Source organism: Bordetella hinzii LMG 13501 (assembly GCF_001548475.1).
Lineage (GTDB): Bacteria > Pseudomonadota > Gammaproteobacteria > Burkholderiales > Burkholderiaceae_B > Bordetella > Bordetella hinzii.
Genome location: NZ_LRUJ01000037.1, coordinates 1 through 51,048, shown reverse-complemented (window position 1 = coordinate 51,048; position 51,048 = coordinate 1). Strand labels below are relative to the sequence as shown.

Sequence of the window (51,048 nt, the reverse complement as noted above, 5' to 3'; positions counted from 1 at the left end):
GGCGGGGCGCCCGCCATGGGCGAATGTTTCGAGGATGGGCTGGGCCTGGAGCCTCAGTGGCTTTCGGCCGTGCTGGCGGCTTGAGGGCGGCCGCCGAAGCGGTTCAGGACATCCGCCGCCAGGGGGCGATAGCGGTCGTTCTCACGGCCGGCGACGGCGTCCAGGTGCTGCTCCGAGGCGTCGAAGAGGCGCCAATACAGTCGGCCGCAGAGCTCGCGGGCCGGGCCGCCGGGCCAGTCGGCCGGCAGCATGGGCACCGGCAGTTGGGGGTCGTGCAGCACGATGCGGCGCCAGTGATGCAAGAGCAGCACACGCAGCGCGAAAGCCTGCTGCGGTGACGGCGGCGCATCGGCCACCAGCGGCGCCAGGGGCGCGAAACTGCGGGTGAAGAGCCGGTATTGCTCGGCCACGGCATCCAGGTTCCAGCATTGCGGCACCAGGCTGGCGATGGGCAGGCCGCCGGCCCCGGCCAGGTCGCGCGCGGCCAACACCAGCGCCTTGTCGGGGATGCCCAGCTGTTCGAGGATGTCGTGGGCGGCGCGAGCCTCGGTGGCGGGGTGGGCGAACAGGCCCGGGGCCACCAGGGCGAAGCCTTCCCATTCGAGCGCGCGGCGCAGCTCGGCGCGCTCGGCCAGGCCGTTGCCGCCGGTGCGCGGCAGCGCCACCAGCGTCCATTCGCCGTGCCACTGGCGCGGCGGGCCTTCATAGATGCGTTGCGAGGCCAGCGCCGTCAGACGCCGCCCGGTGTCGGACATCAGATAGAGGCTGCGGCGGCCATGGCGTTCGGACCGCAGCCAATCCTGGGCGACCAGGCGGAAGACGCTGGTGCGCAGCAGGCGCTCGTTGATGCCCACCGGTGCCAGCAACTCGATCAGGTCGCCCAGCCAGATGGCGCCGCCATGCGGTCCCAAGGCATCGCCCAACAGGCTGACGCACAGGGATTTGGCGCGCGGCGGATCCTGTTCTAGCAGGCGGGCCAGAAAGCGGTCCAGGGACGGCGTTGCGGAACTAGCCATAAAAGGGACGGTTGTCAGCCGCGATGTTATCGGTCTGCCCGACATGATACATAAACCCAATGTGATACAGAAATAAGTTTGACAATGGAATTTTTGTATTAAATAATCAGATTATCAAGAAACAGATCAGGCGGGGCCTGGCGCCCGCTTTTCGCCGAAGGAGACAAACATGTACGCGCAACTGGTCGAGACCGGGGTCAAGCAGCTGCGCCGGGCGGACGAACTGTCCGGCCCCGAGCGTGAGTTCCAGCGCCGCGTGGACGAGGGGGTGCGCATCGAGGCCAAGGATTGGATGCCCGATGCCTACCGCAAGACGCTGATACGCCAGATTTCCCAGCATGCGCATTCCGAGATCGTCGGCATGCTTCCGGAGGGCAATTGGATCAGTCGCGCGCCCACGCTCAAGCGCAAGGCCATCCTGCTGGCCAAGGTGCAGGACGAGGCCGGCCACGGCCTCTATCTCTACAGCGCGGCCGAGACCCTGGGCGTCTCGCGCGATGAGCTCATCGAGGACCTGCATTCGGGCAAGGCCAAGTACTCCAGCATCTTCAACTACCCCACGCTGAGCTGGGCCGACATCGGCATGATCGGCTGGCTGGTCGATGGTTCGGCCATCATCAACCAGATCCCGCTTTGCCGCTGTTCCTACGGTCCCTATGCGCGCGCCATGGTGCGCGTCTGCAAGGAAGAATCCTTCCATCAGCGCCAGGGCTACGACCTGCTCATCCAGATGTGCCTGCACGGCACGCCCGAGCAGAAAGCCATGTGCCAGGATGCCTTGAACCGCTGGTGGTGGCCCGCCCTGATGATGTTCGGCCCCTCGGATGCCGACTCCCCCAACAGCGCGCAGTCCATGCAATGGAAGATCAAGCTCTTCTCCAACGATGAGCTGCGCCAGAAGATGGTCGACCAGACCGTGCCCCAGGCCGAATACCTGGGCCTGACCGTTCCCGATCCCGATCTCAAATGGAACGCCGAGCGCGGCCACTACGATTTCGGCAAGATCGACTGGGATGAGTTCTATGCCGTCATCAAGGGCAATGGCCCCTGCAACCGCGAACGGCTGGCGGCCCGCGTCAAGGCGCACGAGGACGGCGCCTGGGTGCGCGATGGCCTGGCGGCCTACGCCGAAAAACAGGCCCGCCGCAAGGCCGCCTGAGCGCGCCGGACCGACCTTTTCCACTCCTGCACGAACAAGGCGCGCCCGCGCGCGCCGGGGATACGCATCATGAGCAAAGAATGGCCCCTCTGGGAAGTCTTCATCCGCAGCCAGCACGGGCTGGCGCATAAGCATGTGGGCAGCCTGCACGCGCCCGACGCCGAAATGGCCATCAACCATGCGCGCGACGTCTACACGCGCCGCAACGAGGGCCTGAGCATCTGGGTGGTGCGCGCCAGCGATATCACGGCCAGCAGCCCTGGCGACAAGGAGCCGCTGTTCGAGCCGGCCAACAACAAGGTCTATCGCCATCCGACCTTCTTCCCCATGCCCGAAGAAATCAAGCACATGTAAGGCGGCGGCATGGACAAGCAACTGTTTGAATACCTGCTGCGCCTGGGCGACACCACCCTTATCCTGTCGCAGCGCCTGGGGCAGTGGTGCGGCCACGGGCCCGTGCTCGAAGAGGATCTCGCGCTGACCAATACCGCGCTCGACCTGCTGGGCCAGGCCCGCATGTGGCTGACCCTGGCCGGCGAGGTCGAGGGCGGCGGCCGCGACGAGGATCAGCTCGCCTATCTGCGCGATGCGCACCAGTTCCGCAACTGCCTGCTGGTCGAGCAGCCCAATGGCGATTACGGCGACACCATGGCGCGGCAGTTCCTGTTCGACGTCTGGCACTATTTCCTGCTGCAGCAGCTGACGCAGTCCAAGGACGAGCGGGTGGCGGCCATCGCCGCCAAGGCCATCAAGGAAGTCACCTACCACGTGCGCCGCTCCTCCGACCTGGTCGTGCGCCTGGGCGATGGCACCGAAGAGAGCCATCGCCGCATGCAGGCCGCCATCGACGCGGCCTGGACCTTCGCCGGCGAACTCTTCGCCGACGACGAGGTCGACCATGATCTGGCCGCGCGCGGCATCGCCGTCGAGCGCGCGACGCTGCGCGAGCCCTGGCTGGCCCATGTGCGCGAGGTGCTCGAAGAAGCCACGCTCACCGCGCCCGACGAGCGCGAGGCTTTCCACCTCCTGCGCCAGGGCGGCTGGCAGGGCCGCCACACCGAGGCCCTGGGCTATGTGCTGGCCGAGATGCAATATCTGCAGCGCGCCTATCCCGGAGCCCGCTGGTGAGCGGCAGCGTCGGCCCTGAGCAGGTGATGGACTGGCTCGGGGGCGTCCCCGACCCCGAGATCCCGGTCCTGTCCGTGGTCGACCTGGGCGTGGTGCGCGCCGTGGACTGGGAGGGCGAGACCTGCGTGGTCACCATCACGCCCACGTATTCGGGCTGCCCGGCCATGCGCGAGATCACCGAGGACATCGTCCGCGTGCTCGCCAGCCATGGCCTGCCGCGGGTCCGCGTACAGACCCGTCTGTCGCCCGCCTGGACGACGGACTGGATGACGGCGCGCGGGCGCGCCGCGCTCAAGGGCTACGGCATTGCCGCGCCCGCCGAGCGCGCCGTGGATATCTCCGGCATCAGCCGCCGGCAGGCCATGCCGGCCATTCCCTGTCCGCGTTGCGGCTCGGCCAACACGCGCCTGGTCAGCCATTTCGGCTCCACGTCCTGCAAGGCCCTGTATCGCTGCGCGGACTGCCGCGAGCCTTTCGACTATTTCAAGACGCATTGAGCGCTTATCCCATGAGCCAGCCCCAATTCCATACGCTCAAGGTGGCCTCGGTGGCGCGCAACACGCGCGATGCCGTGGTGGTCACCTTCGAGCTGCCCGAAGCCCTGCGCGAGGCCTTTGCTTTCCGCCCCGGCCAATACCTCACCCTGCGCACCGAACTCAATGGCGAAGAAGTGCGGCGCTCTTATTCGATTTGCTCCGCGCCCCAGGACGGCATCCTGCGGGTGGCCATCAAGCAGGTCGACGAGGGCGTGTTCTCGAGCTGGGCCAACCGCCAGCTGCAGCCCGGACAGGATCTCGAGGTGATGGCGCCGGCCGGCAATTTCACGATCGATTTCTCGCCCGAGCAGCAGCGCCACTATGTCGCCTTCGCGGTGGGCAGCGGCATCACCCCGGTGTTCTCCCTGGTCAAGACGGCGCTGTCGACCGAGCCCGCCAGCCGCTTCACGCTGTTCTTCGGCAACCGCGCCTCTTCGTCGGTGCTGTTTCGCGAAGAGATCGAGGACCTGAAAAACCGCTATATGGAGCGCTTCTCGCTGGTCTACATCATGAGCCGCGAATCGCAGGATATCGAGCTGTTCAACGGCCGCCTCGATGGCGACAAGGTCGAGCAGCTCATGAATACCTGGATGGCCGGCGATGATGTGGATTACGCTTTTGTCTGCGGCCCGCAGACCATGATCGAAAGCGTGGTGCAGCGCCTGGGTGAACGCGGCATGGACAAGTCGCGCATCAAGTTCGAGCTGTTCGGCGCGCCCAAGGGCCCGCGCAGCCTGCGCACCGGCCGCGAGGCGGCGGTGGCGCCGGGCAAGGGCCAGTGCGAAGTGACCGTCATCCAGGACGGCCACAGCCGCAGCTTTACCATCGCCAAGAACCAGGACAACGTACTGGACGCGGCCCTGGCCCAGGGTGTTGAATTGCCATATTCCTGCAAGGGCGGCGTCTGTTCGACCTGCCGTTGCAAGGTTGTCGAGGGCGAGGTGGACATGGATGCCAACTTCGCCCTGGAAGATTACGAAGTGGCGCGCGGTTTTGTCCTGAGCTGCCAGAGCTACCCGGTCAGCGACCGGCTGGTGCTGGATTTCGACCAGGAAACCTGAGCGCCACCTGGCCCTGATTGCGGATTCACAAAAATATTCGGAGAGTAGGCAGTGTCCCAAGATTTCTTTGAACGTCACCAGCCCGTGCTGGAAAAGGCCCTGGCGGCCGCCCGCGAACGCGGCTACTGGAGCCCGTTTGCCGAGTCGCCCAGCCCGCGCAACTATGGCGAGACGGCGGCCCAGGACGGCCAGGCCGCCTTCGATGCCCTGCTGGGCAAGGATTTCCCGCTGGCCGCGACCGGCGCCGAAGGCAAGGCCGGCGGCGAGGTCTCGCCCTTTGGCTTTGCCCTGGACATCTCCTACCCGCGCATCGCGCCGGCCACGCTGCTGGCCAATGCCGGGCAGGCCGGCCTGACCTGGCGCCGCGGCGGCCCCCGCGCCTGGGTGGGCGTGTCGCTGGAGATCCTGGCGCGCCTGAACCGGCGCAGCTTCGAGATGGCGCATGCCGTGCAGCACACGACCGGCCAGGGCTTCATGATGGCCTTCCAGGCCGGCGGCCCCCACGCCCAGGACCGCGGCCTGGAAGCCGTGGCCTACGCCTGGCAGGAGATGTCGCGCATCCCCGAGGTCGCGCTCTGGGAGAAGCCCCAGGGCAAGAACGACCCCATCAAGATGGAAAAGCGCTTTACCGTGGTGCCGCGCGGCGTGGCCCTGGTGATCGGCTGCTCGACCTTCCCCACCTGGAACGGCTATCCGGGCCTGTTCGCCAGCCTGGCGACCGGCAATACCGTCATCGTCAAGCCGCATCCGGCGGCCATCCTGCCCCTGGCCTTGACCGTGCAGGTGGCGCGCGAGGTGCTGGCCGAAGCCGGCTTCGACCCCGACGTGGTGCAATTGGCCGCGCATCAAGCGGGCGATGACACCGCGCAGCAATTGGCGCTGTCGCCCGCCGTGAAGATCATCGACTTCACCGGCAGCACGGCCAATGGCGACTGGCTGGAGCAGAACGCCCGCCAGGCCCTGGTCTACACCGAGAAGGCCGGCGTCAACCAGGTCATCATCGATTCGGCCGAGGACATCAAGGGCGTGGCGCGCAACCTGGCGTTTTCGCTGGCGCTGTATTCCGGCCAGATGTGCACGGCGCCCCAGAACATCTACGTGCCGCGCGGCGGCATCCAGACGGCCGAGGGCCGCTTGAGTTTCGACGAGGTGGCCCAGGCCATCGCTTCGGCGGTCGAAAAGCTGGCCGGCGACGCGGCCCGCGCGGTCGAACTGACCGGCGCCATCCAGAGCGAGGCGACGGCCGAACGCATCGAGCGCGCCCGTGCCCTGGGCCTGCCGGTGCTGGCCGATTCGCGCAGCCTGCAGCATCCGCAATTCGAGCAGGCGCGCGTGCGCACTCCCCTGGTCTTGCAGGCCGAGGCCGGCGACAGCCGCATCTTCCAGGAATGGTTCGGCCCCATCGCCTTCGTGGTGGCGACCGATTCGACCGAGCACAGCGTGGCGCTGGCGCGCGACACCGTGCGCCAGCATGGCGCGCTCAGCCTGTCGGCCTACACCACGGACGAAGGCGTGGCCGCCCGCATCCAGGAGGCGGCCGAGGTCGCCGGCGTGGCGCTGTCGCTCAACCTGACCGGCGCGGTCTTCGTCAACCAGACCGCCGCTTTCAGCGATTTCCATGGCACCGGCGCCAATCCGGCCGCCAATGCGGCCTTGTCGGACAGCGCCTTCGTGGCCAACCGCTTCCGCGTGGTGCAAACCCGCCGTCACGTTTGAGGAGCCGGCCATGAGCTATCAAGACATCCAGTTTTCGCTGGCCGACGGCATTGCCCGCCTGACCTTGAACCGCCCCGACAAACTCAACAGCTTCACCGCCCGCATGCATGGCGAGGTGGCCGACGCGCTGACTCAGGTCGAGACCCAGGGCGCCCGCGTGCTGGTGTTGACCGGCGCAGGCCGCGGTTTCTGCGCCGGCCAGGATCTCTCCGAGCGCCGTCCGGGCCCCGACGGCGCGCCGCCCGATCTGGGCGAGACCGTCGAGAAGTATTACGCGCCGCTGGTGCGCCGCCTGGCGGCCCTGCCCATGCCGGTGCTGGTGGGCGTCAACGGCGTGGCCGCCGGCGCCGGCGCCAACCTGGCGCTGGCCGGCGACATCGTCATCGCCAAGGAATCGGCCAGTTTCATCCAGTCTTTCTGCCGCCTCGGGCTGATTCCGGACACCGGCGGCACCTTCGTGCTGCCGCGCCTGGTCGGCCGCGCCCGCGCGTTCGGTCTGGCCATGCTGGGCGACAAGATCCCGGCGCGCCAGGCCCAGGAATGGGGCCTGATCTGGCAATGCGTGGCCGACGAGGCCTTCGACGAGACCCTGGACAGCATGGCGCGCCACTTCGCCCGCGCGCCCACCAAGGGATTGGCCTTCACCAAGCGCGCCTTGCAGGCCAGCCTGTCCAATGACCTGGCTACCCAGCTCGACCTGGAGCGCGACATGATGCGCGAACTGGGCCGCAGCGCCGACTATGCCGAGGGGGTCGCCGCCTTTCTCGACAAGCGCGAACCGCAATTCAAGGGGCAATGATGAGCGCGCTCCAGACAGCGGTGCCGACCGACCCCCAGGCGCTGGCCGAGGCGGTCGGCGCGGCCATGTATGCCGGCGATGCCGCCTCTCAGGCCCTGGGCATGAAGGTGGTGGAGATCGCCCCGGGCTATGCGCGCCTGACCATGACGGTGCGCGGCGACATGCTCAACGGCCACAAGACCTGCCATGGCGGCTTCATCTTCGCCCTGGCCGACAGCACCTTTGCCTTTGCCTGCAACTCGCGCAACGTCAGCACCGTGGCCTCGGGCTGCGTCATCGACTATCTCGCGCCGGGCTACGAGGGCGATGTGCTCACCGCCGTGGCGCAGGAGCGTTCGCTGGCCGGGCGCACCGGCGTCTATGACATCACCGTGACCAACCAGGAAGGACGCAATGTGGCCGTTTTCCGCGGCCGTTCCTATCGAATAAAAGGGCAGATCGTCGGCGACGCCGAGGCTTGAGCCCGAGGTTTTCTTATTGCGCAAGCGGCCCCACAGGGGCCGCGCAGAATATTCAGGAGAGAGACACCATGCCCACTACCCTCAGCAAGCCGGGGCTGGATCCGATCGAACACGCCAGCCGGGACGAATTGCAGGCCCTGCAGCTCGAAAGGCTGAAGTGGACCGTCAGCCATGCCTACCAGAATGTGCCGCACTACAAAAAGGCCTTCGACGAGGCGGGCGTGCATCCGGATGATCTCAAGCAGCTCTCCGACATCGCCAAGTTTCCGTTCACGACCAAGAAAGACCTGCGCGACAACTATCCCTTCGGCATGTTCGCCGTCCCGCGCGAGCGCATATCGCGCATCCACGCCTCCAGCGGCACGACCGGCAAGCCCACCGTGGTGGGCTATACCGCGCGCGACCTGGACAACTGGGCCGGCCTGGTGGCGCGCTCGATCCGCGCCGCGGGCGGCAAGCCGGGCGACATCATCCACGTGGCCTATGGCTATGGCCTCTTCACGGGCGGCCTGGGCGCGCACTACGGCGCCGAGCGCCTGGGCTGCACCGTCATTCCGATGTCGGGCGGCCAGACCGAAAAGCAGGTGCAGCTGATCAATGATTTCCGCCCGGACATCATCATGGTCACGCCCTCCTATTTCTGCAACATCCTCGAGGAGCAGCGCCGCCAGGGCCTGGATCCGCGCCAGAGCTCGCTGCGCATCGGCATCTTCGGCGCCGAGCCCTGGACCGGCCAGATGCGCCAGGACATCGAGGCCGAAGCCGGCATCGATGCCGTGGACATCTATGGCCTGTCGGAAGTGATGGGGCCGGGCGTGGCCAGCGAATGCGTCGAGACCAAGGATGGCCCGGTGGTATGGGAAGACCACTTCTACGCCGAGATCGTCAACCCTGACACGGGCGAACCCGTGGCCGATGGCGAGCCGGGCGAACTGGTGTTCACCTCGCTCACCAAGGAAGCCATGCCCATCATCCGCTACCGCACGCGCGACCTGACGCGGCTGTTGCCGCCGACCTCGCGCAGCATGCGCCGCATCGGCAAGATCACCGGCCGCAGCGACGACATGCTCATCGTGCGCGGGGTCAACCTTTTCCCGACCCAGGTCGAGGAACTGGTGCTCAAGATCGCGCAGCTGGCGCCGCACTACCAGCTGGTGTTGACGCGCAGCGGCAACCTGGACGAGCTGGAGATCCTCACCGAACTGCGCCCCGAATTCGGCAACCTGTCGGAAGCCGACCGTGCCGCCGTGGGCAAACAGCTGCAGCATGCCGTGAAGTCCTATATCGGCGTGAGCGCCCGCATCCAGGTGGCTGATGCCGGTTTCGTCGAACGCACCCTGACCGGCAAGGCGCGCCGCGTCATCGACAAACGCCCCAAAGGCTGAGCCGATCCCGGATCCACGCGGCGGCGGGGCCTGCCCTGCGCTGCCCCCGCTTGGCGAGCGGGCGCAGCGCACTGATCAATGACTGATCATCCAGGGCCGTGTGCCGGCGAAGGTCTTGCCGCCGTCGGCGGTCTGGCGGGTGCGTCCCCGGGTCTTGGCGCCGCCGCAGCAGCCGCAGTCCATGCCGTGGCCCGCGCGGCTGCTGCGTGGTTCGTGGGCGGCGCGCTCGTTGGCGGCCCGGGCGCGGTGGATGGCCGAGGACAGGGCCGAGAGGGCCGGCGCGCCGCTGACAAAGCGTTCGCAATGCCGGCCGCACTCGGGGCAGGGCGCGGGATCGCGCCACTGCGCCAGCGGCCGCAGCACCGAGAAGTCGCCGCAGCTGGCGCAGCGATAGTCGTACAGGGGCATGGCGCGCTCCTCAGCGGTCCGGGGCGATGGGCATGTCGATGTCGCCCTTGAGGTGTTTGACCGGCCCGCTGGCGCTGGGCTGGATGTCGAACTCGAAGATCTCGGTCGGCAGCCATAGCGTGGCGCAGGCGTTGGGGATGTCCACCACGCCGCTGATGTGGCCCTGCACCGGCGCGGTGCCCAGGATGGAGTAGGCCTGGGCGCCGGAATAGCCGAATTTCTTCAGGTACTCGATGGCGTTCAGGCAGGCCTGGCGGTAGGCGATGTGCACGTCCAGGTAGTGCTGCTTGCCGCCTTCGTCGACCGAGATACCCTCGAAGATCAGGTAGTCCTTGTAGTTGGGGGTGATGGGGCTGGGCTTGAAGATGGGGTTGCGGATGCCGTATTTGTCCATGCCGCCCTTGATGAGAGAGACGCGCATATGCACCCAGCCGGCCATTTCGATGGCGCCGCAGAAGGTGATTTCACCGTCGCCCTGCGAGAAATGCAGATCGCCGACGGACAGTCCGCCGCCTTGCACATAGACCGGGAAGAACACGCGCGAGCCGCGAGAAAGATCCTTGATGTCGCAGTTGCCGCCGTGTTCGCGCGGCGGCACGGTGCGCGCCCCGCTGGCCGCGGCGCGCTCGCGCTCGGCGCCCTTGAGCTTGCCCATGTGGGCCGTCTTGGCCGCGGGTGGATTGGCCAGCGGCGGCACACGGCCGGGATCGCTGTCGATCAGGGCCTGTTCACGCTGGTTCCATGTGTCCAGCAGCGCCTGGTCCGGCAGGCAGCCGATCAGGCCGGGGTGGATGAGCCCGGCAAAGCGCACGCCGGGGATGTGGCGCGAGGTGGTGAACATGCCCTCGAAGTCCCAGATGGATTTCTGGGCCAGCGGGAAGTGTTCGGTCAGGAAGCCGCCGCCGTTCTTCTTGCTGAAAAAGCCGTTGAACCCCCACAGGCTGTCGTCCTTGGCGCCGATGTCCAGCAGGTCGACCACCAGCAGATCGCCCGGCTCGGCACCCTCGACGCCCACCGGACCGGACAGGAAGTGCACCGTGGAGAGGTCGACGTCGCGGACATCGGAGGCGTCATCGTCGTTCTTGATCGCGCCGCCGGTCCAATCGTAGGTCTCCAGCACGAAGTCGTCGCCGGGCTTGACCCAGACGGCCATGGGGATGTCGGGGTGCCAGCGATTGTGGATGCCGTCGTTCTCGTAGGGCGATTGCGCCAGATCGACTTTGATCAGGGTTTCAGGCATGGCTTGCTCCTTCGGAGGGAAGTTCAGACAGACAGGTATTTGCTGATCGTCTGTTCGTCGACGTGTTCGCGCAGGTCTTCGTGGACGAAGCGGCCTTTGTCGATCACGATCAGCCGGTCGGCGATCTGCAGGGTGAAACTCAAGACTTGCTCGGAGACGATGATGGCCAGATCGCGCAGCTGGCGGATTTCGAGCAGGCTGCGCGCGATGTCCTTGATGACCGAAGGCTGGATGCCCTCGGTCGGTTCGTCCAGCAGCAGCACGCGCGGATGGGTGGCCAGGGCCCGGGCGATGGCCAGCTGCTGCTGCTGGCCGCCGGAGAGGTCGCCGCCTCGCCGCCGGCGCATGTCGTGCAGCACCGGGAAGAGGGCGTAGATTTCGTCGGGCACCGGGTCGCGCAGCGCCCGGCCGCGCAGTCCGGTGCGGATGTTCTCTTCGACCGTCAGCGTGGGGAAGATCATGCGCCCCTGCGGCACATAGGCCACGCCGCTGCGCACGCGCTGGTGGCTTTCCAGGCGTGCCAGGGGCTTGCCGTCCAGCGTGATGGCGCCCTGCATGGCGGGCAACAGGCCCATCAGGGTCTTGAACAGCGTCGTCTTGCCCATGCCATTGCGGCCCATCACGGCGACGATCTCGCCCTGCGCCACCGTCAGGTCCACGCCATGGATGACGCGGCTTTGGCCATAGCCCGATACCAGGCCAGCGATGTTGAACATATTGCCTCCCGGCCTCAGTGGCCCAGATAGACTTCGACCACGCGCGGATCGGACTGCACTTTGTCCATGCTGCCCTCGGCCAGCACCTTGCCCTGGTGCAGCACCGTGACTTTGTGCGCGATGTTCTTGACGAACTCCATGTCGTGCTCGATGACGATCATCGAGCGGCCGCGGCTGATGCGGCTGAGCAGCTCGGCCGTGCGCTCGCGCTCCGAGACGCTCATGCCGGCGACCGGCTCATCCAGCATCATGAGTTCGGGTTCTTGCATGAGCAGCATGCCGATCTCCAGCCATTGCTTCTGGCCATGCGACAGCAGTTCGGCCGGGCGGTCCAGCAGCGGGGCGAGGAAGATCTCCTCGGCCACCTGTTCGACGCGCGCGATCACGTCGCCGGTGCGCTTGAAGGTCAGCGCGCCCAGCACGTCGCGGCCGCGCGGATAGGAAACCTCGAGGTTCTCGCGCACCGACAGGGTTTCGTAAATGGACGGCGTCTGGAATTTGCGGCCGACGCCGGCGCGCACGATCTCGTACTCGGCCAGCCGGGTGAGCTCGGTGTCCTTGAAGCGGATCGAGCCGGCCGTGGCGCGGGTGCGCCCGCAGATCAGGTCCAGCAGCGTGGTCTTGCCCGCCCCATTGGGGCCGATGACCACGCGCAGCTCGCCCTGGTCCACATACAGGTTGAGATCGTTGACGGCGACAAAGCCATTGAACGAGACGGTCAGGCCTTCGATATAGAGAGCGAATTCCGAGGTGCTCATGCGGCCTCCGTGGCGCCGTCGGCCGGGTCGCGCGAGACCTTGCGCTTGAGCCGGGGCTTGATGTACTGGTTGTAGAGGCCGGCCAGGCCATTCGGGAAGGCCATGACCACCGCGATGAAGAGTCCGCCCATGAGAAACAGCCAGAGCTGCGGGAAACTCTCGGAGAAATAGCTCTTGCCGAAATTGACCAGCAGCGTGCCGTAGACGGCGCCCAGCAACGAGAGCCGCCCGCCGACCGCCGCGAAGATCACCATCTCAATGGAGGGCACGATGCCGACGAAAGAGGGCGACATGAACCCGACCTGCAGGGTGAACATCGCCCCGCCTATGGCCGAGAACACCGCCGCCACGCAGAAGACGAATACCTTGAAGCTGGCGACGTCATAGCCCGAGAAGCGCACGCGCTCCTCCTTGTCCCGCATGGCCACCAGCAGTTTGCCCAGCTTGGAAGAGAGCAGGAAGCGCCCGAACAGGATGCAGCCGAACAGCAGGACCGCATTGATGAAGTACAGCGTCAGCTTCGCGCCGTCGCCGCGGATGTCCCAGCCCAGCAGGGTCTTGAGGTCGGTGATGCCGTTGACGCCGCCGGTCCAGCCCTGCTGGCCGATGATGAGCACCGACAGGATGAGCGCGACGGCCTGGGTGACAATGGCGAAATAGGTGTCGCCCACGCGGCGCTTGAACATCGCCATGCCCAGGACCAGGGCGAGCAGGCAAGGCACCACGGGGATGGCCAGGAGGGTGAACCAGAAGCTCTTGAAGGGCACCCAGAACCAGGGCAGGGCGGTGAGCTGGTTCCAGTCCATGAAATCCGGGATGCCGGGCGTGGACTGGATCTTGGTGGCCTCGACGGTCGAGGCTTCCAGTTTCAGGAACATGGCCATGCAATAGCCGCCCAGGCCGAAGAAGACGCCCTGGCCCAGGCTCAGGATGCCGCCATAGCCCCAGCACAGCACCAGGCCGAGCGCGACGAAGGCGTAAGTCAGGTATTTGCCGATGAGATTCAGGCGAAATACGTCCAGGGCCAGGGGGAAGACCACGAAGATCACGGCCGCCAGGATCAGCAGCCCGGCCAGGCCGCCGCCGCCGCCCAGCACATTGCGATAGAACTTCTGCATGATGGCGGCTCCTATTTGCGCACGCGGATGCTGAACAGTCCTTGCGGACGCAGCATCAGGATGATGACGACGACCGACAGGGTGAGGACCTTGGCCATGGAGCCGGTCATGAAGAACTCCGAGATGGACTGGGTCTGGGCGATGACAAAGGCCGAGGCGATGGTGCCGAACAGGCTGGCTGCGCCGCCGAAGACCACGGTCAGGAAGGTATCGACGATGTAGAGCGAGCCGCTGGTCGGCCCGGTCGAGCCTATGGTGGTGAAGGCCGCGCCGGCGATGCCGGCGATGCCGCAGCCCAGCGCGAAGGTCACGCGGTCCACCCGCCGGGTGTCGATGCCGGCCGCCGCGCTCATGGGGCGGTTCTGCACGGTGGCGCGCACATGCAGGCCCCAGGTCGAGCGGAACAGTCCCAGCAGCAGGGCGCCGGTGAGCACGATGCTGATCGACATGACGAACAGGCCGTTGATCGGGATGTCCACCCCGTCCAGCGGCTGCCAGGATCCCATCAGCCAATCGGGCAGCGTGGGGCTGACCTCGCGCGGCCCGAAGATGGAGCGCAGCGACTGCTGCAACACCAGGGACAGGCCCCAGGTCGCCAGCAGCGTGTCCAGCGGACGGCGATAGAGATGGCGGATCATCAGCCACTCTGCCAGCCAGCCCAGCGCGAAGGTCACGGCGAAGGCCAGCACGATGGCAAAGAAGAAGTAGGCCGGCATCATGCCCGGCGCGTACTGCTGCACCAGTTCTGAGCATAGATAGGTGCAGTAGGCGCCCACCGCCAGGAACTCGCCGTGGGCCATATTGATGACGCCCATCTGGCCGAAGATGATGGCCAGCCCGAGCGCCATCAGCAGCAGCACGCTGAACACCGACAGGCCATTGAAGCCCTGCATCAGCAGAATGGCTCCCAGGTCCGAAAAGGATTCCATGGATTGCTCCCGGCAGAGGGCGGCGCCCCGGCGCCGCGTGTCGCGATGGCTTATTGGTAACCCTTGGGGAAGGGATCGGGCTTGATGAGCTCCGGCGTCTCGAAGATGACGTCGAACTGGCCGTCCTTGCGGATCTGGCCGATGCGGGTCCGGCTCCACAAATGGTGGTTGGGATCCACCTTGACGTAGCCCTCGGGGGCTTCCTTGAACTCCAGGTCCGCCGAGGCGGCCACCACCTTGTCCACGTCGAAGCTGCCGGCCTTCTCGACGGCCATCTTCCATAGCCAGGGGCCAAGGTAGGCGGCCTGCGTTACATCGCCGATGACGGCGTTGGCGCCATACTTGGCCTTGAAGGCCTCGACGAATTTCTTGTTGTTGGGGTTGTCCAGGCTCTGGAAGTACTTCATGCAGGACCAGAAGCCCTCGGCGTTCTCGCCGCCTATGCCCAGCAGTTCATCCTCGGTGACCGAGATCGTCAACAGCTTCTGCTTGTCGGCGGTGACGCCGGCCGCCTTGAGCTGTTTGTAGAAGGACACGTTGCTGCCGCCCACGACAACGGCGAACACCACGTCGGGTTTTTTCAGCTTGATCTTGTTGATCAGCGAGCCGAATTGGGTATGGCCCAGCGGGTAGTACTCCTCGCCGACGACTTCGCCCTTGAGCACGTTCTCGATGTGCTTGCGGGCGATCTTGTTGGAGGTGCGCGGCCAGATATAGTCGGAGCCGATCAGGTAGAAGGTCTTGGCTTTCTTCTCGCGCGCCAGCCAGTCGATGCTGGACAGGATCTGCTGCGTGGCCTCCTGGCCGGTATAGAACACGTTCTTGGACTGCTCCAGGCCCTCATAGAAGGTCGGGTAATAGAGCAGGCCGTTTTCTTTCTCGAATACCGGCAGCACGGCCTTGCGCGAGGCCGAGGTCCAGCAGCCGAAGACGGTGGCCACTTTGTCGCTGACCAGCAGCTTGCGCGCCTTTTCGGCGAAGGTGGGCCAATCCGAGGCGCCATCCTCCTGGATGACCTTGATCTTGCGGCCCAGGATGCCGCCCATGGCGTTGATCTGCTCGATGGCCAGGCGTTCGGACTGGATCGAGCCGGTTTCGCTGATGGCCATGGTGCCCGTGGCCGAGTGCAGCTGGCCGACCGTGACTTCGGTGTCGGTGACGGCCAGGCCGGTCGTGTTGGCGGCGGCCGCGCGCCCGAGCATGGGCATGCCCAGCAGGGGAAGGGAGGCCAGGGCCAGGGTGGCGCGGCGCCGGGACGGCGAGGCCGGCGCGTTGTCGATCGGGGGTTTGCCAGACATCGGTGACTCCTAATAATGGATCACGACCAGGGAAACCGAGCATGCGGGACAGCTGCCGCAGCACGGGGGGTGAAGGCATACTAGGAGGGCATGCTGCGTTGCAACATACGTTGATTGACGTAGAGGCAGGCCGGTCCCGGGGCGCTACAACGGCAACTACGTCAAACAACGCACGCCGGGACCGCGAAATCGCCAACCCGCATCGACGGAGCCTGATTTGTCCGCCCCGCAACGAATCGTCAAGATCCGCCGCGACTACAACACCTGGGTCGCCAACGAGACGCTGGAGGATTACGCCCTGCGCTTCACGCCGGTGTCGTTTCGCAAATGGAGCGAGTTCCGGGTGGCCAATACCGCGCTGGGCGCGGTGTCCTTCCTGGCGCTGGAGGCCATAGGCGGCGCGCTGGCCCTGAACTATGGCTTCGTCAATGCCTTCTGGGCCATCATCGCGGTGGCCCTGGTGACCTTCCTGACCGGCCTGCCCATCGCCTACTACGCGGCGCGCCACGGGCTGGACATGGACCTGCTCACGCGCGGAGCGGGCTTTGGCTACATCGGCTCGACCATCACCTCGCTGATCTACGCATCCTTCACCTTCATCTTCTTCGCGCTGGAGGCGGCCATCATGGCCCTGGCCATCGAGCTGGCCACCGGCTTGCCGCTGTCCATCGGCTATCTGCTGTGCGCCGTGGTCATCCTGCCGATGGTGGCCTATGGCATCACCTTCATCAACCGGCTGCAATCCTGGACCCAGCCGGCCTGGCTGCTGCTGCTTTTGTTGCCCTACGGTTTCATCCTGGCCAAGGATCCGGGAGCGCTGGCCGGCTTTCTGCAGTTCGCCGGGTTCGACGGGCGCGGCGGCTCGTTCAGCCTGCTGATGTTCGGCGCGGCCGTGGCGGTGGCCGCCTCGCTGGTGACACAGATCGGCGAACAGGTCGATTTCCTGCGCTTCCTGCCCGAACCAACGCGGGCCAACCGGCTGCGCTGGTGGGCGGCGCTGCTGTGCGCGGGGCCGGGCTGGATCCTGCCCGGCGCGGCCAAGATCCTCGGCGGGGCCTTTCTCGCCTACCTGGCGCTGGGGCGGGGCGTACCGGTGGACAAGGCCGCCGATCCCACCCATATGTATCTGGTGGCCTATGGCTATGTGGTCCAGCATCCCGGGCTGGCGCTGTCCCTGGCCACGGCCTTCGTGGTGGTGTCGCAGGTCAAGATCAATGTCACCAACGCCTATGCGGGCTCGCTGGCCTGGTCGAATTTCTTCGCCCGGGTCACGCACAGCCACCCCGGCCGCGTGGTGTGGCTGGTGTTCAACGTGCTGATCGCCATCGTGCTGATGGAAATGGGCGTCTTCGGCGCGCTCGAGCATGTGCTGGCGGTCTTCTCGCACGTGGCGCTGGCCTGGATAGGCGCGCTGGTGGGCGACCTCGTGATCAACAAGCCCTTGGGCCTGTCGCCGGCGCGCATCGAGTTCCGGCGCGCCTACCTGTATGACATCAATCCGGTGGGGGTGGGCAGCATGCTGATCGCCATGACGCTGGGCCTGCTGGCCTTCGCCGGGGTGTTTCCCGGCCAGGCCGGGGCGCTGGCGCAGGCGCTCTCGCCCTTCGTGGCGCTGGTGGCGGCCTTTGCCTGCGCGCCCCTGATCGCCTGGGCCACGCGCGGGCGCTACAACCTGGCGCGCCAGCCCGAACCGCCGGCGCCGGGCGCGGCCGAGCAGGTCTGCGTCATCTGCGCCAATGCCTTCGAGTCGCCCGACATGGCGCATTGCCCGGCCTACAACGGCGCGATCTGTTCGCTGTGCTGCACGCTGGATGCGCGTTGCCAGGACCGCTGCAAGCCCCACGCCCGGCTGCGCGACCAGGTCTTGGCCGCGCTCACGCGCCTGCTGCCCAAGCCGCTGGCGCCCATGGTCCACACGCGGCTGGTGCACTATCTGGTCATTCTCGCCGCCATCGGGCTGTTGCTGGCCATCATCCTCGGCCTCATCTACTACCAGGAAGCCGTGGGCTATGAACGCGCCGGGATGGCGCTGGCCGGGCTGCGCGCGACTTTCTTCAAGCTCTACGCGGCGCTGCTGCTGATCGCGGGCGTGGCCGCCTGGTGGCTGGTGCTGACCCATGAGAGCCGGCGTGTGGCCCAGGAAGAGTCGGACCGCCAGACGCACCTGCTGCTGCGCGAAATCGCCGCCCACCAGCAAACCGATGCCGAGCTGCAAAGGGCCAAGGAAGCCGCCGAGAGCGCCAACCTGGCCAAGAGCCGTTTCATGAGCGGCATGAGCCACGAACTGCGCGCGCCCTTGAACAGCATCCTGGGTTATGCCCAGATCCTGCAGCGCGATCCGGCGTTGCCGCCGGCTCGCCGCGAGGCCATCGACGTCATCCACCGCAGCGGCAAGCACCTGATCGGCCTGATCGACGGCCTGTTGGATATCGCCCGCATCGAGGCCGGCAAGCTGCGGCTGGAGAACAGCGAACTGCGCCTGCCGGAGTTCCTGGAGCAGATCGTGCAGATGTTCCGTCCGCAGACCGCGCTCAAGGGGCTGGCCTTCAGCTATCAGCCCTCGCCGGAGCTGCCCAGCATCGTGCATATTGATGAAAAACGCCTGCGGCAGATCCTCATCAACCTGATGAGCAACGCGGTCAAGTTCACGCAGCGCGGCCACGTGACGCTGCGCGTGAAGGCGGCCGCCGACATGGTGCTGTTCGAGGCCGAGGACAGCGGCATGGGGATTCCGGCCGACGACCTGGAGCGGATTTTCCTGCCCTTCGAGCGCAGCTGGGCGGCCGCCGAGCAGGCGGATACGGGGACCGGCCTGGGGCTGACCATTTGCCGCATGCTCACCGGCATCATGGGCGGCGAGCTGACCGTGCGCAGCACGGTCGGGCAGGGCAGCGTGTTCACGCTCAAGCTCTTCCTGCCCGAGGTTCGCTCACCGCGCGGCGACGCGCGGGCGGCCGGGCCGGCCGTGGGCTATGTGGGCGAGCGCCTGCGCATCCTGACGGTGGACGACCAGGCCTCGCAGCGGCGGCTGGTGCGCGACATGCTCGAGCCGCTGGGCTTCGAGGTGCACGAGGCCAATAGCGGCGCGGCCTGCCTGGCCTGTATCCACACCTTGCGGCCGGCCCTGGTGCTGATGGATGTGTCCATGCCGGGCATGGCGGGGTGGGAGGTGTGCCGCTTGTTGCGCGAGCAGGGCGTGGCGGTTCCCATCCTCATGTTGTCGGCCAATGTGCTGGGCCTGGACCAGAAAGAACCCCAGCAAAGCGGCTATACCGATTTCATCGCCAAGCCGGTCATCATGGACGATCTGCTGGGCCGCATCGGCGCCCATCTGAAACTGCAGTGGGTCGTGCCGCCGCCGGCGCCTCCCACCGCCTTGCCCGACCTGCATGGCATTGCATTGGACCGCGAGGACGCCGAGGCGCTGCTCGAGCTGGGCGCCATGGGCTATATCAAGGGAATACTCGCCAAACTGGACGAAATCCAGTCACGCCAGCCGCATACCCGCCCGTTCACGGGCCATTTGCGCGGCCTGGCGAGCGAGTTCCAGCTGGCCGAATTCAAGCAACTGCTCAAACATCATGTACAGCGCCACCATGCCCTCTGCCGATAAGAACCTCGTCATGCTGGTCGATGACGCCCCGGACAACCTGAAGATGCTGTCCACGGCGCTGGACGAGGCCGGCTATCGCGTGCTGATCGCCACCGACGGCGCATCGGCCATCGAACGGGTCGACTACATCGTGCCCGATATCGTGTTGCTGGATGCCGTCATGCCCGGCCTGGATGGCTTCGAGACCTGCGCCCGGCTCAAGGCGCATCCGGCCGCCAGCCAGGTGCCGGTGGTCTTCATGACGGGCCTGACCGAGCCCGAGCATGTGGTGCGCGGCTTCCGGGCCGGGGGCGTGGATTATGTCACCAAGCCCCTGGATACCGAGGTGGTGGTCGCGCGCCTGCAGACGCATCTGCGCAACGCGCGCAAGCTGTCGACGGCCTTCGATCTCATCGACGCGGCCGCGCGCGCCGTGGTCGCCCTCGACGCCCGCGGCGCTCCGGTGTGGCGCACCGGCAAGGCGCGGCTGTGGCTGGCCGCCTATTTCGGCTGTGCCGAGGATGCATTGGATCTGCCCGCGCCGCTGGCCGAATGGATCGGCCGCCATATCGCCTCGGGTGCGGCGGCCGCGCCCCTGGTCATCGACAAGGACCGGGGCCGCCTGACGCTGAGCCTGTCGGCCGCGCGCGGCGAGACCCTGCTGTTGTTGGAGGAGTCGCCGCGTGCCGAAGCTGGCGGCCTGGCCGGCGCCTATGGCTTGACGCCGCGCGAAGGCGATGTCTTGCAATGGCTGGCCAAGGGCAAGACCAATCGCGATATTGCCGAGATCCTGGGCATGTCGCCGCGCACGGTGAACAAACATCTGGAGCACATCTTCGTCAAGCTCGGCGTCGAGACACGGACGGCGGCCGCGGCCCTGGCGGTGCGGCATCTGCATGCCTGAGTCGCGCGCCGGCGCATAAAAAAAGGCCGCGCCAAGCGCGGCCTCCAAACCAAGAACCCGGCGAGGTTCTCGTGCTGCGACGCTAGAAGCCGACGGCCTGCCCGTCGCGGCGGGAGTCGGAAGCGGCGACATAGCCGCCGCCGGGCAGGCGGTGAATCAACTGGGCCGAACCGAACTCCAGGCTGTCGGCCGGCGCCACGGCGACGTTGTGGCCGCGCGCGCGCAGGGCCTGCACCACGTCGGCGGGCAGGTGCGACTCCACGTTGACGACCGGGCCGTTCTCGACGCGGAAACGCGGCGCATCGCTCATGGCCTGCGGATTCTGGCCGAAGGCCGCCAGGCGGGTCATCATCTGCAAATGCCCTTGGGCCTGCATCGAACCGCCCATGACGCCGAAAGACATCACCGGCTGGCCGTCCTTGGTGACGAAGGCCGGGATGATGGTGTGCATGGGCTGTTTGCGCGGGCCGACCTGGTTGGCATGGCCCGGCGTCAGGACAAAGTTCAGGCCGCGGTTGTGCAGGCTGATGCCGGTGCCGGGCACGACCACGCCCGAGCCGAAACCGTGGTAGTTGGACTGGATGAAAGACACCATGGTGCCGCCGGCATCGGCCGCGGTCAGGTAGACGGTGCCGCCGGTCTTGGGGGCGCCGGCCATGGGGGCGGCGGCCTGGTCCATGCGGATGAGGCGTGCGCGCTCGGCCAGATAGGCCGGGTCGAGCAGGGCGGCGGCATCGACGCGCATGTGGGCGGGGTCGGCCACATGGTGGTGCAGGTCGGCGAAGGCCAGCTTCATGGCCTCGATGCTGACGTGATAGTAGTCGGCGCTGTCGCGGCCCATCGCTTCCAGGTCGAACTGCTCCAGCAGTCCCAGGGCGATCAGGGCCGAGATGCCTTGGCCGTTGGGCGGGATTTCGTGCAGGCGATAGCCGCGGAATCCCTGGGAAATCGGCTCGACCCACTCCGGCCGGTGCGCGGCCAGGTCCTCGGCGGTCAGCGCGCCGCCCGTCTGGCGCGCGAAGGCGGCGATTTTCTCGGCCAGCGCGCCACGGTAAAAGCTCTCGCCACCGGTCTCGGCGATCTCGCGCAGGGTCCTGGCCTGCTCGGGGAAGCGCCACCATTGGCCGGCCTCGGGCGCGCGGCCCGCGGGCAGGAAGGCCTCGGCGAACCCCGGCTCATGGGCCAGCTTAGGGGCCTGGGTGGCCCATTGGCGCGCGATCGTGGGCGAGACGGCGAAGCCGCGCTCGGCATATTCGATGGCGGGTTCGAACAGCTGCGCGAAAGGCAGTTTGCCGAAGCGCTCGTGCAGGGCCTTCCAGCCGGCCACCTGGCCGGGCACGGTGACCGTGCCCCAGCCGGTGGGCGGCATGGCGTCGCGGCCGGCGAAATACTCCGGCGTCCAGGCCGCGGGCGAGCGGCCGCTGGAGTTCAGGCCATACAGGCGGCCTTCGTGCCAGACCAGGGTGAACATATCGCCGCCGATGCCGTTCATCACGGGTTCGACGACGGTCAGCGCAATGGCCGTGGCGATCGCGCTATCCACGGCATTGCCGCCCGCCAGCATCATGCGCAGCCCCGCCTGCGCGGCCAGCGGCTGGCTGGTCGCGACCGTATTGGCCGCCAGTACCGGCATTTTTCGGGAGGCGTAGGGGAAGGTCCAATCAAAAGGCATAGACATGATGCGGGGGATGAAAAGTTATTGGGCGGTGACGCCGGCTTGTTCGATGAGTTTTTGCGTGCGCGGAATCTCGGACTTTACAAAAGCGGCGAAGGATTCGCGCGTGCCGCCCTGGGGCTCGGCGCCGGCCTCGGCCAGCTTGTCGCGCAGCCCCGGGTCGGCCAGGACTTTGTTGACGGCGCGGTTGAGCTTGTCCAGCACGGCGGGCGGCGTGCCTTCGGGCGCGACCAGACCGTACCACGGCGCGATGTCGTAGCCGGCGAAACCCTGTTCGGCAATGGTGGGGATCTCGGGCGCCAGCGCCGAGCGCCGCGCGTTGGACAGGCCCAGCGCGATCAGGTTGCCGCTCTTGACCTGGGGCAGGCCGGTCATGATGGTGTCGAAGTACATCGACACCTGGCCGCTCAACAGCGCTGGAATGGCTTCGCCCGCGCCCTTGTAGGGGATGTGCAGGATGTCGATGCCCGCCACCGACTTGAGCATTTCGCCGGCCATGTGCGAGGTCGTACCCGTGCCGAAGGAGGCATAGGTCAGCTTGCCGGGATTGGCGCGCGCGTAGGCCACCATTTCAGGCAGGGTCTTGAAGGGTTGCGAGGGGTTGGTCAGCAGGATATTGGGGGTGACGGCGACCATGGACACCAGGGCGAACTTGTCGGGGTCGTAGGCCAGGCGCTTTTGCAGGAAGCGGTTGGTCACCAGGGCCGCCGGACCACCCATCAACAGGGTATAGCCGTCCGGCTCGGCCCGCGCCACCGCGGCGCTGCCGATGGCCGCCGCCGCGCCCGGGCGCGCTTCGACCACGAAGGGCTGGCCCAGTTCGACAGCCAGCGCCGCGCCCAGTTGGCGCGAGATCAGATCGGTGGCCGAACCCGCCTGGAAGGGCACGACGATCTTGACCGGGTGTTGCGGCCAATCCTTGTCTTGCGCGGACGCCTGGCCGGCGAAGGCCAGGGCGCAGGCGGCCAGCATGGCGCTCAGGAAACGCGGTTTCATGGGGATCCCCTTGTATTCGATACGTGTGATGCGGACAACGGCTGCCCGTTTGGCGGCCGGGATGCATTAGACCGGGCCGGCGCCGCCCGGAATACTAGGTATTGTATCTATGGATCATTGGATCCAATTTATGTTAATCTTTGCCTCGGATGCATCCTGGCGCGCCCGCTATATCATTGCGCCTTTCCTCTCACGCACACGACGCCTTGCACAAGACCGCCTTGACGGCCGAAGAAGAGGCCTATCAGTTCATCCAGCAGCAGATCCGGCTGGGCCGGTTCGCGCCCGGCTCGCGGCTGGTGCCCGAGACCATCGCCGGCCAGATCGGCACCAGCCGCATGCCGGTGCGCGGCGCGCTGCGCCGCCTGGCCTCCGAGGGGCTGGTCGAGATCCGCGCCAATCGCGGCGCGGTCGTGCGCGGCCTGAACCGCCAGGAAATGCAGGAAGTCTTCGAGATGAGGTCGGTCCTGGAGGGCCTGGCCATGCGCAACGCGGTGTCCCACATGGCGCCCGAGCATATCCGCCGCCTGGCGGGCATGCTGGACCTGATGGAGCAGGACTACCTCGACTGGACCACGACCCACCGCGAATTCCACGAATACCTCTGCGGTTTCTGCGATCAGCCCCGCCTGCTGGGCCAGATCGCCGAACTGCATTCGGTGGTGGAGCCCTATATGCGCTTGTGGTCGGCCCAGCCCGGCCGCGGCCTGCGCGCCCGCGCCTCCCACCAGGAACTGATCGACGCGCTCAAGACCGGCGACCCGGCGCAATGCGAGGCCGCCATGCGCCAGCATGTGCTCAACACCGTGCCGGTGTTGTTGGATTCGCTGACGTAGCTTGCTTTTATCGGCCTTGCCGGAGCCGCGTTCGGGCGGACGGATTTGCCGCTGTCAGGCACCCTGGGCGGTGTTGGCTTGCCTTGGCTGGCGCCCGGGGTGTCTGACACGCGGGAGGGTCACTTGGCGTACACGAGATCCCTCAGCCCCAGCGACAGGCCCGGCCAGTAGGTGATGATCATCAGGCAGACCAGCACCACGACGACAAAGGGCACCAGCGGCTTGATCAGTTGTTCGACGGACAGCTTGGCCACGGCGCAGGCGGCGAAGAGATTGACACCGAAGGGCGGCGTCACCATGCCCAGGGCCAGGTTGACGACCATGATGACGCCGAAGTGCACCGGCTCCACGCCGAACTTCACCGCCACCGGCAGCAGCAGCGGGGCCAGCACGACGATGGAGGCCGAGGTCTCGACGAACATGCCGATGACGAACAGCGCCGCATTCACGCCCATCAGGAAGCCGAACTTGCTGTCAAAGAGCTGCGACAGCCATCCGCCCAGGATATCGGGAATGCCTGCGCGGTTGAGCAGGAAGCTGAAGACGCCGGCGTTGGCGATCAGGAACATGATCACCGCCGTCGATATCACCGATTTGTGCAAGGTGAGGGAGATGTCGGCGATCTGCAGGCGGCGATAGACGAATTTGCCCACCACGATGGCATAGAAGACGGCGACCACCGAGGCTTCGGTGGGAGTGAAGACGCCGCCATAGATGCCGCCCAGGATGATGACCGGCATCAGCAGGGCCAGCCAGGCGCGCTTGAAGGCCGGCCACAGCGGCAGGCGGCCTTCGCCGTCGCGCGTGCCCAGGCCGTTGCGCTTGGCGTAAAGCCAGACATAGAACATCAGGGCCAGGCCGATGAGGATACCGGGCATCACGCCCGCGATGAACAGCTCGCCGGTCGAGGTGTCGGTCGAGACGGCGAACAGGATCATCGGGATGGACGGCGGGATGATCACCCCCAGTTCGGCGGCGCTGGCCTGCAGCGAAGCCGCGAAAGGCTTGGGGTAGCCGTGGCGGACCATGGCGGGGATCAGGATGGCGCCGACCGCGAAGGTCGTGGCCACGCTGGAGCCGGCCACCGCGGCAAAAATCATGCAGGTCAGCACGCAGGTGCAGGCCAGGCCGCCCTGGATGCCGCCGACGATGCTCTTGGCGAACTCGACCATCCGCTCGGAGATACCGCCGGCTTCCATCAGGTTGCCGGCCAGGATGAAGAAGGGGATGGCGACCAAGGGGTATTTATCGAGGGCCGCGAAAATCTGCTGGGCAAAGGCCAGCCAGGGCAGGCCGCCCACGGAGATGCCGGTCAGCGCCGCCAGCCCGATGGCCACCGCCACCGGGATAGACAGGCCGAAGAAAATCAGCATCGAAACTATCATCAACTGCGACATGGTGTACCGCCTGAACGATGCAATGAAATAGGGAACGATCAGCCCTGCGCGTCATTGCGCACGGGCACGTCGTCTTCCTCGTTGCGCGCCCAGCGCGCGATGATGGCCAAGGCCGCCAGCGTGGCGCCCACTGGTATGGCGAGATAGATCCAGGAAATCGACATGTCCAGGCTGGGCACCGTCTGGAAACGCACGCGCCAGGTCATCTGGCCGCCTATCCAGGCCAGCGCGACCATGAAGGCCGTGCAGATCAGGGCGATCAGGTGCTCCAGCAGGCGCCGCCCGCGGCCCTTGAGGGTATTGCGCAGCAGCTCGACGCTGATCATGGCGCCGTGGCGGAAAGCCAGGGCCACGCCCAGCAGCACCGTCCAGATGAGCAGGGCGCGCGTGGCGACCTCGCTCCAGTCGGCAGGCGAGTGCAGGATGAAACGGGCAATCACTTGATAGAAAGCGCAGATCGCCGAAGCCACCAGCAGCAGCTGGGCCACGACAGAAACCAGTTTGAACAGGCCGCGCTCGACAGCGCAAAGCATAGGCATGATGGAGTTCCAGGCAAAAGCAGACCAGCCGCCTGGAAGGGCGGCTGGTGGGGAGGCTGGCTTACTTGGTGTCGCGGATCGCTTCGATCAGCTTCTTGTCGAATTTCTTGTAGTACTCGGGATAGGCCGGCTCGACGGCGGCGGCAAAGGCGGCGCGGTCGACTTCGTTGACCTGCATGCCTTCCTTCTTGAGCTGCTCGACGCCGGTTTTCTCGATGTTGTCCACGTAGGCGCGCATGGCCACGGCGGCCTCCTTGCCGGCCTTGTCGAAATTGGCCTTGTCGGCGGCCGACAGGCCGTTATAGACATTGGCCGACATCAGCACCAGGGCGGGCCCGTAGACATGGCCGGTCAGGGACAGGTATTTCTGCATCTGCGACAGCTTGGCCGAGGTGATCACCGACAGCGGGTTCTCTTGTCCGTCGATGGTGCCTTGCTGCAAGGCGGTGGCCACTTCCGGCCAGGCCATGGGCGTGGGCAGGATGCCGATCTGGCGGAAAGCCGTGATGTGGATGGGGTTTTCCGTGGTGCGGATCTTCAGGCCCTTGGCATCGGCCGGGGTCTTGACCGGGCGGATATTATTGGTCAGGTGGCGAAAGCCCTGTTCGCCCCAGGCCAGCGCGATGATGCCGCGGCTGGGGAACTTAGCCAGCATATCCTGGCCTATCTTGCTGTCGAGCACCGCGCGGGCATGCGGCAGGTCGCGCAACAGGAAGGGGATGTCGAAGACGCCGGTTTCGGGGACGAAATTCAGGGTGGCGCCGGTCGAGACGATGGCCAGGTCGACGGTGCCGATCTGCAGGCCCTCGATGACTTCGCGCTCGCCGCCCAGCGCGCTGTTGGCGAACTGCTGGACCTTGTACTTGCCCTGCGAGGAGGCTTCGATGGACTTGGCCAGGGCGTCGGCGCCCGCGCCGTAGTGCGAACTGGTCGACAGGGCGTAGGCCATCTTGAGGGTGTTTTGGGCTGTGGCGGGCAGGGCGACAGCAAAGGCGCAGGCGGAAAACAGGCCAGCGGCTAGCCAGGACTTACGCATGGGGTCTTCTCCGAATATGGTTTTTTGTTCTTTCCGTGAACGGCCTTTTGGGCCATCCCCCGCGCATGATAGCGGGATTCTTTGGGCAAACAGGCGCTTGGCCACCTTGGACTCATGATGGATTTCCCTGATAAAAAACCGGCGCCGGGCGCCTGGCGGGCCGCCTTCAAACTCGGGCTGGCGATGTTGCGGCGTGACGGGCGCGCGGGCGAGTTGCGTCTGCTGGCCCTGGCCCTGGTGGTGGCCGTGGCCGCCGTCACCAGCGTGGGCTTCCTGGCCGACCGGGTTTCGCGCGCGCTGGAGCGCGATGCCGCCCAGATGCTGGGCGCCGACCTGGTGCTGGAGGCCGATGAGCCCATCCCGCCCGAGGTGGACCGCGAGGCCGCCCAGCGCGGGCTGACCGTGGCGCACACCCTGCAGTTTCCGTCCATGGCGATGGCCGGGGACAGCGCCCAGCTGGTGTCGGTCAAGGCGGTGGATCCGGGATACCCTTTGCGCGGGGCCCTGCGCGTGGCGCCCGCGCCCTTTGAACCGGATGCGCCGGCGCGCGGTATCCCGGCGCCGGGCACGGTCTGGGCCGACCCGCAGTTGCTGGCTTTGCTAGGCCTGAAGGTGGGCGATGCGCTGAAACTGGGCGACGCCCGCTTCACCGTGGCGCGCGTGCTCACCTACGAGCCTGATCGCGGCATGCAGTTCGTCAACGTCGCGCCGCGCGTCATGCTGGGCCGCGCTGACTTGGCCGCCACCGGCCTGGTCACCACGGGCAGCCGTATCGGCTATGCCTTGCTGGCGGCCGGCGACGCCCAGGCCGTGGCGCAGTTCCAGGCCTGGCTGGGCCAGCACCTGCAGCGCGGCCAGCGCATCGCCACGCTGGAGTCGGGCCGGCCCGAAATGCGCCGCACACTGGACCGCGCGCAGCGCTTTCTTTCGCTGGTCGCCCTGCTGGCCGTATTGATCTCGGCGGTGGCGGTGGCGCTGGCCGCCGGTCGCTTCATGACGCGGCATCGCGACGGCGTGGCCGTCATGCGCTGCCTGGGCGCCAGCCAGGCCCTGGTGGCGCGCACGCTGTGGGTCGAGTTCGCCGCCCTGGGGCTGCTGGCTTGCGGGGCGGGTGGCGCGGTGGGCTATGGCGTGCACCAGCTGCTGGTCAGTGCCCTGGCCGGCCTCATCGACACGCAGTTGCCGGCGGCGACCCTGCTGCCGGCCCTGCAGGGCCTGCTGACCGGGCTGTTGATGCTGCTGGGCTTTGCCCTGCCCACGCTGGCGCGCTTGCGCCATGTGCCGCCGGCCCGCGTGCTGCGGCGCGAAGACGGGCGCCTGCCGGCGCGCAGCGCCCTGGGCTATGCCGTGGGCGCGGGCGGGCTGGCCCTGCTCATCTGGTGGTTCGCCGGCGACCTGCGCCTGGGCGCGGTGGTGGCGGGAGGCTTTTTGGCCGCCTTCGCCGTCTTTGGCGCCGTGGCGGCCCTGTGTGTGCAGGGGCTGGCGCGCCTGCGGCCGCGCCTGGCCGGGCTGCCCACCTTGCGTTTCGCGCTGGCCGGCGTGGTCCGCCGGCGCATGGCGACCATCACCCAGGTCTGCGCCCTGGCCATGGGGCTGATGGCCTTGCTGCTCCTGGCGATGACGCGCGCCGACCTGGTCGATGGCTGGCGCCGCACGGTGCCGGCCGATGCGCCGAACCGCTTCCTGATCAATATCCAGCCCGACCAGCGCGAGGCCGTGCTCGCGCGGCTGCAGGCCGAGGGACTGGCCCAGATCCGCCTCTGGCCCATGGTCCGGGGCCGTTTGATCGCCGTCAATGACAAGGCGGTCGGGCCGGACGATTATGACGAGCCGCGCGCCAAGCGCCTGGTCGACCGCGAGTTCAACCTCTCTTATGCCGAGACGGCGCCCGAGGGCAACCGCATGGAGAGCGGACGCTGGCTCGACCCGGCCGGCCAGGAGGTCTCGCTGGAGTCGGGCCTGGCGAAATCGCTGGGGCTGTCGGCTGGCGACAAGCTGGATTTCGATATCGCCGGGCAGACCGTGCGCGTGACGGTCGCCGGCACGCGCCGCGTCGATTGGGATACGATGCGCGTGAATTTCTTTGCCATTCTTTCCCCGCCGGCGCTGGCGGACATGCCGCAAAGCTGGATCACGTCTTTCTACCTGCCGCCGGAAAAAGCCGTCTTGCTGCGCGACCTCGTGCGCGACTATCCCAATCTGACGGTGTTCGATGTGGGCGCCATCCTCGGCCAGCTGCAATCAGTGCTGACCGAGGTGGTCAAGGCGGTGCAATTGCTCTTTATGTTTACGCTGGGCGCGGGCGTGCTGGTGCTGGCGACCGCGCTGTCGGCCACGCGCGACGAACGCATCCGCGAAGCCGCGGTGCTGCGCGCGCTGGGCGCGACCCGGGCGCAGCTGGCGCGCGCCCAGCGCCTGGAACTGTTGGCCGTGGGCGCGCTGGCGGGCTTGTTGGCCGCCGCGGGCGCCACGGCGGTGGCCTGGGTGCTGTCCACCCAGGTATTTGATTTCGCCATATCCTTGAGCCTCTGGCCCTGGGCGGCGGGGGCGGCAGCCGGCATGGCCGGCGCCTGGGCGGGCGGCGCGCTGGCTTTGCGCGGCGTCCTGCGCACGCCGCCCTTGGTGACTTTGCGAGACGCATGATGACGACCACACGTGTGGAGGCGGTGTTCGAGCCGCTCGATACGAGCAAGACCATTTTCGAATTGCTGGGCGGAGAGCCCGGTGTGCGCGGACTGGTCGACCGCTTTTATGACCTGATGGACCTGGAGCCGGATTTCAAGGCCTTGCGCGATGCGCACGGCCCCAGCCTGCAAGAGGCCCGCGACAAGCTGTTCTGGTTTCTGTGCGGCTATTTCGGCGGTCCCGATCATTACATCCAGCGCTTCGGCCATCCGCGGCTGCGCGCCCGCCACCTGCCGTTTTCCATCGGCCAGATCGAACGCGACCAGTGGGTGGCCTGCATGGGGCGGGCCATGCAGGACCAGGGCATAGAAGCGGCCCTGGTCGAGCGCCTGCTGCATTCTTTTTTCGGCGTGGCCGACTGGATGCGCAACCGTGCCGATTGATCCGCACGCCTATCCCAGGCTGGCTTTCCGGGGCGGCGCGATGCTGTTCGAGGCGCGGCGGCTCTCGCCGCCGGATCCGGCCGTGCTCGACCCGGCCAGCTATGGCGCCGGCGCCCGGCCTGTGCAGGCCGGCGGCCGCCAGGCGGCTTGGTTCGTCCAGGGGCCGGGCTGGGAAGGGGTGTTGCGCGGCTATCGGCGCGGCGGGCTGATCGCCCGCATCGCGCGCCAGGCCTATATCTGGACCGGCGAGGCGCGCACTCGCTGTTTCCGCGAGTTCCGGCTGCTGGCGCGCATGAAGGCCGCCGGCCTGCCCGTGCCGGCGCCGCTGGCCGCGGCCTATTGGCGCGAAGGGCTGGCCTATCGGGCCGCCATCCTGGTCGAGCGCCTGCCCGGCGTGCGGCCCCTGGCCGCCGACCTCGCGCCGGCGGCCTGCCGGGCGGCGGGCCGGGCGATTGCCGCCATGCATGCCGCAGGTGTCTGGCATGCCGACCTCAATGCCTACAATATCCTGCTCGATCCCGAAGGCCGCGCCTGGCTGATCGACTTCGACCGGGGCCGCGATGGCGGTGTGTCGGCCGGCCAGCGGCAGGCCAACCTGCGGCGTCTGCAGCGTTCGCTCGTCAAGGTCGCCGGCGCCCGCGGACAACAGGCCTGGCAGGCGATTGCCGAGGCCTATCGGGCGACCGGCGGCTGATGCGGACGGCCCAAGGTGTGGCGCTGCGCCAACTTCGGGCAAATTCGTCGATCTGATCGCCAGCCGCTTACCAACCCCCCCTTAAAAGGCTTTATTATTTTGCCTTTTGGCAATTCTCGAAATCGGCAAGGGGCTCGCGATGAAAACCTCGGCGGGGATGCGTGTGGCGGTGGGTCTGGCGCTGGTGGCAGCGGCAGCGGCGCCCGCGCTGGCGCAGAACAAGGTCGTCAATGTCTACAACTGGGCGGAATACACGGCGCCCGATACGATTCCGGGTTTCGAACGCGAAACCGGCATCAAGGTGCGCTATGACGTCTACGACAACAACGACACCTTGCAGGCCAAGCTGCTGACCGGCAAGTCCGGCTACGACATCGTCGTGCCGTCGACGCACTATGCGTCGCGCCAGATCGAGGGCGGCCTGTTCCAGAAGCTGGACAAATCCAAGATCCCCAACCTGAAGCATCTCGACCCCGACATCATGGCCCTGGTGGCACAGGTGGATCCGGGCAACCAGTACGCCGTGCCCTGGGGTTATGGCACCAACGGCCTGGGCTACAACGTCACCAAGGTCAAGCAGATCATGGGCGACGACGTGGACCTCGCCAACTGGGACATGCTGTTCAAGCCCGAGAACGCCGCCAAGCTGAAAGAGTGCGGCATCTCCATGCTGGACGAGGCCGCCCAGGTCTTTCCGGCCGTGCTGAAGTACCTGGGCAAGGACCCCAACAGCGACAAGGCCGATGACTACAAGGCCGCGCTCGAGGTCCTCAAGAAAATCCGCCCCTATATCCGGCAGTTCAGCTCCTCGGGCTATATCGATGAGCTGGCCGTGGGCGACCTGTGCATGGTCTACGGCTTCTCGGGCGACGTCATGATCGCGCGCCACCGTGCCCAGGAAGCCAAGAAGCCTTATGAAATCAATTACTTCATTCCGAAGGGCGGGGCGCCGGCCTGGTTCGACCTGATGGTCATTCCCAAGGACGCGCCGCATCCCGATGAGGCGCACGCCTTCATCAACTACATCGAGACGCCGCAGGTGCATGCGGCCATCACCAACACCATGTTCTATCCGAACGCCAACAAGGAGGCGCGCAAATACGTGGTCAAGGAAGTGGCCGACAATCCCATGATCTATCCCTCGGCCGAGGTGTCCAAGTCGCTCTACGTGATCAAGGCCCAGCCCCTGCCCATCCAGCGCCTGCAGACGCGCATGTGGGCCGAACTGAAGTCGGGACGATAAGCCATCATGAGTGAAAGCCGTTACACGGCGCAGCATTCCGGCGATCCGGACGAGTTCGTCAAGATCGTCGATGTGGTCAAGATCTTCGGCGACACCGTCGCGGTGCGCTCGGTCAATCTGGCCGTGCGCCGCAACGAGATCTTCGCGCTTCTGGGCAGTTCGGGCAGCGGCAAATCCACGCTGCTGCGCATGCTGGCCGGCTTCGAGGATGCGACCTCGGGACAGATCCTGCTCGACGGCGAGGACATCACCGGCGTGCCGCCTTACCGGCGGCCCGTGAACATGATGTTCCAGTCGTATGCGCTCTTTCCGCACATGACGGTCGAGGCCAATGTGGCCTTCGGCCTCAAACAGGAAGGCGTGGACCGCGCCGAGATCCACGACCGCGTCTTCGAGGCCCTGGACCTGGTCCAGATGGCGGGCTATGCGCGCCGCAAGCCGCACCAGCTCTCGGGCGGCCAGCAGCAGCGCGTCGCCCTGGCGCGCAGCCTGGTCAAGCGGCCCAAGCTGCTTTTGCTCGACGAGCCCATGTCGGCGCTGGACAAGCAGATCCGCCAGAAGACCCAGATCGAACTGGTCAAGATTCTCGAGCAGGTCGGCGTGACCTGCATCATGGTCACCCACGACCAGGAGGAGGCCATGACCATGGCGCACCGCCTGGCCGTCATGACCGACGGGCAGATTGTCCAATGCGGCACGCCCCAGGAGGTCTACAGCTTCCCGAACTCGCAGTTCGTGGCGGGCTTCATCGGGTCGACCAACCTCTTTACCGGCACCATCGTGGTCGACGAGCCGGACCACGTGGCCATCGAAAGCGAGGAGCTCACGCGGCCGCTGTTCGTCAACCACGGCGTGAGCGAGCCCCTGGGCATGCAGGTGCATGTTTCCATCCGCCCCGAACGCCTGGTGGTCTCGCGCGAGCAGCCCGACGGCGAATACAACTGGGCCCATGGCATGGTGAGCCACATGGCCTGGATGGGCAGCTACGGCCTCTACCAGATCCGCCTGGACTCGGGCAAGATCGTCGAGGCCAGCGTGCCCAGCCTGCAGCTGTCCAACATGGACGCGCCGGGCATAGACGAAGAGATCTTCGTCAGCTGGGACGCCGACAGCGCCACGGTGCTGGCATCATGATCCGGCTGCGTCTGCCTTCGGGACGCAGCCTGGCCATCGTGCCGCCCTTTGTCTGGCTGGTGGTCTTCCTGCTCATTCCCTTCCTGCTGGTCCTGAAGATCAGTTTCGCCGAGTTGCAGTTCGGCATCCCGCCCTACACGCCCTTTGCCGAGTTCAAGGACGAGGCGGTGCAGTTCAGCCTGCACCTGCGCGGCTACATCCTGCTCTTTACCGACAGCCTGTATTTCGCCACCTACCTGAACTCGGTCAAGATGGCGGCCGTCACGACGCTGTGCTGCGTCCTGATCGGCTATCCCATGGCCTATTACATCGCGCGCAGTTCGCCGCGCTACCGCAACCTGCTGCTGCTGGGCGTCATTCTGCCGTTCTGGACCTCGCTGCTGCTGCGCGTCTATGCCTGGGTGGGCATCCTGCGCAACGACGGCCTGCTCAACAAGGTCCTGATGGGCCTGGGCCTGACCGCCGCGCCGCTGGAAATCTACCGCACCGACCTGGCGGTCTATATCGGCATGGTCTATGCCTATCTGCCTTTCTTCATCCTGCCGCTCTACGCCAATCTGGTCAAAATGGACCTGCGCCTGCTTGAGGCGGCCTACGATCTGGGCGCGCGGCCCTGGCAGGCCTTCTGGCGCATCACCGTGCCGCTGTCGCGGCCCGGCGTGATCGCCGGGGCCATGCTGGTCTTCATCCCGGCGGTGGGCGAGTACGTCATTCCGGAGATGCTGGGCGGCGCCGACACGCTCATGATGGGCCGCGTCATGTGGAACGAGTTCTTCAACAACACTGACTGGCCCATGGCCTCGGCCGTGACCTGCGTGATGGTGCTGCTGCTGCTCGTGCCGCTGGCGGTCTTCCAATACAACCAGGTCAAGCAGCAGGAAGCCGCCAACGGAGGCCGCGCATGAAGGGGCCGAACAAGACCTTGCGCAACGCGGCGCTGGGCCTGGGGTATTTCTTCCTCTACGTGCCCATCCTGAGCCTGATGGTGTTCTCGTTCAACGACTCGCCCGTCGTGACCTCCTGGACCGGTTTTTCCTTCCGGTGGTATGGCTCGCTCTTTAACGACGACGCGCTGCTGCGCGCGGCCTGGCTGTCCTTCAAGATCGCCGCGCTCACGGCCACGGCGGCCACCATCATCGGCACCTGGGCCGGCTACGTGCTGGCGCGCATGGGGCGTTTCCGGGGTTTCGGGCTGTACGTGGGCATGCTCAGCGCCCCGCTTGTCATTCCCGAGGTGGTGCTGGGGATTTCGCTGCTGCTGATGTTCGTCGAAATGCGCGGCCACCTGGGCTGGCCGGCGCAGAATGGCATCTTCACCATATGGGTGGGGCATGTGACGCTTTGCATGGCCTTCGTCGCCGTGGTCATCCAGTCGCGCATCCGCGACATGGACCGCTCGCTCGAAGAGGCCGCGCTCGATCTCGGCGCCACCCCCATCAAGGTATTCTTCGCGATCACGCTGCCGCTCATCGCGCCCGCGCTGGCCTCGGCATGGCTGCTGTCCTTCACCCTGTCGCTGGACGACGTGGTGCTGGCGTCCTTCCTGTCCGGCCCGGGGTATTCCACGCTGCCGATGGAAGTGTTCTCGCGCGTGCGCCTGGGTCTCAAGCCCGAGGTCAACGCGCTGGCCACCCTATTCATCCTGGCCGTGGGCACCTGCGTGATCATCGCCAACCGCATGCAAGCCCGCCGGGAGATCCAGACATGACCACGCTTTATGGCCTGAACAAATGCAGCACCTGCGTCAAGGCGCGCGAGTGGCTCAACGACCATGGCGTCAAGCATGCGTTCATCGACTACCGGGACCATCCCGTGCCGGCCGCCACGCTCAAGACCTGGGCCGAGAAGGTCGGCGGCTGGGAAAAACTCGTCAACCGTACCTCGATGACCTGGCGGGCGCTGTCCGACGAGCAGAAGGCGGCCGCCACGCCGGCCCAGTGGACGCGCCTGATCGCCGAGTATCCGGCGCTGGTGCGCCGCCCGGTGACGGTGACCGACGACGGCGAGGTCACCGTGGGCTTTTCCGAAAAGCGCTATACCGAGCGCTTTGCCTGATATGGCGGGCGGCGCTGGCGCCATGGCGCCCCTGCCCGACAGCTTTTTCGACCGCGACGCGGCGACCCTGGCGCGAGATCTGCTGGGCAAGGTCATACGCCGGCGCCTGGGGCCGCTCTGGCTGTCGGCCCGCATCATCGAGACCGAAGCCTATTACCGCGTCGAGAAAGGCAGCCACGCCTCGCTGGGCTATACGCATAAGCGGCGCGCGCTCTTCATGGACGGCGGCACCATCTATATGTATTACGCGCGCGGGGGCGACTCGCTGAACTTCAGCGCCCGCGGCCCCGGCAACGCCGTGCTCATCAAATCGGCCTATCCCTGGCTGGATGCGGTCTCCGGCGAGGCGTCGCTGGCCGCGATGCAGGCCCTCAATCCCGATGCCCGCGGCCAGGCGCGCCCGCGCGAAAAACTCTGCGCCGGCCAGACACTCTTGTGCAGGGCGCTGGACCTGAAGGTGCCGCAATGGGATGCGCGCGGCTTTGATCCGGAGCTGTTCTTCGTGCAGGACGCGGGCCAGCCCGTGCCGAAAATGCTGCGCACGACCCGCCTGGGCATCCCTGCCGGGCGCGATGAGCACCTGCCTTATCGCTTTGTGGACCCGGCCTATGCGGCCTTCTGCACCCGCAATCCCCTGCGCCGCGGCCAGCAGGCCGGACGGGACTATGACTGGATAGACCGCCAGGGCAGGGTGGTGCCGGCCTGATCAGCCGGCTTGCGGGACGGGCAGCTTGGCCCGCATTTCGGCGTATTTCTTCAGGATGCGCCGGCGGTTCAGGCGCCGGCTCCAGGCCTGGAAGGGGATGAGCGGCATGACGCCGAATCCATCCACCAGATACAGCCCATGCTTGCCGTCGGCGTTGTAGCCCACGGCGATATTGCCCGGCGACAGGTCGTGCAGCACGACGTGCGCATCGGCCAGATCCTCGATCAGCCGGTCCAGCTGGCTGGCCAGTTCGCCGGTGTAGCGCCCCTGGCCGGCCAAATCCCGCAACGAGGGCGCCATGCCGCCCTGGGCATCGCGTATCTTCTCGACCAGCAGGCCCAGGCCCAGATTGGTCTGCGCCACGCCCAGCACGCGGGCCAGGGGCAGGCGCCAGACGCCCGAAGGCCGGGTCGCGCTGCTGACATACTCATTGAATTCGTTCAGGTAGACCCGGTAGGCGCCTTCGCGCTGGAATTGCTTGTACCAGCGCTTGAAAGGCCGCTTGGCCAGGTAGATGCCGCGCGCCTGCATATCCATGATCTTGATGAGCAAACAGGAATCATGGGGATGTTCGAAGACGTAACGGTCTCCGCCCTGGGCCAGGACAGCGGCGTGGCTCAGGTCGATGGGACCGAAAACATCATGGAAGTGAGACTCCTCTACCGGAAGGGGAGGGAGGCTTTGCGGTGTTTGAAGCATGCAGCCCGGTTGCCGGCTAATTAGGGACATTTCTTTCCAATCTTATCCTTATGCACCTGAAAGCAAGCTGACGGATTGCTGAAAGATTTTCAACCCGTTGCAAATTCGCCGAAAAACGCTGGGGGATGTGGAGAAATTGCCACGCTGAAGTCCGGCCCCGGTTTTCTATAATCGCTTTTTCGGGAGAGAGGTTCGTGGCGCTACAGGAAATACTGCTTTGGATGGCGGCCGGCGCCGCGGTCGTGGCGGCGCTGCTGGGCCTGTGGGCCGGCCTGCGTCCGTCGGCCAGCCGCGCGCAATTGCAGGGCCTGCACGAGGCGCTGGAAAGAGTCGAGCGCGGCCTGCGCGCCGACCTGGCCGACAGCCAGCGCGAAGGCCGGCGCGAGTCGGCCGAGTCGCTGGCGCGTTTCGGCAGCCAGTTCGGCGAACGCCTGCAAGGCCTGGTGGAAATCAACGACCGCCGCATGCAGGAGATCCGCCAGACCGTCGACCAGCGCCTGCAGACACTGCAGGCCGACAACGGCGCGCGCCTGGAAGAGATGCGGCGCACCGTGGACGAAAAATTGCACGCCACACTGGAGCAGCGCCTGGGCGAATCCTTCCGCCTGGTGTCCGAGCGCCTGGAGGCCGTGCACAAAGGCCTGGGAGAAATGCAGACGCTGGCCGCCGGGGTGGGCGACCTCAAGCGCGTGCTGACCAACGTCAAGTCGCGCGGCACCTGGGGCGAGGTGCAACTGGCGCGCCTGATCGAAGACAGCATGACGGCCGAGCAGTACGCGCGCAACGTCAAGCCAGTGCCTGGCAGCGACGAGATCGTCGAATTCGCCATCCGCCTGCCGGGACGCGGCGCCGATCCGGTGTGGCTGCCCATCGACGCCAAATTCCCCAAGGAGGAGTACGAGCGGCTGCAGGCGGCGCAGGATGCGGCGGACCACGAAGCCGCCCGCGTCGCCGGCGCGGCCCTGGCCCGTGCCGTCGAGGCGCAGGGCCGGTTGATCGCCGGCAAGTATGTCGCCCCGCCGCACACGACGGACTTCGCCATCATGTTCCTGCCCACCGAGGGCCTGTATGCCGAGGTGCTGCGCCAGCCGGGTCTCGTGGACAAGCTGCAGGCCATGCGCGTGAACGTGGCCGGCCCGACCAACCTGGCCGCCCTGCTGAACAGCCTGCAGATGGGATTCCGTACGCTGGCCATCGAGCGGCGTTCCTCCGAGGTCTGGCAGGTGCTGCGCGCCGTCAAGACCGAGTTCGGCAAGTTCGGCGAGTCGCTGGCCAGCGTCAAGAAATCGCTCGAAACGGCCAGCAACAAGATCGGCCATACCGAGACCCGCACGCGGGTCATGCTGCGCAATCTCACCGCCGTCGAGGCGCTGCCCGGCGAGCAGGCCGATCGTCTGCTGGGCGATGAAGCCGATACACTAGGGCCAGCCGCGGAGCGCTAGGTCCAGGCCCGTGGCGGTTCCGGGAGACACCATGCAGCCCTTCGCCACGCATCAAGTCACCAACCAGGTCGGCCCGCTCGAAGACTACTCGCTATTCGACACCGACCCGGCCCTCAAGCAAGCCGTCGCGCGCGCCGGCGTCCCGGCGACGGAACTGGCCGAGCACGGCGCCTGGCTGGGCCGCGCCCAGACGCTGGCCGCGGCGGCCGACGCCAACCGCAACGCCCCCGTGCTGCAGGCCTACGACCCTGGCGGCCACCGCATCGATCATGTCGCCTTCCACCCTGCCTGGGGCCTGCTGATGAGCGGGGCCATGAAGCGCGGCCTGCATTGCCGGCCCTGGGCCCAGCCCGGGCCCGCCGCCCATGTGGCGCGCGCCGCGGGGTTTTTCCTGCAGGGCCAGGTCGAGGCCGGTACGCTTTGTCCCATCACCATGACCCACGCCGCCATCCCCTTGCTCATGCGCGAGCCGGCCGGGGTGGTCGATTACACACGCGACTGGCTGCCCCGGCTGATGGCCCGCGGCTTCGATGGGGCCGATGCGCCCTTGGGCGCCAAGCAGGGCGCCCTGCTTGGCATGGGCCTGACGGAAAAGCAGGGCGGCTCGGATCTTCGGGCCATCACCACCCATGCGCGGCCCCGGGGCTCGCCCGGGCGCGGACAGCCCTATTGGCTGGTCGGTCATAAATGGTTCTTCTCGGTGCCGCAGGCCGATGCGCATCTGGTGCTGGCCCGCACGGACGAAGGTATCAGTTGCTTTTTCACGCCGCGCTGGATCCCCGGTGGGCCGCGCAATGCCATCCGCCTGCGCCGGCTGAAAGACAAGCTGGGCAATCGCAGCAACGCCAGCGCCGAGGTCGAGTTCGAGGACGCCTGGGCGGTGCTGCTGGGCGAGCCGGGAAAGGGGCTGGCCGTGCTGCTGGAGATGGCCGCCACCACGCGGCTGGATTGCGTCCTGGGCAGCGCCGCCCTGCTGCGGCAAGGGCTGGTGCAGGCCATGCACCACGCCCAGCACCGCCAGGCCTTCGGCCAGCGCCTGGCGGCCCAACCCATCATGCGGGCGGTGCTGGCGGACCTGGCCCTGGAGAGCGAGGCCGCCATGCTGCTGGGGCTGCGCCTGGCGCAGGCCATGGACGGCGGCGAGCGCCTCCTGCTGCGGGCGGCGACCCCGGCGGCCAAGTTCTGGGTGTGCAAGCGGGCTATCGCCGCCCTGGGCGAAGCCATGGAGGTGCTGGGCGGCAACGGTTATGTGGAAGAAGGACCCTTGGCGCGGCTCTATCGCGAAGCGCCCGTCAATTCCATCTGGGAGGGGTCGGGCAATGTCATGGCCCTCGATGTGCTGCGCGCGCTGGCCCGCGAGCCGGACGCGCTGGAGGCTTTGCGCCAGGAGCTGACGCTGGCGGGCGGCATGGACGCGCGCTACGACCGGGCCCTGGCGGATTGGCTGGCGCTGGCCCGGCGGCCCGAGGAGGGGCAGGGGCGCGAACTGGCCGGCGGCCTGGCGCGGCTCATGCAGGCCGCGCTCATGCTGCGCCATGCGCCGCAGCCGCTGGGCCAGGCCTTCGCGGCCACCCGCCTGGCCGCAGCGGGCCTGTACGGCGAAAACCTGCCGGCGCCGGCCATCGCGGCCATCCTGGCGCGGGCTTGGCCGGCGATCTGCTAAATTCCCGTCTGCATCTTCCATCCGGCGCATCGCGCCCGCCTTCATCATGCTTACTCAGCAACAGCTCAAACAACAGGCCGCCGACGCGGCCCTCGAATTCGTCGCGCAGGTCGCCGGCCCCGATGTCGTCATCGGCGTGGGCACCGGCTCGACCGCCGACCTCTTCATCGACGGGCTGGCCCGGTTCGCCGGCCGTCTGCGCGGCACGGTCGCCAGTTCCGAGCGCAGCGCCCAGCGCCTGGCCGGTCATGGCCTGCCGGTGTTGGACCTCAACGACGTGCCGTTCATGCCCATCTATGTCGACGGCGCCGACGAAATCGATGCCAACCTGCACATGATCAAGGGCGGCGGCGGCGCGCTGACCCGCGAGAAGATCGTCGCCTCGGTCGCCGAGCGTTTCATCTGCATCGCCGATGAGTCCAAGCTGGTCCAGCGCCTGGGCGTCTTTCCCTTGCCGGTCGAAGTCATTCCCATGGCCCGCGAAGCCGTGGCGCGCAGCCTGGCCGCGCTGGGCGGGCGGCCCAGCCTGCGCGAGGGATTCGTCACGGACAACGGCAATATCATCCTGGACGTGCACGGCCTGGCCATCACGGACGCCCCGGGCCTGGAAGCCCGCGTGAACGATATTCCCGGCGTGGTGACCTGCGGCCTGTTCGCGCTGCACGGCGCCGATGTGGCCCTGCTGGCCACGCAGAACGGCATCCGCCGCCTGGCGCGCTGATTCCGGTTGCCGCCGCCTTGCCCTGGCGGGGGGCGGCATTCATAATCCTGTCACACTCGGGTCATAACCTTGCGGGTCGGCAGGTCCCCCGCGTCATTCGAGCGCCAAAAAGGGGGGCGTAGCCATGAGACCACAATCGCAGGGAGTCCGGATGACGGAGCACACCAACAAACAGTTCGACGCCGACCTGGGCGCCGTCCGTTCGCAGTTTCTGCAAATGGGCGGAGTGGTCGAGGCCATGATCCACGAGGCGATCGAGGCCCTGGCCTCCGGGGATATGTCCCTGGTCGAGAAGGTCCGCGAGCGCGAGAAGGAAGTCAATCGCCACGAGGTCGAGATCGACGAGCGCATCAGCCTGATCCTGGCTCGCCACCAGCCTACCGCCATCGACCTGCGCACGCTGCTGGCCGTCTCCAAGATGCTCACCGACATGGAGCGTTCGGGCGACGAAGCCGAGAAGATCGCCACCGCCGTGCGCCGCATGTACGACAACGCGCAGCACCATATCCCGCTGATCGAGCTGCGCCACATGGCCATCAATGTCGGCAACATGCTGCGCCAGGCGCTGGACGCCTTTGCCCGCCTGGATCCCATCCTCGCCGCGCAGGTCGTGCGCAGCGACAAGGAAGTCGACAAGGAATGGAAGGGCGCCCTGCGGAACCTCATCACCTACATGATGGAAGATCCGCGCACCATCTCGCGTGCCATCGACATGGTGTTCATCGCCCGCGCGCTCGAGCGCATCGGCGACCATGCCAAGAACATGGCCGAGCGCGTGATCTACATGGTCAAGGGCGCCGATGTCCGCCATACCGGCGTGAAGAACACCGAACGCCTGGCCCGAGGCGAAGAAGCCGAGGCCAAGCCGGCGGGGGCGACGAACGAGCAAGAAGCCGGCTGAAGCCCGAGGCCAGCCGCTGCGAGCCCGGCCCTGCGCCGGGCTTTTTTTCGGACAGGGCGGGCCGGCGATCAGGCCGACGGCGGGACGTAGCCCTGGGCTTCGACCGTGCCGTCTTCGAACAGGAAGCGTTCCATCTGCTGCTGCAGATACTTGCGGGCGCGGGCGTCGGCCAGGTTCAGGCGGTTTTCATTGACCAGCCGGGTCTGGACCTGCTTCCATTCTTCCCAGGCTTCCTTGGAGACTTCGCGCCAGATGCGCGCGCCCAGCTCGCCGGGATAAGGCGGGAAGTCCAGGCCTTCGGCTTCGCGCTTGAGTTTCACACAGTTGACGGTACGGGCCATTTTTCTGCTGCCGATGAGTTTCGAATGGCCCATTTTAACGGCCTTGGCCGGCCATGCGGCGCCGATAGACCCTGCGCGGCGCAGGGTCTATCCGGCGGGGCTCAGAGCTTCTTGATGAAGATGAGGCTATTGCGCGAGCGGTTGTAGTGCTGCTGTTTATCCAGCGGCAGGTCGGCGATGCCGCATTGCACGAAGCCACGCTTCATGAACCAATGGGAGGTCCGCGTGGTGAGCACGAACAACCGCTTCAGGCCCAGGGCGCGGGCGCGCGATTCCATGTGGCGCAGCAGAATCTCGCCTTCGCCCGAGCCTTGCCATTCCGGATGGACGATCAGGCAGGCCATCTCGGCCATGCTGTCTTCCGGGTAGGGGTAGAGGGCGGCGCAGCCATAGATCACGCCGTCATGCTCCAGCACCGTGAAATGCTCCACGTCGCGCTCGATCACGCCGCGCGGGCGGGCCACCAGCGTGCCGTCGGCTTCCAGCGGCTCGATCAGGCTGAGGATGGCGCCGACATCGTCCAGGGTGGCCGGGCGCAGGTCGTCCAGGGTGTCCTCGACCACCATGGTGCCCACGCCGTCGTGCGTGAAGATCTCCAGCAGCACGCTGCCGTCCAGGCTGTAGGGCACCACATGGGCGCGGGCCACGCCGCGCTTGACCGCCAGCGAGGCATGGCGCAGGAAGAAAGCCGTGTCTTCGTCCAGCTGGCCGGCGGCCAGCAGCGCATCGGCATCCACGCGCGCCAGCTCGGTGTCCACCGAGCCGTCGTCGTTGAGCACCCCTGCCGAACTTGACAGGAAAATGAGTTTCTCGGCCCGCAAGGCCACGGCCACGCTGGTGGCCAGGTCTTCCATGGCGAGGTTGAAGGCCTCGCCGGTGGGCGAGAAGCCCAGCGGCGAGAGCAGCACGATGGAGCCGCTCTCGATGGCGAACTTCAGCGCATCGACATCGATCTTGCGCACATGGCCGGTGTGTTTGTAGTCCACGCCATCGAGCACCCCGGCCGGCCGGGCCGTGACGAAATTGCCGGAGATCACGCGCACATGCGAGTTGGACATGGGCGTATTGGGCAGCCCCTGGCTGAAGGCGGCTTCGATGTCCAGGCGGATTTCGCCGGCAGCTTCCTTGGCGCATTCCAGCGCGGCGGCATCGGTGGGCTCCATGCCGCGGCCGAATTGCTGCGTGTAGCCCTTCAGGCGCAGCTGTTCATTGACCTGCGGGCGCGACCCATGGACCAGCACCAGGTGGATGCCCAGCGCCGACAGCAGCGACAGGTCCTGCACCAGCGTGTTCAGCGCGCCGGCCTGCACCAGCTCGCCGCCGAAAGCCACCACAAAAGTCTTGCCTCGGAAGGCATGCACATAAGGCGCCACCTCTCGGAACCATCGCACGAACTGCGCGGGGGCGAATTCGGGCGCTTCAAGGGCTGAGACGGTGTCGGCTTCCAGGTCGGGCATGATGGGGGATATGCGGTCAGGTAAAGGTATCGGCGCACCGCGTGGCGGTGTGGCAGGCCGCCGGGGCGGCTGCTGAAATTATAGGGCCGCGCCCGGCTGCGAGGGGCGCCGGAAAAGACCGCCCGCGCGCCAGGGCCGCGCGGCAAATTTATAATGCCGGCTCAAAGGATCCCGACACATGCCAGAAACGCCCCGTCCGGCCGCCGCGCGCCGGCCCGCGCCCAGGCCCGACCGCCCGGAACGCGCCGACCGCCCCGAACGACCCATCCCCGTCATCACCTACCCGGAAGACCTGCCCGTCAGCGCGCGGCGCCAGGAGATCGCGCGCGCCATCGCCGCCCATCAGGTGGTGATCGTCAGCGGCGAAACCGGCTCGGGCAAGACCACCCAGCTGCCCAAGATCTGCCTGGAGCTCGGGCGCGGCCGCCGCGCCATGATCGGCCATACCCAGCCCCGGCGGCTGGCGGCCACGTCCGTGGCCAAGCGCATCGCCGAGGAACTCAACACCCCCATGGGCGAGGTGGTGGGCTACCAAGTGCGCTTCAATGACCGCACCGGGCCCAATGCCGCCATCAAGCTGATGACCGATGGCATCCTGCTGGCCGAGTCGCAGCGCGATCCGCTGCTCAAGCGCTATGACACCATCATCATCGACGAGGCGCATGAGCGCAGCCTGAACATCGACTTCCTGCTGGGCTACCTGCGGCAGTTGCTGCCGCGCCGCCCCGACCTGAAGGTGGTCATCACTTCGGCCACGATCGACGCCGAACGCTTTGCCCGGCACTTCGCCGACGCGCAGGACAGGCCCGCGCCGGTCATCGAAGTGTCCGGCCGTCTTTATCCGGTCGAAGTCCGTTACCGCCCGGTGCAGCCGCCCCAGACCGACGAAGCGGCCAGCGCGCCGGCCCGCCCCGGGCGCGAACGCCTGGCCGGCGACGAAGAGCGCGACCTGGTCGATGCCATCGTCGACGCGGTGGACGAATGCGCCCGCCACGGTCCGGGCGATGTGCTGGTCTTCCTGCCCGGCGAGCGCGAGATCCGCGAATCCGCCGAAGCCTTGCGCAAGCGCCATCCCGTGGGCACCGAGATCCTGCCGCTGTATGCGCGCCTGTCGCAGGCCGAGCAGGAACAGATCTTCCACCCCCGGGGCAACAGCCGCCGTGTCGTGCTGGCGACCAATGTGGCCGAAACCTCGCTGACCGTGCCGGGCATACGCTTCGTGGTCGACAGCGGCCTGGCGCGCATCAAGCGCTACTCTTGGCGCAACAAGGTCGAGCAGTTGCGCATCGAGCCTATCAGCCGCGCCTCGGCCAATCAGCGCGCCGGCCGCTGCGGCCGCGTCGGGCCGGGCGTGTGCATCCGGCTCTATGACGAGACGGACTTCAACGCGCGCGCGCCGTTCACCGACCCCGAAGTGCTGCGTTCCTCGCTGGCCTCGGTCATCCTGCGCATGAAGGCGCTCAAGCTCGACGATATCGAGCAATTCCCCTTCGTGGAGGCGCCTCCCGGGCGCGCGGTGGCCGACGGCTACCACCTGCTGCAGGAACTCGGCGCCATCGAGATGTCCGAGGACGAGGGCGAAGGCGGCAAGCGCCTGTTCACCCTCACGCGCATCGGCCAGGACCTGGCGCGCTTGCCGGTCGACCCGCGCATCGGGCGCATGATCCTGGCCGCCCGCGAGCAGCAATGCCTCAGCGAGATGCTCATCATCGCCGCCGCGCTGTCGGTCCAAGACCCGCGCGACCGTCCCATGCAGGAGCGCGAAGCCTCCGAGGCCGCGCACGCCAAGTTCGCCGACGACAAATCCGAGTTCCTGTCCTTCCTGAAGCTCTGGCGCTGGTACGGCGAGCAGGTCCAGCACAAGGCCTCGCAGCGCAAGCTGGTGGCCTTGTTGCGCCAGAACTTCCTCTCGCCCATCCGCCTGCGCGAATGGCACGACGTGCACACCCAGCTGGCCGCGCTGGTGGGCGAGCAGGGCTGGCGCCTGAACCAGAGCGATGCCACCTATGAGCAGCTGCACCTGGCGCTCTTGACCGGCCTGCTGGGCAATATCGGCTTCAAGAGCGAAGAGGGCGGCAACTACCTGGGCGCGCGCGACATCCGTTTCCACATCCATCCCGGGTCGCGGCTGGCCAAGAAGGCCGGCCGCTGGGTCATGGCGGCCGAACTGGTCGAGACCACCCGGCTATACGCGCGCTGCGTGGCCCGCATCGAGCCGGTCTGGATCGAGCGCGTGGCCGCCCATCTGCTACGCCGCAACTGGTCCGATCCGCGCTGGGAGAAAAAGGCCGGGCAGGTCGTGGCCAACGAGCGCGCCACGCTCTACGGCCTGGCGATCTACAGCGGCCGCCGCGTGCAATACGGCCGCATCAACCCCGAGCATGCGCGCGAGCTTTTCATCCGCCAGGCCCTGGTGCCGGGCGAGATCGATACGCGCCTGGCCTTCGTGGCCCACAACCGCAAGCTCATCGCCGGCATCGAGAAGCTCGAGCACCAGGCCCGCCGCCCGGACATCCTGGTCGATGATGAGCTGATCTACGCTTTCTATGACCGCCAGATCCCGGCCGGCATGTCGCAGACCGCCACCCTCGAAAAGTGGGTCGGCGGGCTGGACAAAGAGACAGCCGCGCGGCTGATGCTCACCCGCGAAGAGCTGATGCGGCACGAGGCCGCCGGCGTGACCACCGACGTCTTTCCCAAGAAGGTCGAGTGGCAGGGCGTGAGCATGGCCCTGGACTACCACTTCGAGCCGGGCTCGCCGCGCGACGGTGTGACGCTGTCGGTGCCGCTGTTCGCCCTGAACCAGATCGACGCCCAGCGCTGCGAATGGCTGGTGCCCGGCATGCTCAAGGAAAAAGTGCATCTGCTGCTGAAATCGCTGCCGCAGAAGCTGCGCCGCCATTGCGTGCCGCTGCCCGACTACGCGGCGGGCTTCTATGACCGCTGGTTCGAGCGCGCCGCCGATCCCGGCATGGGCCTGGTCGAGGCGCTGATCGAGGATATGTGGAAACAGGTGCAGGTGCGTCCGATCGCCAGCGATTTCAAGCTGGAGACCCTGCCGGCCCACCTCTTCATGAACTTCAAGGTGGTGGACGAGCATGGCCGCATGCTGGCGGCCGGCCGCAATCTTGCCCAGCTCAAGGCCGACCTGGGCAAGCAGGCCCAGGCGACCTTCCAGCAGCTGGCCGCGCGCGACAGCGAGGTGGCCCAGGCGCTGGCGCACGAGAACCTCACCGCCTGGACCTTCGGCCCCTTGCCGGAGATCATGGAAATCCGGCGCGGCGGCCAGTCCGTCATCGGCTATCCGGCTCTGGTGGACCGGGGCGGGCATTGCGACCTGGACGTCTTCGACGACCCGGACGAGGCGCGGCGCCACCACCGGGCCGGCCTGCTGCGTCTGTTCCGCATCGGGCTGCGCGAGCAGGTCAAGTTCCTGGAAAAGAACCTGACCGACCTCACCAAGATGAGCATGTTCTACATGACCCTGGGCACGCAGGACGAGCTGAGGGACCAGATCATCGATTGCGCGCTGGCCCAGGCCTGCCTGGGCGATCCCTGGCCGGTCAATGAGCAGCAGTTCGAGGCCCGGCGCCAGGACGGCAAGGGCCGGCTCGGCCTGCTGGCCCAGGAGGTGGCGCGCCTGTCCATGGCTATCCTGACCGAGTATGCCGCCCTGCAGCGCAAGCTGCCCCAGGCCAAGCCGCACGCGGCCGCCTATGCCGACCTGCAGCAGCAGATCGGCGCGCTCATGCCCAAGTGGTTCGTGCGCGACATTCCCTATGCCCAGCTGGCGCACTACCCACGCTACCTGAAGGCCGCGGTCGCCCGCATCGACAAACTGCGCGCCGATCCGGCCCGCGATGCGCGCCTGGTCGCCGAGATGGCGCCGCTCCTGACGCAGTACCAGCGTGCCCGCGCGGCGCTCAAGGGCGCGCCCGACCCGCGCCTGGACGAATTCCGCTGGCTGCTCGAAGAGCTGCGCGTGGCGCTCTTCGCCCAGGAACTGCGCACGCCCATGCCGGTGTCGGTCAAGCGCCTGATGAAAACCTGGGAAGCCATGCGGCGCTAGGCCGCCGGACCGCGGGCCTGCCCCGCGGGCTTACCAGGCCAGGAAGGCCAGCACGACCAGGGCGATCAAGCCCCATTTCGTTGCCTTGTAGGCGGTCTTGTTCCAGGCCTTGAACTGCTTGCGCTTCTGGTCGAATTTCCAGTGCGCATGGGTGAGCTTGTTGATGGCGCCGGTCTGGTCGCCGGCGTCATTGGGCGAACTGGCCGCCGACATGACCTTGCGGCCAAACCAGCGGTTGAAGGCCTCGGCCCAGCGCCATTTCAGGGGGCGCTCGACGTCGCAGAACAGAATGATGCGGTTGGCTTCGCTCTTGTTGTGCGCCTCGTGCACATAGGTTTCGTCGAACACCACGCTCTCGCCGTCGCGCCAGCTGTAGGAATCGCCGTCGACCACGATGTAGCAGCGGTCGTCGTTGGGGGTGGCCAGGCCCAGATGGTAGCGCAGCGACCCGGCGAAAGGGTCGCGGTGGGCGTTGAGCTTGCCGCCCGGCGGCAGCTCGGCGAACATGGCGGCCTTCACCTTGGGCAACCCCTTGAGCAAGGCCACCGTCCGGGGGCAGAGCTCCTCGGCCGAGGGATGGCGGGCGTCATACCACTTCAGGTAGAAACGTTTCCAGCCATACTTGAAGAAAGAATTGAAACCGATGTCGTCGTGCTTCTCGGCGGCCCGGATGCGCTGCAGCTCGGCCATCTTCAGGGCTTCGTCGCGGATCATTTCCCAGTTGTCGTCCAGGACCTGGAGTTCGGGGATCTCACGGCTGGTGAGATAAGGCGTGGTCGGCACGCGCGAGCACAGCACCATGAAGGCGTTGACCGGCGCCAGGATGACGGAGTGATCCAGGAACTGGCGCGACAGCGACAGACGCACGCGGCCACGGAAATGTGCGAACAGGATGGAAGCCAGCCAGAGGCCGGGAAGCAGCCATTTCATTTGGGGACGGATAGTCTAGCGAAGTGATGGATGGGATTGTCCCATATCCCGCCCGCCGGGTGCTTTGACAAATCTCCATCGCGCGCAAAGCGGGAGCCGGCAAGGCCGCCGGGCAGGCCTGCCCGGGTACAATCGGGCCATGTCCGAAGCCGTAACAAACCCGCCCCCTTTTGTACACCTGCGCGTTCACTCCGAGTTTTCGGTCGTGGACGGGATCGTGCGTATTTCCGATCTCATCAAGCGCGTGGCCAAGCTCGGCCAGCCCGCGGTCGCCCTGACGGATCTGTCGAATATTTTCGGCCTGATCAAGTTCTACAAGAGCGCCCGGGGCGCCGGGATCAAGCCCATCGCCGGCTGCGATGTGTGGCTGAGCAACGACGAGGACCGTGACAAGCCCTTCCGCGCCCTCATCCTGGTGCGCAACCACAAGGGCTATCTCAACCTGTGCGAGCTGCTGTCGCAGTCTTTCCTGGTCAATCAGTACAAGGGCCGGGCCGAATTGCGGCGCGAATGGCTCGAGGGCCAGGAGGGCCTGATCGTCCTGTCGGGCGGCCGGGCCGGCGATATCGGCCATGCGCTGGAGGCAGGCAATACCGCGGGCGCCCTGGCGCTGGCGCGGCAATGGGGGGCGATGTTCCCCGGCGCCTTCTATATCGAATTGCAGCGCGCCGGCATGGACGGCGACGAAGCCTATACCCAGGCCGCGATGCGGCTGGCCGCCGAGGCCGGGTTGCCCGTGGTGGCGACCCATCCGGTGCAATTCCTGGACCGCGAAGAATTCCAGGCCCACGAAGCGCGCGTGTGTATCGCCGAGGGCGAGATCCTGGCCGATCCGCGCCGCGTCAAGCGCTTCACGCCCCAGCAATACCTGCAAAGCTCGGAGGAGATGCACAAGCGCTTCGCCGATGTGCCCTCGGCGCTTGCCAACACGGTGGAGATCGCCAAGCGCTGCAATCTCTCGCTGGTGCTGGGCAAGCCGCGCCTGCCCATCTTCCCGACGCCTGACGGCGTGTCGCTGGATGACTACCTCGTGCAGCTGTCCGAGGAGGGCCTCGAAAAGCGCCTGGCGTTTCTCTATCCCGATCCGGCCGAGCGCGACCGACAGCGCGACAGCTACTACGAACGCCTGCGCTGGGAGTGCAAGACCATCATCCAGATGGGCTTCCCGGGTTACTTCCTCATCGTGCAGGACTTCATTAACTGGGGCAAGAACAACGGCGTGCCGGTCGGACCGGGCCGGGGGTCGGGCGCCGGCTCGCTGGTCGCCTACGCCCTGGGCATCACCGACCTGGACCCGATCCGCTATGACCTGCTGTTCGAGCGCTTCCTGAATCCGGAGCGGGTGTCCATGCCCGACTTCGATATCGATTTCTGCCAGGACAACCGCGAACGGGTCATCGAGTACGTCAAGACCAAGTACGGCCGCGCGGCCGTGAGCCAGATCGCCACCTTCGGCACCCTGGGCGCCAAGGCCGTGGTGCGCGATGCCGGCCGGGTGCTGGACATGCCCTATATGTTCTGCGACGGCCTGTCCAAGCTCATCCCCTTCAATCCGGCCGACCCCTGGACGCTGGAGCGCACCCTCAAGGATGAGCCGGCCTTCAAAGAACGCTACGACCAGGAAGAAGAAGTCCGGGCGCTCGTGGACCTGGCCCGGCCGCTCGAGGGCCTGACCCGCAACATCGGCATGCACGCCGGCGGCGTGCTCATCGCGCCGGGCAAGCTGACCGACTTCTGCCCGCTGTATTGCCAGCCCGGCCAGGAAAACAGCGCGGTCTCGCAGTTCGACAAGGATGACGTCGAAGCCGCCGGGCTGGTGAAGTTCGACTTCCTTGGCCTGCGCAACCTGACCATCCTGGATTGGGCGGTGCGCTATGTGCGCCAGTTCAACGCCGACAAGCGCGACTTCGACATCATGGCGCTGTCGCTGGACGATCCGGCGGCCTACAAGGTGCTGTGCGACGCCAACACCACCGCCGTGTTCCAGCTGGAATCGCGCGGCATGAAAGAGCTGCTCAAGAAGCTGCGGCCCAATACCTTCGAAGACATCATCGCCATGCTGGCCCTGTATCGTCCGGGCCCGCTCGAATCCGGCATGGTGGACGACTTCGTCAACCGCAAGCACGGCCGCGCCGCGGTCGACTACTTCCACCCGGACCTGGAAGCCACGCTCAAGAGCACCTACGGGGTCATCGTCTACCAAGAACAGGTGATGCTGATCTCGCAGATCATCGGGGGTTATTCGCTGGGCGGCGCCGACCTCCTGCGCCGCGCCATGGGCAAGAAAAAACCCGAGGAGATGGCCAAGCACCGCGAGCTCTTCCAAAAGGGCGCGCAAGAAAAAGGCCATGACCCGGACCTGGCGGTCAAGCTGTTCGACCTGATGGAAAAATTCGCCGGCTACGGCTTCAACAAGTCGCACTCGGCCGCCTATGCCCTCATTGCCTACCAGACGGCCTGGCTCAAGGCCTACCATCCGGCCGAGTTCCTGGCCGCCACCTTGTCCTCCGATATGGACGACACCGACAAGGTGCAGATCTTCTGCCGCGACGCGCAGGACAATGGCGTGGAAGTCCTGCCGCCCGACGTCAATGCCTCCGGCTACCGCTTCGCGCCCGTCGAGGATGCGCATACGGCCCGCGGCAAGCCGCCGCGCACCATGCGCTACGGCCTGGGGGCCGTCAAGGGCACGGGGCAGGGCGCGGTCGAGGAGATCCTGCGCGCCCGCGAAGAGGGCGGTCCTTTCGCCAATCTCTTCGATTTCTGTCGCCGCGTCAGCAAGCACGCGGTCAACCGCCGCACGATCGAGGCCCTGATCCGCGCGGGCGCCTTCGACACCATCGAACCCAATCGGGCCGCCATGCTGGCCTCGGTGGGCACCGCCATGGAAGCCGCCGAGCAGGCCGCGCGCAGCGCCAACCAGGCCTCGCTGTTCGGCGACGACAGCGGCGATGTGGTGGCCGGCGAACTGGCCAAGGTCGCGCCCTGGAATCTGCACACCCGCCTGACCGAAGAAAAGGCCGCCCTGGGCTATTACTTCAGCGGCCATCTCTTCGACGCTTGGCGCGACGAGGTCCGCCGCATCGTGCCCATGCCGCTGGCGCGCATCGAGCCGCAGCGCGACCTGCAATGGATGTGCGGCGTGCTGGCCAGCGTGCGCGTCATGATGACCCGGCGCGGCAAAATGGTGTTTGCCGTGCTCGATGACGGCACGGCCCAGGT

The 51,048-nt window shown here is 66.8% G+C and carries 44 protein-coding genes; 27 read left to right on the top strand and 17 right to left on the bottom strand.

The window, feature by feature from the left end; genetic code table 11:
- Window positions 1-53 precede the first annotated feature (53 nt).
- Window positions 54-1,016 (bottom strand): phenylacetic acid degradation operon negative regulatory protein PaaX, encoded by a 963-nt coding sequence (gene paaX / locus AXA74_RS19560; RefSeq protein WP_029577286.1) that lies wholly within the window; start codon window positions 1,014-1,016, stop codon window positions 54-56.
- Window positions 1,017-1,185: 169 nt separating this feature from the next.
- On the opposite strand from paaX, the gene paaA reads away from it, so the two are divergent.
- The 9 genes from paaA (at window position 1,186) to paaK (ending at window position 9,261) form a co-directional block, all read left to right on the top strand.
- The gene (gene paaA / locus AXA74_RS19555) at window positions 1,186-2,175 is read left to right on the top strand and encodes a 1,2-phenylacetyl-CoA epoxidase subunit PaaA (RefSeq protein ID WP_029577287.1); all 990 of its coding nucleotides are present in this window, start codon (window positions 1,186-1,188) and stop codon (window positions 2,173-2,175) included.
- A gap of 69 nt (window positions 2,176-2,244) precedes the next feature.
- Complete coding sequence (gene paaB / locus AXA74_RS19550) at window positions 2,245-2,529, top strand: 1,2-phenylacetyl-CoA epoxidase subunit PaaB (protein WP_029577288.1); 285 nt, start codon at window positions 2,245-2,247, stop codon at window positions 2,527-2,529.
- A gap of 9 nt (window positions 2,530-2,538) precedes the next feature.
- The gene (gene paaC, locus AXA74_RS19545; RefSeq protein ID WP_029577289.1) at window positions 2,539-3,303 is read left to right on the top strand and encodes a 1,2-phenylacetyl-CoA epoxidase subunit PaaC; all 765 of its coding nucleotides are present in this window, start codon (window positions 2,539-2,541) and stop codon (window positions 3,301-3,303) included.
- 26 nt (window positions 3,304-3,329) lie between these two features.
- On the top strand, window positions 3,330-3,800 hold the full coding sequence (paaD, locus tag AXA74_RS19540; RefSeq protein ID WP_032955107.1) for a 1,2-phenylacetyl-CoA epoxidase subunit PaaD: 471 nt from the start codon (window positions 3,330-3,332) through the stop codon (window positions 3,798-3,800).
- An 11-nt stretch (window positions 3,801-3,811) separates the two neighbouring features.
- A complete protein-coding gene (gene paaE, locus AXA74_RS19535; protein WP_029577291.1) occupies window positions 3,812-4,900 on the top strand; it encodes a 1,2-phenylacetyl-CoA epoxidase subunit PaaE in 1,089 nt (362 codons plus the stop codon).
- Window positions 4,901-4,951: 51 nt separating this feature from the next.
- Entirely contained in the window at window positions 4,952-6,616 is a 1,665-nt protein-coding gene (paaN, locus tag AXA74_RS19530; RefSeq protein ID WP_029577292.1) for a phenylacetic acid degradation protein PaaN, read from the top strand.
- A gap of 10 nt (window positions 6,617-6,626) precedes the next feature.
- Window positions 6,627-7,415 carry a 2-(1,2-epoxy-1,2-dihydrophenyl)acetyl-CoA isomerase PaaG gene (gene paaG / locus AXA74_RS19525; RefSeq protein ID WP_029577293.1) on the top strand — a complete coding sequence of 263 codons (789 nt, stop codon included), beginning with the start codon at window positions 6,627-6,629 and terminating at the stop codon, window positions 7,413-7,415.
- Complete coding sequence (paaI, locus tag AXA74_RS19520; protein WP_032978134.1) at window positions 7,415-7,876, top strand: hydroxyphenylacetyl-CoA thioesterase PaaI; 462 nt, start codon at window positions 7,415-7,417, stop codon at window positions 7,874-7,876. The genes paaG and paaI overlap by 1 nt, the downstream gene beginning before the upstream one ends.
- A 68-nt stretch (window positions 7,877-7,944) precedes the next feature.
- Entirely contained in the window at window positions 7,945-9,261 is a 1,317-nt protein-coding gene (gene paaK / locus AXA74_RS19515; RefSeq protein WP_032964379.1) for a phenylacetate--CoA ligase PaaK, read from the top strand.
- Window positions 9,262-9,336: 75 nt separating this feature from the next.
- On the opposite strand, the gene AXA74_RS19510 is transcribed toward paaK, so the two are convergent.
- Genes AXA74_RS19510 through urtA form a run of 7 tightly spaced genes read right to left on the bottom strand, consistent with a single transcriptional unit; the run spans window position 9,337 to window position 15,728 of the window.
- Window positions 9,337-9,669 (bottom strand): zinc ribbon domain-containing protein, encoded by a 333-nt coding sequence (locus tag AXA74_RS19510; RefSeq protein WP_032978131.1) that lies wholly within the window; start codon window positions 9,667-9,669, stop codon window positions 9,337-9,339.
- 10 nt (window positions 9,670-9,679) lie between these two features.
- The gene (gene fmdA, locus AXA74_RS19505) at window positions 9,680-10,909 is read right to left on the bottom strand and encodes a formamidase (protein WP_029577297.1); all 1,230 of its coding nucleotides are present in this window, start codon (window positions 10,907-10,909) and stop codon (window positions 9,680-9,682) included.
- Window positions 10,910-10,932: 23 nt separating this feature from the next.
- Window positions 10,933-11,625 (bottom strand): urea ABC transporter ATP-binding subunit UrtE, encoded by a 693-nt coding sequence (urtE, locus tag AXA74_RS19500; protein ID WP_029577298.1) that lies wholly within the window; start codon window positions 11,623-11,625, stop codon window positions 10,933-10,935.
- A gap of 14 nt (window positions 11,626-11,639) precedes the next feature.
- Window positions 11,640-12,383, bottom strand: coding sequence for an urea ABC transporter ATP-binding protein UrtD (urtD, locus tag AXA74_RS19495; protein WP_029577299.1), 744 nt, complete (start codon window positions 12,381-12,383; stop codon window positions 11,640-11,642).
- A complete protein-coding gene (gene urtC / locus AXA74_RS19490) occupies window positions 12,380-13,501 on the bottom strand; it encodes an urea ABC transporter permease subunit UrtC (RefSeq protein ID WP_051593916.1) in 1,122 nt (373 codons plus the stop codon). Before urtC ends, urtD begins: the two co-directional genes overlap by 4 nt.
- A gap of 11 nt (window positions 13,502-13,512) precedes the next feature.
- Window positions 13,513-14,430 (bottom strand): urea ABC transporter permease subunit UrtB, encoded by a 918-nt coding sequence (urtB, locus tag AXA74_RS19485; RefSeq protein ID WP_029577301.1) that lies wholly within the window; start codon window positions 14,428-14,430, stop codon window positions 13,513-13,515.
- Between the two features lie 50 nt (window positions 14,431-14,480).
- Window positions 14,481-15,728, bottom strand: coding sequence for an urea ABC transporter substrate-binding protein (urtA, locus tag AXA74_RS19480; protein ID WP_029577302.1), 1,248 nt, complete (start codon window positions 15,726-15,728; stop codon window positions 14,481-14,483).
- A gap of 217 nt (window positions 15,729-15,945) precedes the next feature.
- On the opposite strand from urtA, the gene AXA74_RS19475 reads away from it, so the two are divergent.
- Window positions 15,946-19,341, top strand: a complete 3,396-nt coding sequence (locus tag AXA74_RS19475; RefSeq protein ID WP_032978128.1) for a hybrid sensor histidine kinase/response regulator — start codon at window positions 15,946-15,948, stop codon at window positions 19,339-19,341.
- A complete protein-coding gene (locus AXA74_RS19470; protein ID WP_223850542.1) occupies window positions 19,325-20,224 on the top strand; it encodes a response regulator transcription factor in 900 nt (299 codons plus the stop codon). Before AXA74_RS19475 ends, AXA74_RS19470 begins: the two co-directional genes overlap by 17 nt.
- Before the next feature lie 82 nt (window positions 20,225-20,306).
- Here AXA74_RS19470 and ggt read toward each other — a convergent pair whose 3' ends face one another.
- Window positions 20,307-21,902, bottom strand: coding sequence for a gamma-glutamyltransferase (ggt, locus tag AXA74_RS19465; protein ID WP_029577305.1), 1,596 nt, complete (start codon window positions 21,900-21,902; stop codon window positions 20,307-20,309).
- Between the two features lie 18 nt (window positions 21,903-21,920).
- Window positions 21,921-22,895 (bottom strand): Bug family tripartite tricarboxylate transporter substrate binding protein, encoded by a 975-nt coding sequence (locus AXA74_RS19460; RefSeq protein WP_029577306.1) that lies wholly within the window; start codon window positions 22,893-22,895, stop codon window positions 21,921-21,923.
- A gap of 206 nt (window positions 22,896-23,101) precedes the next feature.
- Here AXA74_RS19460 and AXA74_RS19455 point away from each other — a divergent pair, with 206 nt between their 5' ends.
- Window positions 23,102-23,731 (top strand): GntR family transcriptional regulator, encoded by a 630-nt coding sequence (locus tag AXA74_RS19455; RefSeq protein WP_032964385.1) that lies wholly within the window; start codon window positions 23,102-23,104, stop codon window positions 23,729-23,731.
- A gap of 119 nt (window positions 23,732-23,850) precedes the next feature.
- Here the strand turns inward: AXA74_RS19455 and AXA74_RS19450 are convergent, their stop codons facing one another.
- From AXA74_RS19450 to AXA74_RS19440, 3 genes are all read right to left on the bottom strand, one after another.
- On the bottom strand, window positions 23,851-25,128 hold the full coding sequence (locus tag AXA74_RS19450; protein WP_029577309.1) for a TRAP transporter large permease: 1,278 nt from the start codon (window positions 25,126-25,128) through the stop codon (window positions 23,851-23,853).
- A gap of 38 nt (window positions 25,129-25,166) precedes the next feature.
- Window positions 25,167-25,667 (bottom strand): TRAP transporter small permease, encoded by a 501-nt coding sequence (locus AXA74_RS19445; RefSeq protein WP_029577310.1) that lies wholly within the window; start codon window positions 25,665-25,667, stop codon window positions 25,167-25,169.
- Window positions 25,668-25,728: 61 nt separating this feature from the next.
- Entirely contained in the window at window positions 25,729-26,703 is a 975-nt protein-coding gene (locus AXA74_RS19440; protein WP_029577311.1) for a TRAP transporter substrate-binding protein, read from the bottom strand.
- 114 nt (window positions 26,704-26,817) lie between these two features.
- On the opposite strand from AXA74_RS19440, the gene AXA74_RS19435 reads away from it, so the two are divergent.
- The 9 genes from AXA74_RS19435 to AXA74_RS19395 all read left to right on the top strand — a co-directional run bounded on the left by AXA74_RS19435 (window position 26,818) and on the right by AXA74_RS19395 (window position 35,603).
- Entirely contained in the window at window positions 26,818-29,346 is a 2,529-nt protein-coding gene (locus AXA74_RS19435; RefSeq protein ID WP_126623593.1) for an ABC transporter permease, read from the top strand.
- Window positions 29,346-29,771: a group II truncated hemoglobin gene (locus AXA74_RS19430; RefSeq protein ID WP_029577313.1), complete on the top strand. Its 426-nt coding sequence runs from the start codon at window positions 29,346-29,348 to the stop codon at window positions 29,769-29,771. The genes AXA74_RS19435 and AXA74_RS19430 overlap by 1 nt, the downstream gene beginning before the upstream one ends.
- A complete protein-coding gene (locus AXA74_RS19425; RefSeq protein WP_032978125.1) occupies window positions 29,761-30,465 on the top strand; it encodes a 3-deoxy-D-manno-octulosonic acid kinase in 705 nt (234 codons plus the stop codon). The genes AXA74_RS19430 and AXA74_RS19425 overlap by 11 nt, the downstream gene beginning before the upstream one ends.
- Window positions 30,466-30,604: 139 nt before the next feature.
- Window positions 30,605-31,708, top strand: coding sequence for a polyamine ABC transporter substrate-binding protein (locus tag AXA74_RS19420; RefSeq protein ID WP_032964386.1), 1,104 nt, complete (start codon window positions 30,605-30,607; stop codon window positions 31,706-31,708).
- 6 nt (window positions 31,709-31,714) lie between these two features.
- Window positions 31,715-32,842 (top strand): ABC transporter ATP-binding protein, encoded by a 1,128-nt coding sequence (locus AXA74_RS19415; RefSeq protein WP_032978123.1) that lies wholly within the window; start codon window positions 31,715-31,717, stop codon window positions 32,840-32,842.
- Window positions 32,839-33,747 (top strand): ABC transporter permease subunit, encoded by a 909-nt coding sequence (locus AXA74_RS19410; protein WP_029577317.1) that lies wholly within the window; start codon window positions 32,839-32,841, stop codon window positions 33,745-33,747. The genes AXA74_RS19415 and AXA74_RS19410 overlap by 4 nt, the downstream gene beginning before the upstream one ends.
- Window positions 33,744-34,550, top strand: coding sequence for an ABC transporter permease subunit (locus AXA74_RS19405; RefSeq protein ID WP_029577318.1), 807 nt, complete (start codon window positions 33,744-33,746; stop codon window positions 34,548-34,550). The genes AXA74_RS19410 and AXA74_RS19405 overlap by 4 nt, the downstream gene beginning before the upstream one ends.
- Entirely contained in the window at window positions 34,547-34,897 is a 351-nt protein-coding gene (locus AXA74_RS19400; RefSeq protein ID WP_029577319.1) for an arsenate reductase, read from the top strand. The genes AXA74_RS19405 and AXA74_RS19400 overlap by 4 nt, the downstream gene beginning before the upstream one ends.
- A gap of 1 nt (window position 34,898) precedes the next feature.
- Window positions 34,899-35,603 (top strand): DNA-3-methyladenine glycosylase, encoded by a 705-nt coding sequence (locus tag AXA74_RS19395; RefSeq protein WP_032978121.1) that lies wholly within the window; start codon window positions 34,899-34,901, stop codon window positions 35,601-35,603.
- On the opposite strand, the gene AXA74_RS19390 is transcribed toward AXA74_RS19395, so the two are convergent.
- Window positions 35,604-36,302, bottom strand: coding sequence for a PhoP regulatory network YrbL family protein (locus tag AXA74_RS19390; RefSeq protein WP_029577321.1), 699 nt, complete (start codon window positions 36,300-36,302; stop codon window positions 35,604-35,606).
- Between the two features lie 125 nt (window positions 36,303-36,427).
- On the opposite strand from AXA74_RS19390, the gene AXA74_RS19385 reads away from it, so the two are divergent.
- The 4 genes from AXA74_RS19385 to phoU all read left to right on the top strand — a co-directional run bounded on the left by AXA74_RS19385 (window position 36,428) and on the right by phoU (window position 41,029).
- Window positions 36,428-37,744, top strand: a complete 1,317-nt coding sequence (locus AXA74_RS19385; RefSeq protein WP_048940219.1) for a DNA recombination protein RmuC — start codon at window positions 36,428-36,430, stop codon at window positions 37,742-37,744.
- A gap of 31 nt (window positions 37,745-37,775) precedes the next feature.
- Entirely contained in the window at window positions 37,776-39,407 is a 1,632-nt protein-coding gene (locus AXA74_RS19380) for an isovaleryl-CoA dehydrogenase (RefSeq protein ID WP_032978119.1), read from the top strand.
- A 46-nt stretch (window positions 39,408-39,453) separates the two neighbouring features.
- Window positions 39,454-40,128: a ribose-5-phosphate isomerase RpiA gene (rpiA, locus tag AXA74_RS19375; RefSeq protein ID WP_032964388.1), complete on the top strand. Its 675-nt coding sequence runs from the start codon at window positions 39,454-39,456 to the stop codon at window positions 40,126-40,128.
- 151 nt (window positions 40,129-40,279) lie between these two features.
- A complete protein-coding gene (gene phoU, locus AXA74_RS19370; RefSeq protein ID WP_029577325.1) occupies window positions 40,280-41,029 on the top strand; it encodes a phosphate signaling complex protein PhoU in 750 nt (249 codons plus the stop codon).
- 68 nt (window positions 41,030-41,097) lie between these two features.
- Here the strand turns inward: phoU and AXA74_RS19365 are convergent, their stop codons facing one another.
- Together AXA74_RS19365 and argA are read right to left on the bottom strand one after the other, a co-directional pair.
- On the bottom strand, window positions 41,098-41,370 hold the full coding sequence (locus tag AXA74_RS19365; protein WP_029577326.1) for an oxidative damage protection protein: 273 nt from the start codon (window positions 41,368-41,370) through the stop codon (window positions 41,098-41,100).
- Window positions 41,371-41,471: 101 nt separating this feature from the next.
- Window positions 41,472-42,827, bottom strand: coding sequence for an amino-acid N-acetyltransferase (gene argA, locus AXA74_RS19360; RefSeq protein WP_029577327.1), 1,356 nt, complete (start codon window positions 42,825-42,827; stop codon window positions 41,472-41,474).
- Window positions 42,828-43,005: 178 nt separating this feature from the next.
- Between argA and hrpA the strand changes: the two genes are divergently transcribed.
- Window positions 43,006-46,896 carry an ATP-dependent RNA helicase HrpA gene (gene hrpA, locus AXA74_RS19355; protein WP_032955077.1) on the top strand — a complete coding sequence of 1,297 codons (3,891 nt, stop codon included), beginning with the start codon at window positions 43,006-43,008 and terminating at the stop codon, window positions 46,894-46,896.
- 30 nt (window positions 46,897-46,926) lie between these two features.
- Here the strand turns inward: hrpA and lpxO are convergent, their stop codons facing one another.
- Window positions 46,927-47,826, bottom strand: coding sequence for a lipid A hydroxylase LpxO (gene lpxO, locus AXA74_RS19350; protein ID WP_029577329.1), 900 nt, complete (start codon window positions 47,824-47,826; stop codon window positions 46,927-46,929).
- Between the two features lie 139 nt (window positions 47,827-47,965).
- On the opposite strand from lpxO, the gene dnaE reads away from it, so the two are divergent.
- The coding region (gene dnaE / locus AXA74_RS19345) for a DNA polymerase III subunit alpha (RefSeq protein ID WP_060833249.1) at window positions 47,966-51,048 on the top strand (3,083 nt) is incomplete at its 3' end.

Bases quoted from the DNA above. Each gene is read 5' to 3' on its own strand.
- paaC (WP_029577289.1), top strand. From the start codon at position 2,539: ATGGACAAGCAACTGTTTGAATACCTGCTGCGCCTGGGCGACACCACC.
- fmdA (WP_029577297.1), bottom strand. From the start codon at position 10,909: ATGCCTGAAACCCTGATCAAAGTCGATCTGGCGCAATCGCCCTACGAG.
- AXA74_RS19435 (WP_126623593.1), top strand. From the start codon at position 26,818: ATGATGGATTTCCCTGATAAAAAACCGGCGCCGGGCGCCTGGCGGGCC.
- urtA (WP_029577302.1), bottom strand. From the start codon at position 15,728: ATGTCTGGCAAACCCCCGATCGACAACGCGCCGGCCTCGCCGTCCCGG.
- AXA74_RS19420 (WP_032964386.1), top strand. From the start codon at position 30,605: ATGAAAACCTCGGCGGGGATGCGTGTGGCGGTGGGTCTGGCGCTGGTG.
- AXA74_RS19365 (WP_029577326.1), bottom strand. From the start codon at position 41,370: ATGGCCCGTACCGTCAACTGTGTGAAACTCAAGCGCGAAGCCGAAGGC.
- AXA74_RS19440 (WP_029577311.1), bottom strand. From the start codon at position 26,703: ATGCGTAAGTCCTGGCTAGCCGCTGGCCTGTTTTCCGCCTGCGCCTTT.
- AXA74_RS19410 (WP_029577317.1), top strand. From the start codon at position 32,839: ATGATCCGGCTGCGTCTGCCTTCGGGACGCAGCCTGGCCATCGTGCCG.
- lpxO (WP_029577329.1), bottom strand. From the start codon at position 47,826: ATGAAATGGCTGCTTCCCGGCCTCTGGCTGGCTTCCATCCTGTTCGCA.
- AXA74_RS19470 (WP_223850542.1), top strand. From the start codon at position 19,325: ATGCCCTCTGCCGATAAGAACCTCGTCATGCTGGTCGATGACGCCCCG.
- AXA74_RS19415 (WP_032978123.1), top strand. From the start codon at position 31,715: ATGAGTGAAAGCCGTTACACGGCGCAGCATTCCGGCGATCCGGACGAG.
- paaB (WP_029577288.1), top strand. From the start codon at position 2,245: ATGAGCAAAGAATGGCCCCTCTGGGAAGTCTTCATCCGCAGCCAGCAC.
- AXA74_RS19385 (WP_048940219.1), top strand. From the start codon at position 36,428: ATGTGGAGAAATTGCCACGCTGAAGTCCGGCCCCGGTTTTCTATAATC.
- hrpA (WP_032955077.1), top strand. From the start codon at position 43,006: ATGCCAGAAACGCCCCGTCCGGCCGCCGCGCGCCGGCCCGCGCCCAGG.
- paaD (WP_032955107.1), top strand. From the start codon at position 3,330: ATGGACTGGCTCGGGGGCGTCCCCGACCCCGAGATCCCGGTCCTGTCC.
- urtC (WP_051593916.1), bottom strand. From the start codon at position 13,501: ATGCAGAAGTTCTATCGCAATGTGCTGGGCGGCGGCGGCGGCCTGGCC.
- urtD (WP_029577299.1), bottom strand. From the start codon at position 12,383: ATGAGCACCTCGGAATTCGCTCTCTATATCGAAGGCCTGACCGTCTCG.
- paaG (WP_029577293.1), top strand. From the start codon at position 6,627: ATGAGCTATCAAGACATCCAGTTTTCGCTGGCCGACGGCATTGCCCGC.
- urtB (WP_029577301.1), bottom strand. From the start codon at position 14,430: ATGGAATCCTTTTCGGACCTGGGAGCCATTCTGCTGATGCAGGGCTTC.
- paaK (WP_032964379.1), top strand. From the start codon at position 7,945: ATGCCCACTACCCTCAGCAAGCCGGGGCTGGATCCGATCGAACACGCC.
- paaA (WP_029577287.1), top strand. From the start codon at position 1,186: ATGTACGCGCAACTGGTCGAGACCGGGGTCAAGCAGCTGCGCCGGGCG.
- AXA74_RS19445 (WP_029577310.1), bottom strand. From the start codon at position 25,667: ATGCCTATGCTTTGCGCTGTCGAGCGCGGCCTGTTCAAACTGGTTTCT.
- AXA74_RS19405 (WP_029577318.1), top strand. From the start codon at position 33,744: ATGAAGGGGCCGAACAAGACCTTGCGCAACGCGGCGCTGGGCCTGGGG.
- AXA74_RS19395 (WP_032978121.1), top strand. From the start codon at position 34,899: ATGGCGGGCGGCGCTGGCGCCATGGCGCCCCTGCCCGACAGCTTTTTC.
- paaX (WP_029577286.1), bottom strand. From the start codon at position 1,016: ATGGCTAGTTCCGCAACGCCGTCCCTGGACCGCTTTCTGGCCCGCCTG.
- AXA74_RS19510 (WP_032978131.1), bottom strand. From the start codon at position 9,669: ATGCCCCTGTACGACTATCGCTGCGCCAGCTGCGGCGACTTCTCGGTG.
- AXA74_RS19460 (WP_029577306.1), bottom strand. From the start codon at position 22,895: ATGAAACCGCGTTTCCTGAGCGCCATGCTGGCCGCCTGCGCCCTGGCC.
- phoU (WP_029577325.1), top strand. From the start codon at position 40,280: ATGACGGAGCACACCAACAAACAGTTCGACGCCGACCTGGGCGCCGTC.
- paaI (WP_032978134.1), top strand. From the start codon at position 7,415: ATGAGCGCGCTCCAGACAGCGGTGCCGACCGACCCCCAGGCGCTGGCC.
- AXA74_RS19400 (WP_029577319.1), top strand. From the start codon at position 34,547: ATGACCACGCTTTATGGCCTGAACAAATGCAGCACCTGCGTCAAGGCG.
- rpiA (WP_032964388.1), top strand. From the start codon at position 39,454: ATGCTTACTCAGCAACAGCTCAAACAACAGGCCGCCGACGCGGCCCTC.
- AXA74_RS19380 (WP_032978119.1), top strand. From the start codon at position 37,776: ATGCAGCCCTTCGCCACGCATCAAGTCACCAACCAGGTCGGCCCGCTC.
- paaE (WP_029577291.1), top strand. From the start codon at position 3,812: ATGAGCCAGCCCCAATTCCATACGCTCAAGGTGGCCTCGGTGGCGCGC.
- AXA74_RS19450 (WP_029577309.1), bottom strand. From the start codon at position 25,128: ATGTCGCAGTTGATGATAGTTTCGATGCTGATTTTCTTCGGCCTGTCT.
- ggt (WP_029577305.1), bottom strand. From the start codon at position 21,902: ATGTCTATGCCTTTTGATTGGACCTTCCCCTACGCCTCCCGAAAAATG.
- AXA74_RS19430 (WP_029577313.1), top strand. From the start codon at position 29,346: ATGACGACCACACGTGTGGAGGCGGTGTTCGAGCCGCTCGATACGAGC.
- argA (WP_029577327.1), bottom strand. From the start codon at position 42,827: ATGCCCGACCTGGAAGCCGACACCGTCTCAGCCCTTGAAGCGCCCGAA.
- urtE (WP_029577298.1), bottom strand. From the start codon at position 11,625: ATGTTCAACATCGCTGGCCTGGTATCGGGCTATGGCCAAAGCCGCGTC.
- AXA74_RS19390 (WP_029577321.1), bottom strand. From the start codon at position 36,302: ATGCTTCAAACACCGCAAAGCCTCCCTCCCCTTCCGGTAGAGGAGTCT.